The sequence below is a fragment of the Streptomyces sp. NPDC058295 genome, assembly GCF_042880655.1.
Classification (GTDB): Bacteria; Actinomycetota; Actinomycetes; order Streptomycetales; family Streptomycetaceae; genus Streptomyces; species Streptomyces coriariae.
The window spans coordinates 1-49,455 of sequence record NZ_JBHVYO010000057.1 but is presented as its reverse complement, the minus strand read 5'-3'; the positions used below and the strand labels follow the sequence as shown (position 1 = coordinate 49,455).

The window sequence follows — 49,455 nt, the reverse complement described above, 5'->3', positions numbered from 1 at the left end:
CGCCGTACGTATGTCACGTACGGCGCCCGCGGTCGTTTGTCGTTAGCTGTGAAGCGCGTCACAGCCCCTTGGGGCTATGCGCTTTTACGGCTGTCGCGGGGATGTACCGCAAGGTTCATCGCCCCGGACCGCAGAACGGCGAGCCGCTCCTCGAGGACCTCTTCGAGTTCCTCGCGGGTCCGCCGCTCCATCAGCATGTCCCAATGTGTACGCGCGGGCTTGGCCTTCTTCTCCTCAGGGCCGTCGCCGTCCACGAGGAGTGCAGGGGCTCCACAGACCTTGCACTCCCACTCCGGCGGAATCTCCGCCTCGACCGAGAAGGGCATTTCAAACCGGTGCCCCTTCTCGCATGCGTACTCCACGGCCTGGCGCGGGGCCAGGTCGATGCCGCGGTCCGTCTCGTAGCTGGTCACCACGAGGCGCGTGCCGCGAAGAGCTCGCTCACTCATGAATCGTGCCTCCCGGGCTTGTCGCCCACAGGACAGGTGTCGCTGTCGTCGTCATCCGGTCAACGTCCGGTCGGCGGTAAAGATTCCCGTTCGGAGTCCCGTTCCGGGTCATGCGTCGCCGTCGTAGCCGCGGTCTTGTCAACCAGTGCAGTACCCACCGGCGCCCGGTTTGTCACATCTGAAAGGAGATGTCACCCAGCGTTTCGGCATCTTTGACGCGCAGTAACGGTACGCCTGGCAGGCCAAACGCGTACACTACCGCCCTTTCGCCTTGAGTGCTAAATCTTCTCGGGCACCGGGTTCCCCGCGTCGCCGATCGCCTGCCGTACCGGCACCCGAACGAGCAGCAGGAAGCCCACGACGAAGAAGACCACCAGCGAGATGATCGCGTCCCGGTAGCTCCCGGTCAGCTGGTAGGTGATCCCGAAGAGAAGCGGGCCCAGCCAGCTCATGCCGCGGTCGCTCATCTCGTACGCCGAGAAGTACTCGGCCTCCTTGCCGGGCGGGACCAGATGGGAGAAGAGGGAACGGGACAGCGCCTGGCTGCCGCCGAGGACCAGGCCGATCGCGGCCGCCAGCAGGAAGAAGCCGACCGGCGCCCCGGCCGGCAGGAAGTAGCCGGCGCCCAGGGTGAGCGTCCAGGCCGCCAGCGAGCCGAGGATCGTGCGCTTCGCGCCGTACGTCCGGGCCAGCCGCCCCATGCCCAGCGCACCCGCCACGGCCAGCACCTGCACCAGCAGGACGGCGGCGATCAGCGTGGACTGGCCGAGGCCGAGCTCCTCGGAGCCGTAGACCGAGGCCTGGGAGATCACGGTCTGGATGCCGTCGTTGTAGATCAGGTACGCGAGGAGGAAGGAGAGGGTCAGCGGGTGGCGGCGCATGTCGCGGACCGTCGCCGCGAGCTGACGCAGTCCGGGAGCCGTGCGGACCGACGGATCCGACGGATCCGGTCGAGCGGTCGCCTCCCGGGCGGTGGTCGGCCGGTCGCGCAGCCGCAGCAGCGGGATCAGCGTGAAGCCGCCCCACCACAGGCCGGCCGAGGCCAGGCAGATCCGCACCGCCATCGACTCGGAGACGCCGAAGGAGTCGTGGGCGAGGTAGAGCACCAGGTTGACGACCAGGACCAGCGAGCCCGCCGCATAGCCGAAGGCCCACCCCCGGGAGGAGACCGCGTCGCGTTCCTCGGGCGGGGCGATCTGCGGCAGGTAGGAGTTGTAGAGCATCATCGCCACCGACTGGGCCGCGTTCGCCACGATCAGCAGCGCGCCCCCCAGCAGATAGCGGTCGCCGCCCAGGAAGAACATGCCGGTCGTGGCCGCGGCGCCCACATACGCGGCGGCGCCCAGCAAGGGCTTCTTGCGGCCGCTGCGGTCGGCGGCCGCCCCCACCAGGGGCATCACCAGCACGGCCACGATCACCGACAGGGACACCGAGTAGGCGAAGAAGGAGCCCGCCCGCACCGGGATGCCCAGCGGATGCACGTACCCGTCGGCGTCCGCCGCCCGCTTGGCGACCGATGTCAGGTACGGGCCGAGGAACACGGTGAGCACGCTCGTCGAGTAGACGGAGCACGCCCAGTCGTAGAAGTACCAGCCGCGCTGCTCGCGCCGCCGTTCGGCGGCCTCCTCGGACGCCGCCGTCCGCACGGTGTCGATGTCCACCCGTGCCCTCGCTTCCCGCTTCCGCAGTCGCGCACGGGCGACGGGCCCGAGGTCAGACCCAGACGCCGCGGTCCTCCATGACCTCGCGCAACGTGTCGATGTGATCGGTCATGATGCCATCGACCCCGAGGTCCAGGAGCCGGTGCATCCGCTCCGGATCGTTGATCGTCCACACGTGCACCTGGAGCCCGCGCGCGTGGGCGGCCCGGACGAAGCGACGGTCCACGACCTGGATGCCCGACTGGCTCTCGGGCACCTGTGCGGCGACCGCCGAGAGACGCAGCGCCGCGGGCACGCCCCAGGACCGCAGCCGCAGGTTGAGCACGCCCCGGGTGCCGTACGAGGTCGCCAGGCGCGGCCCGGCCAGCCGCTGGGCCCGCACCACCCGCGCCTCCGAGAACGAGCCGACGCACACCCGGTCCCACGCGCCCGTGCGGGCGATCAGGTTGAGCAGCGGGTGCAGTGCGGGCTCCGCCTTGAGGTCGACGTTCCACCGCACCTCGGGGAAGGTCTCCAGAAGCTCTTCGAAGAGCGGCACCGGCTCCTTGCCCGCCACGCGCGCGTGCCGTATGTCCGACCAGAGGAGATCGGCTATGCGGCCGGCACCGTCGGTCATCCGGTCCAGCGTCGCGTCGTGGAAGGCGACGAGCTTGCCGTCCCGCGTGGCGTGCACATCGGTCTCGATATAGCGGTAACCCGCCTCGACCGCGCGCCGGAACTGCGCGGCGGTGTTCTCCAGGCCCTCCGCGGCCCCACCGCGGTGGGCGAACGGGATGGGCCCCGGATGGTCGAGATACGGGTGGGTCATGAGGCTGGTCACGGACGCAGTATGGCTCCCTGTGGTGTCCCGGTGGCAACGACCGTGCTGCCGCCCGGTGCAGCGGGAACGGCGAACATCCGCAGGAAGAGCTGGGCGAGCGGACCGATCGTCACCGCGTAGAGCAGGGTGCCGACGCCGATGGTGCCGCCGAGGGCGAAGCCGGTCACCACGACCGCCACCTCGACGGCCGTCCGCATCAGCCGTATCGAACGCCCGGTACGCCGGTGCAGCCCCGTCATCAGCCCGTCGCGCGGGCCGGGCCCGAAGCTGGCGGCGATGTAGAGGCCGGTGGCCGCCCCGTTGAGGACGATCCCCGCCAGCAGCAGCGGCACATGGACGGCGAGCCCGTGCGCTTCGGGGACGTACGCGAGCGTGCCGTCCATCGCGAGGCCGACGACGAAGACGTTGGAGACCGTACCGAGGCCCGGGCGCTGGCGCAGCGGGATCCACAGCAGCAGTACCGTCGCGCCCACGACGATCGACACGACACCGATCGTCAGGCCGGTGAGCTCGCCGAGACCCTGGTGCAGCACGTTCCAGGGCTCCAGACCGAGCCCCGCCCGCACCAGGAGGGCGGAGCTGGCGCCGTACAGGGCGAGGCCGACGTACAGCTGGATCAGCCGGCGGGCGAGGTGGCCGCGTGGATCCCGCGAGGGTGATTCCTGCGGCGGCGGCTCGGACAAGGGGTCCCCCTGGTGGTCGTAGTGGCCTGACCCGTGACACTCTGTGGCTTGGAAGCGCAGGGCATCCATGGCCAATTCGGGGAAGGTGGACTGGTAATCATGGCGCAGTGGACCTCGGCGGTGGGGGCCGCACAGCTCGCGCGGCTGCTCAAGTCCCAGCAGGACCGCCCGGCCGGCCCCGGGTCGCGCCGGCCGCCGGCCTACCGGGCGCTCGCCGACGGCATCCGGCTGCTGGTGCTGGAGGGCCGCGTCCCCGTCGCCGCGCGCCTGCCCGCGGAGCGCGAACTGGCCCTCTCCCTGTCCGTGAGCCGGACGACCGTCGCCGCCGCCTACGAGGCGTTGCGTGCCGAGGGGTTCCTGGAGTCCCGGCGCGGCGCGGGCAGCTGGACGGCCGTCCCGGCCGGCAACCCGGTTCCGGCGCGTGGCCTGGAGCCCCTCCCGCCCGAGGCCCTCGGCTCGATCATCGACCTGGGCTGCGCGGCACTGCCCGCGCCCGAGCCCTGGCTCACCCGCGCCGTGCGGGGCGCGCTGGAGGAGCTGCCCCCGTACGCCCACACGCACGGCGACTATCCGGCGGGCCTGCCCGCGCTGCGGTCGATGATCGCCGAGCGGTACACCGCGCGCGGCATCCCGACGATGCCCGAGCAGATCATGGTCACCACCGGCGCGATGGGCGCCATCGACGCCATCTGTCATCTGTTCGGCGGGCGCGGCGAACGCATCGCCGTCGAGTCGCCCTCCTACGCCAACATCCTCCAGCTCATGCGGGAGGCGGGTGCGCGCCTGGTGCCCGTCGCGATGGCCGAGGGGCTCGCCGGGTGGGACATGGACCGCTGGCGCCAGGTCCTGCGCGAGGCCGCGCCGCGTATCGCGTACGTCGTCGCCGACTTCCACAACCCGACCGGCGCGCTCGCCGACGAGGACCAGCGGCGCCAACTCGTGGAGGCGGCCCGTTCCGCCGGGACCGTGCTGGTCGCCGACGAGACCATGAGCGAACTGTGGCTCGACGAGGGTGTCGAGATGCCCCGGCCGGTGTGCGGCTTCGACCCGGCGGGGTCCACGGTGATCACGGTGGGGTCGGCGAGCAAGGCCTTCTGGGCCGGGATGCGCATCGGCTGGGTGCGGGCGGCCCCGGACGTGATCCGCAGCCTCGTCGCGGCCCGCGCCTACGCCGACCTGGGCACTCCGGTGCTGGAGCAGTTGGCGGTGAACTGGCTGTTCAGCACCGGGGGCTGGGAGCAGGCCGTCGAGCTGCGCCGCCACCAGGCCCGGGTGAACCGGGACGACCTGGTCGCGGCGGTGCGCCGGGAGCTTCCCGAGTGGGAGTTCGCCGTGCCCGAGGGCGGGCTGACGTTGTGGGTGCGGGCCGGGGGTCTTTCCGGGTCGCGGCTCGCCGAGGCGGGGGAGCGGGTGGGCCTGCGGGTGCCGTCCGGACCGCGGTTCGGCGTCGACGGCGCCTTCGAGGGGTATGTGCGGCTGCCGTTCACCGTGGGAGGCGCGGTGGCGGAGGAGGCGGCCGCCCGGCTGGCGGCCGCGGCCCGGATCGTGCAGAGCGGGGGGACGGTCGGCGCCGAGGGGCCGCGCACGTTCGTCGCCTAGAGAGAACGCGCGGCGGGAGCGGTCATCCGCCCGCGCTCGACACCTGCTCCGCGCCCACGGCGTCGGCATCCGCCTTCGCGGACTCGGCCTCCGTGTCGGTGTCGTCCGTGTCCACGGCTTTGGTGAACACGACCTCGGCCGGTACCGGAGGCAACGTCTGCGTGTCGGCCGGGGCCGAGCGCGGCGGCAGCAGGTCCAGCACCGCCTGCCGATGCGCGTCGCTCGTCGCGTCGTCGTACGGGTCCGGCGTCGCCGGCACCTGGAGCCGGTGCACCGGCCCCGAACCGAGGCGGGCGTATCCGCGTCCCGGCGGTGTGTGGTCGACGGGCGTGGTGTGCGGGGGTGCGCCGAGGACCGCCTCCAGCTGCTGCTTCGACGCCGGCCCGAGCGCCACCCGCGCGCGGGTGTGCTGCCGTACGGCGTCGCTCAGCGAGTCCAGGGCGTCGAACTGCTCGGCCACCACCACCGTGACCCCGACCGCGCGGCCGTGCCGGAGGGGGACCTGGAGGAGCGACTGCGGGTCCTCGCGGCCGTCCGTGTCGGCCAGGTGGGTGAAGGCGGTGGGGCGGTCCAGAAGGATCCACAGGGGGTGTCTGGTGTCGTCCGGCGGCGGGTCGCCCGCCTGCCGGGCGAGGTTGGCGGCGACGAGCCGGCGCTCCGTCTCGTGCACCGCCCACTCCAGGGCGGCCAGCGCACCGGCCAGCCCGACCTCGACGCCCAGGACGCCGTCCCGGCCGGTGAGGCAGGCGTACTCGCCGGTGCTGCCGCCCTCGATCACCAGGACGTCACCGTGCTGGAGGGCCTGGAGGGCGATGGAGCGCAGCAGGGTGGACGTGCCGCTGCCGGGCTGGCCGACCGCCAGCAGGTGCGGCTCGGTGGAGCGGACGCCGGTGCGCCAGACGACCGGCGGTACGTCGCGCCGGTCCTCACCGTGGGCGAGGGGAAGCGTGCGCTGGACCCGGGAGGGGTCGGTGAAGCCCAGGACCGTCTCGCCGGGGGCGGTGACGAAGCGTTGGGCGGCGAAGTCGGTGGGGAGAGGGCTGAGGACACTGAGGGTGAGTTCGTTGCCCTCCTCGTCCCAGACGAAGAGGTATTCGCGGCCACGGCCGGACTTCGCGGCGAGCAGCTGCTCGATCCGGGCGCGTGGTGCGGCCTCTCCGTCCGGGAAGAACGCGGGGTAGCGGATCACGAGGAGGGCTACGCGGCCCGAGTCGTCGAACTCCTGCGTCGGGAAGACGGTCTCCCAGTCGCCGCCGTGGGCGTACAGGGGAGCGGGGTCGTCGGCCGTCGAGAAGTACGGGACCAGGGCCTCGTACAGCACCTGGAGTCGCTGGATCTGCGACTCGTCGGGGCCTTCGGGAGCCGGTGGGGTGCGGTCCCTGCCCTGCCAGGCCGCTGCCGCCATCAGGGTGATGACGGCGAGCAGCGGGCCGTACGGCACCAGCACCACGACCAGGATCAACGAGGCCACCAGGAACAGCAGCGGTCCGCGCTTGTCCCTGGGGGTCTCGGCCCACCTGCGCCGCCCGGCCGAGGCCAGCCGGCGCAGTCCGCGGGCGATCGTGATCAGCGGATGGAGGACATCGGTGGCGCTGTCGGCCGCCGTCCGGGCCAGCTCCCGGCTCCGGGCGATCTGCGCGCTGCCTGTGCTCAGGATGCTGGGAAGGGGGCGCCGGGCCACTGCTGTCTCCTGTGAGGTGCGTACGGACGGGACGGGCGGCGTCAGAACTTGATGCCGCCGAGGAGGCTCGCCAGGCTCTCGCCGCCTGCCTTGATGCTCGGGGCGATGGCCGTGCTGGCCATGTAGAACCCGAACAGGGCCGAGACCACGGCGTGTGACGCCTTGAGCCCGTCCTTGCGGAAGAAGAGGAAGACGATGATGCCGAGCAGGACTACGCCTGACATGGACAGGATCATTTGGGTTCTCCTGGTTCGCGGGGGACAGTCACCATGAGTACTTCCAGGATCACAGGATGTATCCATACTATAAAAGGTGCAACTGGGTGAAATACGGCTGATTTCCCCCGGCTGGCGGAAGGCCTGGTGGGCTGCCTGAGCAGGAGAGTTGCGTCGGACGGGTCTGCCCGTGATCTTTGCCGCCGACGGGACCGGCCATGTTTCCGACGAGCCAGTACGCTGGCGATTCACCTGAACGGTTGAGTGGAGAGGCGGACCGGCCGATGAGCGAAGGCCCCGACCCGGAGGTCGTGGAGCTGGCGACCAAGATCTTCGATCTGGCCCGCGGGGGTCGGACCGAGGAACTCGTGGCGTACGTCGACGCGGGCGTTCCGGCCAACCTCACCAACGACCGCGGCGACTCCCTGGTGATGCTCGCCGCGTACCACGGCCACGCCGACGCGGTCCGGGCCCTGCTGGCCCGCGGCGCCGAGGCCGACCGGATCAACGACCGAGGCCAGACCCCGCTCGCCGGGGCGGCCTTCAAGGGCGAGACGGACGTCATCAAGGTCCTGCTGGAGGCCGGCGCCGACCCCTCCCAGGGGACGCCGTCGGCCGTCGATACCGCTCGCATGTTCGGCAGGGCGGAGCTGCTCGACCTGTTCGGCGTGCACTGAGCCGACGGTTCCGAGCAGGTCAACGAGAGTTCCTGACCAGGTAAATCGACGACCACGGGGGAGGCGGTACAAGGTCGCCGGAAATTTCGGTCGCGGCAGGTAGAACAGCCGGGTCATCATGACGTCGTGATTCACGGACGCGATGGCTGGGCAGGTGTTGCCGCACCGCGCGGGCCGTGACGCGGTCCGCATGGGCCACCGACGAGAGGCAGAGGAAAATGGTCTACAGCAAGCAGGAAACGGCGGGCGCCCCGACGTGTTGTCACGCGGCCAGGTAATGCACGTCCCCGGTTGCGTCGACGCTTGATGTGAGGCTGTTTCCCATGTTCGATCCGGTCATAGCGCCCAGCGGTACGCTGCTCGGCCTGCTCCAGAGGGGGCGCGGCGACGGCACGTTGCACGCGCTCACCGCTCCGCGAGCCGAGGCGCTCGCGGCGCTGAACCACTGTGTGCTGCGGGACCCCCGCCACGACTGGCAGGTGGAGAACCGCTCCCTCTACTACGCCCGTCTCTACCTCGATCTGCACGGCGAGCTGGACGAGATCGAGGCCCACCTCTTCGACGTCGAGGACTCCTTCGACACCGAGGAGTCCCGCACCGGCCTGGCCCTGGCCGTCCTCGGCCACCTCGCCTCCTACGGCAGGCGGGAGGCCCTGGCCCTGCTGCGCCGGTACGCGGTCTCGGGAGCCAACTGGGCCTGGGCCCTGGACGAACTCGCCCTGCGGGACGACGACGCCGGTCTGCGGGCCCTGGCGGCACCCGTGCTCGCACGGTTCGCCACCGATACCGAGGGCGAGGCCGAACTCGCCGCCGCCGTACGGGACGCCTTCGAACCACGGCCCTGGCGCCTGTGGGCCGAGGATCCCCGCGAGTACGTCTCCACGCGCGTGCGTGCCGCTCAGGAGGCCGGCTGTTTCGACCGCTGGCAACGTCAGCTGAGTCCGAGCGGACCCCGCCCCGGCTGGAGCGTCCAGGCCGTCTTCGAATGGGCCCAGCAGGGCGTCGAACGCGGAGCCGCGCTCCATGTCCCCGCCGCCCGCTGTCTGTCCGCCGTGGCCGGGCCCGAGGACCGCGCCGAGATCGTGCAGGCGGCCAAGGACGGCTCCGAGGGAGCCCGCTGCACCGCCCTGCGCTACCTCGCCGACTTCAACGACCCCGACGCCCTCCTCCTCGTCGAACAGGCCGTGGCCACCGGCTCGACGCCCGTCGTCGAGGCCGCCGTCGACGCCTTCGAACGGATGCGCAGCGTCGCCGCCGTGGACCGGGCCCGCGGCTGGGCCCACCGGCCCGACCCCCTGGGCGCCGCGGCCGGCCGCATGCTCGCCTGCCGGGGCGGCACCCAGGACAGCGACCTCGTCCTCGGCGCGCTGCGCGAGGCCGTACGCGGCGAGGGCTGCGACGCGCCGAGCCTGTGGACCCTGGTCGACGGCGCCGGACGGCTCGGCATCGTCTGCGCGGCACCCGTGTTGCGCCATATCTACCGCGAGACGGCCTCGTCCCATCTGCGCGGGCGCTGCGCCCGCGCACTCGCCGCCACCGATCCCTCCTACGCCACCGGCTTCGCCGTCGAGTGCCTCTGGGACTGTGAGGAGGGCACCCGCGAGATCGCCGCCCGGCACGCCGAGACCGGTGACGCCCGGGTCGTGGAGCGCCTGCGCCGGCTCGCCGCCGATCCGGCCGAGGAGGCGGAGGTCCAGACGGCCGTGCGGAGCCGGATCGGACCGGACGCCGCGTCCGCGATGTGAAGGTCGGGACAGGCCGCCGCCCGAGGGGAGCCTGGCGGCGGCCGGCCCGGCAGATGAACACCTGATGGCCCGCCGGGCGGACCGGCATGGACGCCGTCCGACCTGCGCGGTACTCGGCGGGCACGTACCGGGTGCGCAGCGCAACGCTCACGGGACGTTTGTCGTTCGGAAAGATCCACTTTGACGCGTCCACGTCCGGGGCGGCGACAACACGGGTATGCGTGTCGTCATCGTGACCGAATCCTTTCCCCCCGACGTGAACGGCGTGGCCCATTGCGCCTTCCAGACCGCCCGACACCTCGTCGATCGCGGTCACACCCCCGTCGTCGTCGCCCCGGCCACCGCCGCCGGGACCGGGCCGGACGCCGAAGCGCCCTGCCCCGTCGTCCGAATCCCCTCCCTTCCGCTCCCCGGCTACCCCCAGGTCCGCGTCGCTCTCCCCAGCCGACGCGTCGCCGCCGCCATCGCCGAGCACCGGGCCGACCTGGTCCACCTGGCCAGCCCCTTCATCCTCGGCGTACGGGGCATGTCGGCCGCCGCCCGGCTCGGTATCCCCGCCGTCGCCGTCTACCAGACCGACCTCGGCGGCTACGCCCGCACCTACATGGGCGCCGGCGAGGCAGCCGCCTGGCGCCGGATACGGTCCGTCCACGCCGCCGCCGACCTCACCCTCGCCCCCTCCAGCGCGGCCCTGCACGACCTGGACACGCACGGTGTGCCCCGGGTGAAGCTGTGGCCGCGGGGCGTGGACACCCTGCGCTTCCGCCCCGACCGCCGCGACGAGACACTGCGCCGCGCGTTCGCCCCGAACGGCGAGCTGATCGTCGGCTACGTCGGACGGCTCGCTCCCGAGAAGCACGTCGAGCTGCTGTCCGGCGTCTGCGGGCTGCCGGGCGTCCGGGTCGTGGTGGTGGGCGACGGACCGAGCAGGCCCGGACTGGAGGAGACCCTGCCGGGCGCGGTGTTCCTGGGCAACCGCACCGGCGACGAACTCGCCCGGATCTTCGCCTCGCTGGACGTGTTCGTGCACACCGGCCCCTTCGAGACCTTCTGCCAGACCGTGCAGGAGGCCATGGCCAGCGGTGTGCCGGTGATCGCGCCCGCCGCGGGCGGCCCCCTGGACCTGGTCGTCCACGGGCGCACCGGCCTGCTCGTCCCGCCCCGGGACGCCGGCGTCGTGCAGGACACGGTGGCGGTCCTGGCGGCCGACCCCGCGCGACGGGCCGCCTACGGCGCCGCCGGGCGGGCCACGGTCGAGGGACGCACCTGGGCCGCCGTCGGCGACCGGCTCATCGGCCACTACGAGGACGTGCTCGCCACGCGTCGACCGGCGGTGGCGGCATGAGCGGCCCCAAGGGCATGAGCGGCACCGACGGCATGAGCGGCACCGACGGCGGAAACGGCTCCGCCCGCCCCACCTCCACGAGTGCCGGGCCGCTGCGGATCGTGCGGCTCGCCAACTTCGTGGCCCCCGCCTCGGGCGGCCTGCGCACGGCCCTGCGGGAACTCGGCAAGGGCTACCGCGCGGCCGGGCACGACCCCGTCCTGATCGTGCCCGGAGAGCGGGAGAGCGACCGTCGGACCGAGCAGGGGCGGGTCATCACCCTGCTGGGGCCGCTGCTGCCCGGCACCGGCGGCTACCGCGTCCTCACCGACAAACGGCGGGTCGCCCGCCTGCTGGAGGAACTCGCCCCCGACCGCCTGGAGGTCTCCGACCGCACGACGCTGCGCTGGACCGGCAGCTGGGCGCGCCGGGCCCGCGTTCCCGCCGTGATGGTCTCCCACGAGACCACCGACGGCGTCCTGCGCACCTGGGGGGTACCGGAAGGCGCGGCACGGCGCGCCGCCGACGCGCTCAACCTCCGTACGGCGCACACGTACGCGCGCGTGGTGTGCACCACCGAGTTCGCCGAGCGGGAGTTCGTGCGGATCGGGGCACGGAACGTCGTCCGCGCCCCGCTGGGCGTCGACCTCGTCGAACGGCATCCGGCCCTGTACGACGCCGGGCTGCGGGGCCGGCACGCGCGCGAGGACCAGACCCTGCTGGTGATGTGCACCCGGCTGTCCGTGGAGAAGCGGCCCGGTACGGCGTTGGACGCCCTGGAGGCGCTGCTGCGACGCGGGGCGCGGGTGGTGCTGGTCGTCGCGGGCGACGGGCCGCTGCGTCCGCGGCTGGAGCAGCGGGCCCGCGAGCGCGGGCTGCCCGTGACGTTCCTGGGGCATGTCTCCGACCGGGGCGCGCTCGGGGCCTTGCAGGCCTCGGCCGACGTGTGTCTGGCCCCGGGACCGGCGGAGACGTTCGGGCTCGCCGCCCTGGAGGCCATGGCGTGCGGGACCCCCGTCGTCGCGAGCGCCTCCTCGGCGCTCTCCGAGGTGATCGGCGCCGCGGGGGCCACGGCGGCCGACCGGGGCGAGGCGTTCGCGGACGCCGTGGAGAACCTCCTGGAGCGCCCCCTCAAGGCCCGCCGGGAGGCAGCACGCGCGCGTGCGGAGTGCTTCGGCTGGGATACGGCGGTCGACGCCTTCCTCGCGGCGCACGACGCGACGGTGTCGGTCCCGGCACCGGTGACCGCCCCTGTGCGTCCTTTCGTGCCCGGAGGCCTCGGATGAGACGCGTCCGCTTCGTCGCCCTCGGGGACTCGCTCACCGAGGGCGTGGGCGACCCCGTGGGCGAGGGATGGCGCGGCTGGGCCGCCCTGCTCGCCCAGGGCCTGGTCGGCGAGATCGAGGGCGCCGCGCGGGCGGCGGAGGGCGAGGGGCTTGCGGGGAGCCAGGCGCTTTCAGGGACCGAGGGGCTTGCGGGAACCGGCGGGCTCGCGGGGACCAAGGGGCTCGCGGGGACCGAGAGGATTGCGGGGACGGAGCTCGCCGGGGTCGAGGATCTTGCGGGGACCACGGAGGGCGCGGGGTTTCCGGGGACCGCGGGGCTCACGGGAGTCGAGGCGCTCGCGGGGACCACGAAGGTCGAAGGGCTTGCGGGGACCGAGGCCTCCGCGGGAACCGAGGGGCCCGTGGCGCCTGGAGAGCCCGTTGAGTTCATCAACCTCGCGGTCAGTGGCGCGCAGACGCGGGACGTGCTGGAACGGCAGCTCGCGGCAGGGCTGGATCTGCGGCCCGACGTCGTCTCCGTGGTCGTCGGCGTCAACGACACGCTGCGCTGCACCTTCGACATCCATGCCGTGGCCGCCCGGCTCGACACGGTCTACGGCGCCTTCGCCGAGCAGGGCGCGATCCTGCTCACCGCGTGCCTGCCCGACCCGGGCGGCACCCTCGGGCTGCCCGGGGCTCTCGCCCGGCCCCTGGCCCGGAGGCAGCGCGCGGTCAACGCCGTCGTCCACGCGCTCTCCGAGCGTTACGGCGCCGTCCACCTGCATGCGTCCGAGGGCGCCTGGCTGACGGACCGGGCCATGTGGAGCGCGGACCGGCTCCACCCCGGGGAGCGGGGTCACCGACAACTGGCCGTGCGCTTCCACGCGGTGCTGGCCGAGGCGGGCCTCGCGACCGGCTCCGCTCCCTCGCCCGAGCCCGAGTTCCCGGCGCCGACGACCTCGGCGAGCCTGTGGTGGCTGGCGACCGCGGGCACCGGCTGGGTGGCCCGGCGCTGCACCGACCTGCTCCCGCAACTGCTCACGCTGGCCGCCGACGAGCTGCGGCACCGCGCGAGGGGGACGAGCGCCCGCCTCGATCTGCGGGCCTCCGCGGCGGTGTCCGCGGCGCTCGCCGCACTCTCCGTGGCGGAACGGCAGCCGGACGCCGCCTGAAGCCCGGAGCGACCGGCCGTCGGCGTCACCTACGGCGTCACCTTCGGCGTACGGCCACGAAGCGGACCGGCGTTCCTGGCACGGCCTGGGCCGCCGCCGCGAGATCGCCCGCGCGGACGACCCCGATCACCGGGTAGCCCCCGGTGGTCGGGTGATCGGCCAGAAAGACCACCGGCCGGCCGGCGGGCGGAACCTGTACGGCGCCCAGGACCATGCCCTCGCTCGCCAGTTCACCGCTCCGCGCCCGATCCAGGGCGGGCCCCTCGGTGCGCAGCCCGATGCGATTGCTCGCGGAGGACACGAGGAACGTCCGCGAGGTGAAGGCGCGGAGCGCGTCCCGGGTGAACCAGTCGTCCCGGGGGCCGAGCGTCACCCGGAGGACGAGTTCGGCAGGGGGCGCCGGCTGCGGAGCGACGTCCACGCGCGCGTGCGGGACGAGTTCGCGCCCCAGCGGCAGGACGGTGCCGTCCGCGAGCGGCGCGGGGCCGAGACCCGAGAGCAGGTCCGTGGACCGGCTGCCGAGGACCGGCTCGACGATGATGCCGCCGGCCAGGGCCACGTAGGTGCGCACCCCGGTGACGGCCGGTCCGATGTCCAGGAGGGTCCCGGCGCGTACCCGTACGGGCGCGCCCCAGGCGACCGGCCGGCCGTCCGCCGTGACCCGGCAGGGCGCGCCGCCGACCGCGATGGTCATGTCGGAACGTGGCCTGAGGGCGCAGCCGTTGAGCGTCGTCTCCAGGACGGCCGCATCGGGCGGGTTGCCCACCAGCCGGTTGACGAGGGCCGCCGCCGGCGCGTCGAGAGCGCCGGAACGGGGCACGCCGAGGTGCGCGTGACCCGGGCGGCCCCGGTCCTGCACCGTGGTGAGCGCCCCGGCACGGACGACGGAGACCGCGCGATCGCTCATGAGGTGCCCACTGGTCCCACGGGTCCCACGCATCCCACCGGTCCCACCGGGACGAAGCGCACGCGCGTGCCCGGCGACAGCAGCGCGGCCGGTACGCGCGCGTGGTCCCAGAGCACCGCGTCCGTGCTGCCGATCAGCTGCCAGCCGCCCGGCGACGAACGTGGGTACACACCCGTGTACGGCCCGGCCAGCGCCACCGAACCGGCCGGCACGGCGGTGCGCGGGGTGGCCCGGCGCGGTACGTCGTAGCGCGGAGGCAGGCCGGTCAGATAGCCGAAGCCGGGCGCGAACCCGCAGAAGGCGACCCGGAACTCGGTGGCCGCGTGGATGCGGGCCACCTCCTCCTCGGGGACGCCCCAGTGGGCGGCGACCTCGGCCAGGTCCGGGCCGTCGTACCGGATCGGGATCTCCACGGCCGCCTGCTCACGCGGGGGAGCGGGCGGTACGTCGGCCGCGACCAGCTCGGAGGCCAGCCGGCCGGGGTCCGTCAGGCCGTCCAGGAGGACGGTGCGGGCCGCCGGGACGATCTCGCGGGCGCTGAGCAGTCCCGCCGCGCGGCGACGCAGCAGCTCCGCGTGCAGGGCCTCGGCCTCCGCGCCCGACGCCAGCTCGACGAGCAGGGCGTCGTCGCCGACGGGCAGGACACGCACGCTCATGCGAAGGCCTCCACCCGTACGCCCGACTCCTCCAGCCCACGCCGGACCCGGCGGGCCAGCTCCACCGCGCCGGGCGTGTCGCCGTGCAGGCACAGCGAACGCGCGTGCACCTCGATCGACGATCCCGCGTGGGAGGTGACCTGCCCGAGGCGGGCCAGGCGCACCGACCGTTCCACGACGGCGTCCGGGTCGGTGACCACGGCCCCGGCCCGTCCACGCGGCACGAGCGTGCCCTCCTCGGTGTAAGCACGGTCCGCGAAGGCCTCCGGGACGGCAGGGAGCCCCGCCCCCCGGGCCCGCTCCAGCAGGCGTGAGCCGGGCAGCCCGAGCACGGGCAGCGCGCCGCCGGCGAGGAGCACCCCCTCGACCACCGCGCCGGCCTGCTCCTCGTCGTGCACGACCCGGTTGTAGAGCGCGCCGTGCGGCTTCACGTACGCCACGCGCGCGCCCGCCGCCCGGGCGAACACCTCCAGGGCGCCGATCTGGTACGCCACCTCGGCGGCCAGTTCGGCGGGCGGCACGTCCATGGCGCGCCGCCCGAACCCGGCCAGGTCCCGGTAGGAGACCTGCGCACCGATCGTCACACCCCGCTCGGCCGCCAGGTCGCACACCCGGCGCATGGTGACCGCGTCCCCCGCGTGGAAGCCACAGGCCACGTTGGCGCTGCTGACGACGGACAGCAGTCGCTCGTCGTCGGTCAGCTCCCAGCGGCCGAAGCCCTCGCCGAGGTCGGCGTTCAGATCGATCGCGGTCGTTGCGGTCATGGTTCCTTCGTATCTCGTTCTCAGGCCACGCGGTACTGCTCGTCGCGGGCGTCGGTCAGGAACATCTGTCCCGGGGCGTGGGTGAGGGCGAACGGCGGGCGCGAGGCCATGACGGCGGCCTGCGGGGTCACGCCGCAGGCCCAGAACACCGGGATGTCGTCCGGCGCGGCCTCCACCGGGTCGCCGAAGTCGGGCCGGCCGAGGTCCTCGATGCCCAGTCCCGACGGATCGCCGCAGTGTACGGGGCCGCCGTGCACCGCCGGGAGCAGGCTGCTCTCCCGGATGGCCGCCGCGAGGTGCTGCGGCGGCACCGGGCGCATGGACACCACCATGGGGCCGTGCAGCCGCCCCGCGGGCCGGCACGGCCGGCTCGTCACGTACATCGCGACGTTGCGTCCCTGCTCGACATGGCGGATCGGGACGCCGGCCCCGGACAGCGCCCACTCGAAGGTGAAGCTGCACCCGATCAGGAACGACACCAGGTCGTCGCGCCAGTACGCGCGAACGTCCGTCGGCTCGTCGACCAGTTCCCCGTCCGCCCAGACCCGGTAGCGCGGCAGATCGGTGCGCAGGTCGGCGCCCTCGGCGAGGACGGTCGTCCAGGAGCCGGCGTCCGTGACGTCGAGGACGGGACAGGGCTTGGGATTGCGCTGACAGAACAGCAGCATGTCGTACGCCCAGTCCGCGGGCACCGAGATCAGGTTGACCTGGGTGTGGCCGCCCGCGACCCCGGCCGTGGGGCCCGACAGGCCCGCCCGGAAGCGGGCCCGGGCGGTGGCGGGGCTCCACGCGTGCGCGTGCTCGTCGAGGAGGGTGACGGGACGGTCGTCGACGAGGGGCGGACGGCGGTCCTGCGCGAGGATCGGACGGCTGTCCTGCGTGAGGATCGGACGGTTCACTCCAGCTCCTTCCCGCGGGTCTCCGGCAGCCCCAGCAGCGCCAGTGCGGCGATCGCGTAGCCGATCGCGCCGAACACCAGCGCGCCGCCCACGCCCCAGCTGTCGGCGAGGAAGCCGACCGTGGTGGGGAAGACGGCGCCCACGGCGCGGCCGGTGTTGTAGGTGAAGCCCTGTCCCGTGCCGCGCAGGGCCGTCGGGTACAGCTCGCTCAGATAGGAGCCGAAGCCGCTGAAGATCGCCGACATACAGAACCCGAGCGGGAAACCGAGCACGAGGAGCGCCGTGTCCGCGCCGCTCGGGATGTTCGCGTACGCCAGGATGCACACCGCGGACAGCAGGGCGAACAGCCAGATGTTGCGGCGCCGGCCCAGCCGGTCGGTGAGATAGCCGCCCGTGAGGTAGCCGAGGAAGGCTCCCGAGATCAGGAAGGTCAGATAGCCGCCGGTGCCGACCACCGACAGGCCGCGCTCCGATTTCAGATACGTCGGCACCCAGGTCGCCAGGGTGTAGTAGCCGCCCTGCACACCGGTGGAGAGCAGACCCGCGAAGAGCGTGGTCCGCAGCAGCGGCCCCTTGAAGATCGCCGGGAACGACCCCCTTTCCGCGCTCTGTTCACGGGCGGCGGTGGCCTCCGGAGCGTCCTGCACCCGGCGCCGCATCCACACCACGAGCAGCGCGGGCAGGGCGCCCGTCCAGAACATCACCCGCCAGGCGACGTCGTCGCCGAAGAACGAGAAGACCAGCGTGTACGCCACCACCGCGAGGCCCCAGCCGACGGCCCACGAGCTCTGGATCGCGCCGAGGGTGCGGCCCCGGTGCTTCGCGCTCGCGTACTCGGCGACCAGGATCGCGCCGACCGCCCACTCGCCGCCGAAACCGAGGCCCTGGAGGGACCGGAAGACCAGCAGCGCCTCGTAGCTGGGCGCGAAGCCGCAGGCGACGGTGAAGACCGCGTACGTGATCACCGTGATCATCAGGGCCCTGACCCGGCCGATCCGGTCGGCCAGCACCCCCGCGACGGCGCCGCCGATCGCCGAGGCGACCAGGGTGACGGTGGTGAACAGGCCGGTCTGGCCGCTGTCCAGGCCGAAGTAGGCCGCCAGCGCGACCATGCTCAGCGGCAGCGTGAAGTAGTCGTAGGAGTCGAGGGCGTAGCCGCCGAACGCGCCGGCGAAGGCGCGGCGGCCGCGCGGGCCGAGGGCCCGCAGCCAGGCCAGAGCGCCGTCGTCGGGAGCGGGGCCGGGGGCGGGAGCGGCGTCGGCGGGACGGGTGTCGGTGGCCGGGGTCCGGGGTGGAGGGGGCGTGCTCATGGGGCACCTCACTGAGGGAGGACGGAGGGTGCGGGGAGTGAGCTGTGCCGTGCGGAGGCGGTCGCCGCGGCGGGGACGGGCGGTGCCATGAAAGGAAGGTAGGGGATCGTTGAACGATCCTTCAATACCCATGTTGTTTCGTTCTCGTGTCTGCGGTTGAATTCCGGGCATGGCAGAGCAGCTGGCGGGACTGGCCGACGACCGCGCCCTCCTGGGCCGCACGAGCACGGCCGAACGGGTTTCGGACATCCTCAGAAGCCGCATCGCCGAGGGCTACTTCCCGCCCGGAACACGCCTGTCGGAGGACAGCATCGGCGGGGCGCTCGGCGTCTCCCGCAACACGCTGCGCGAGGCGTTCCGGCTGCTCACCCATGAGCGCCTGCTCGTCCACGAGCTGAACCGGGGTGTGTTCGTCCGGGTCCTGACCGTCGAGGACGTCGAGGACATCTACCGCACGCGCGCGCTCGTCGAGTGCGCCGTCGTACGCGGGCTGGGGGAGTCGCCCTACACCCTGGACGGCCTTCGGGCGAGCGTCACCGAGGGACAGGTCGCGGCCGTCGGGAGTGACTGGAAAGGACTGGGTACCGCCAACTTCCACTTCCACCGCGAACTGGTGGCCCTGGCCGGAAGCGTGCGCACCGACGAGCTGATGCGCAGCGTCTTCGCCGAGCTCCGCCTCGCCTTCCACCTCGTCGACGAGCCGCGCCGGCTGCACGAGCCGTACCTGCAGCGCAACCGCCAGATCCTCCAGGCCCTGGAGGCGCAGGACGCGGCGGAGGCCGAGCGGCTGCTCACCGTCTACCTGGCCGACTCGCTGGAACGCGTGCTCGAGGCCTACCGGCGAAGGGTCGAGGGCGACAGTGCCCCATAGGGGTGCGGGAACCCAGCGCGACCGGCCCCCGCCGGCCCTCACCGCCCCCCACCGGCCCGCAGCCGGAGAACGACCTGCAGTCGTCCGCCGTCCCGCCGGAGGCGATAGGCGTCGTTTGGGTCGATGTCAGACCGAGGACCTAGTCTGTGCACCGTGACTTCGCCTGCGTCGACGGACCGTGTTCCGCCCCAGCTCAGCGCGGCGCCGCGCCCCGCTCCGGGCCCGGCGGCCGACGAGGGGCTGGCGCGGCGGCTGCGCGCGCTCGCCTGCACCGCGCCGATCCACGACCTCGACGCCCGCAAGGCCAACCTCGCCGGTGAGTACTCGGTCTACGGCATGGCGGAGATCGCCCTCGCCGCCATCGACCTCGTCACGCTCAACATGGACTTCGACACCGGCGCCGACCACGACCAGATAGTGGCCCGCCTCATGCCGCGCATCGCCGCGCAGGCCCCGCGGCGGCCCGTCGCCGAGCACGAGCGGGTGGCCCGCTGGGTGCTGGAGAACCTGATCAACGTCGGCAGCGTCGACCGCGGCTTCCGCGCCGCGTACGGCACGTTCGCGCCGGACGGCACGTATGTGCGCCGCGACTACGACTTCAAGCTGATCGAGGAGGTCCCCGGCTACGGCGGCGCGGTCTACCTGCGCACGACCGACGAGGCGGTCAACGTCCTGGTCGGCGCCCTCGACACCGACGTCACCAGCGCGCAGATCGCCGCCGAGGTCAAGCTCGAGGTGCTCGTCCGGCGCGGCCGACTCGCCGACGCCCAGCTGGCCGCCGAACAGGCCCGCTACCGCACCGTGCAGTACTCGGAGACGCTGCGCCGCGCCCTGGAGGCGACCCGGCGCAACGTGCGCGCGGTGGACTGGCTCAACGCCGTCCCCGACATGATCGCCGAGGCCCTCGACCACGTCGCCGACCGCTACCGTCACGAGAACGCGATCCTCACCAACATCCGCAAGGCACGCGACGAGATCGAGGACGCGGAGAACAAGCGGCGGGCCGCCGAGCTCGTCGACATCGTGAAGGACTGCATCCGCCGGCACACCCAGTTGCAGTCCCGGCTGCTGGAGGCCGGCCCGCTGTTCCGTGCCGAGCAGGACCGACAGGCCTTCGCCACGCCCATGACCTCGTCGGGGATCGACCTCTACGGGCACCTCGTCACCCCCGTGCTGCCGCTGCCGCTGGAGCAGGCGGTCCGGGTCACCGACGCGTTCTTCGCCCACGGGACCGGATTGCGCACGCCGGTGTCGGTGCGCGTGGGCGACCTCGTCGACCTGCTGCTGACGCCGCCGGTGGAGCGGGAGCACCTGGGCGCGGAGATGCCGGAGCCGGACCTCATCGCGACGCCGGACGACAGCCGGTTCAGCGAGGAACAGCTGGCGATGGCCAAGGAACTGCTCGATCTGCCGGCGGACGCGCCACGACGGTTGTCGGGACTGCTCGAGGAGGCGCGGGCCAAGGACGGCGAGGAACTGGCCTACCTGGTGGCGCTGCTGGCCGTGCACGCCGCCAGCCCGGCCGTGGGCACCGCCTACCGCCAGGGCGAGGAGAAACTGCTGTTCGCCGTGGACGACGGCAGGGAACTGGACGACCCGGGGTTCGGCGGAGCCGATCTCATCGTCGGCACCGCCCTGCTGGACGCCGCGGGGATGGCGGCGGACCGCACGGAGGCGGCATGAGCCGGGTCGGGAACCGAGTGGACGAGCACGAGAGCATCAAGGAGCCGAAGCTGTGAGCGAGCAGGTCGAGTGGAGCGACACGGAGGCCCCCGCCCCGGCGGCGAACGCCGCTGTCACCCCCGCCGACGCCGCCGACGCGGCGCGGCTCGTCTCCTTCGGGCTGATGCCCAAGTTGCAGCCCGCGCGCGACCAGGAGTACGCCGAGCTGCTGCGGCGGTACCGGGAGGACCCGGCGTTCGCGCGGCTCGCCGACGCCGTGGCCACCGGACTCGGGCTGATCGTGCTGGAGGTCTCCCCGCGCGCGGGGATGGCGGTGACCGCCGCCGAGGACTCGGTGTTCGCCGTGCGGATGGGGGACTACGCGCGTCGTACGTCCGCCGACGGCGGCGACCGGTTCCTGCACGGGCTCGCGCACCTCTGCGTCGCCGCGATGGCGTTCCCCCGGCCCGAGGACCTGGCCGACGACGGCTACATCGGCCGGGTCAGCGTCAACGGAGTGGACGCCTTCGTCCGCCAGGCCTGCCGCCGGCTGGAGGAGCGGGCGGACGAGCAGGGCGAGAACACCGACCCCGCCACCGACGCGCCCGGCCTGGAGGCCGCCTGGCGGATCTGGGCCAGACGCAGCTCCACCGGCGCCACCAAGGACGCCCGCAGACTCGCCGGTTCGACGACCGGCATCGTCGGCAAGGCCGTCGCGTTCCTCACCGACTCCGGCTTCCTCCAGCGGACCGGTGACGACAGCGGCGGTACCTACCGGACGACCGCCCGCTATCAGCTCCAGGTCCGTGACATGGCGGGCGGTGCCGCCATGGCCGAGCTGCTGGAGCTGGGCGTCGTCCCGGTCACCGACGGCTCTCCGACGCTGCTGCCCGCCGAGGAGAGCGACGACCTGGACCTGGTGGCCGGCGCCGGACTGCCGTTCCACTCCTGAAGCCACCGAGCTACCGAGTAACCGCGCTACCGAGCTTTCGGGCTCATGGGCCTCCGGGTCCCTGAGCCTCCGAAGCGACTCCCCCCGATCTGCCGAAGACTTACGAGAGTCCGCCATGTACGAGCTGTCCCGGATCCGCCTCTACTCCATCGGGCCTGCCGGTGCGCGCTACGCCGACACCGTGCTTGACCTGCGGGGCGTGGGCGACATCGTGCCCGACCCCGCCCCCACCCAGGCGGAGTTCTTCGAGGAGGAGCCGGTCGGCCCGCCGCGCCGGCCGGCGCCCGCCGGGGTGCTCTTCCTGGAGAACGGCGGCGGCAAGTCCGTCCTGCTCAAGCTGATCTTCTCGGTGATGCTGCCGGGCCACCGCAACACGCTCGGCGGCGCAAGCTCCGGCGTGCTCCGGAAGTTCCTGCTCGCCGACGACTGCGGACACGTGGCGCTGGAGTGGCAGCACGTGCTCACCGGCGAGTGTGTCGTCGTCGGCAAGGCGAGCGAGTGGCGTGGGCGGCAGGTGTCCAACGATCCACGGAAGTTCGCGGAGGCCTGGTACTCCTTCCGGCCCGGGCCCGGCCTGAGCCTGGACAACCTGCCCGTCGCCGAGTCCACCGCCGTACGCCCGCCCGTCGAGGGCGCCTCCGGCGCGCAGGGGCGGCGGCGCACCATGAAGGGGTTCCGGGACGCCATCACCGAGGCGGGGAAGGCGTATCCGCACCTGGAGGTGCACTGGGAGGAGATCCACGACCGGTGGATCGAGCACCTCGGCGAGCTGGGCCTGGACCCCGAACTCTTCCGCTACCAGCGGGAGATGAACGCCGACGAGGGTGAGGCCGCCGGCCTCTTCGCGGTCAAGAAGGACTCCGACTTCACCGACCTGCTGCTGCGCGCGGTGACCGACACACGCGACACCGACGGGCTCGCCGACCTGGTCAGCGGCTTCGGCAACAAGCTGGGCCACCGCGCAGAGCTGATGGCCGAACGGGACTTCACGGCCGGTTCGGTGGACCTGCTCGGGCGGATCGTCGAGGCCGCCGAGGCGCGGGCACGCGCGCGTGACATCCACGCCGGCGCCGAGCGCCGCACCCGCGCGCTGGCCCGGCGGTTGTCCTCGCGCGGCCTGCGGGAGAAGGCGCGGGCCGGTGATCTCGCCCAGCGGGTCACGGCCGCTGCCTACGCCGTCACGCACTCCGAGAGCGCGCGGGAGCGCAGCGCGCTGATCGCCGCCGAACTCGCCTACCGTCATGCCTCGCTGGCGCTCGCCGGCGCCGAGAAGTCCGCCGCCGCGCAGAAGCGCGAACTCGCCGACGCCCGCACCCTGCACTCCGCCTGGCAGGCCGCCGAGGCCGTGCTGCGCCACCGCGCCGCCGCCGACCGGGTCGCGCGCGTCTCCGCCGCGATCCAGGAGGCCGAACGCGACGCCGCCCCCGCGCTCGCCGCCCGCGCCAGGGCCGCCGTCGACCTCGTACGGGCCCTGCACGCGGCCGCAGAGAACGCCGAGGCCCTCGCCAACGAGGAGGAGGAGCGCTCGGCGGCACTTCAGGAGATCGGCGAGTCCGCACACCGGGACTCGACGTCCGCCGCCACCGACGCCCAGCGCGCCCGCAGCGAGGTCGGCCACCTGCGCCAGCGCCTCTCCGAGGTCGAGCAGGAGACCGCCGAGGCCGTACGCGCGGGCTGGCTCGACGACAGCGCGCCCGACGCCGACCCCGCCCGCGCGGCCCTCGCCGCCAGCGACGCCGAGAAGACCGCCGTCGCCGCCTGGGACACCGCGCGTGACGCCTCACGCAGGGCCTCCGAGCACGCGCGCGAGGCCGCCTCCGCGGAGTCCCGCGCCGAACTCACCGCGGCCCGGGCCGCCGACGCGGCGTCGGCCGCGCACCGCTCCCACGGGGCCGAGCTGCGGCTCGCCGAGTCCCTGGCCGGTGAGGAACGGCTCGCGGAGCTGCTCGGACTGACCGGCGGCGGCGCCCGTCCGCGGATCCCGCAGCCACGGCAGAACGGCGAGCCGGACGACGGCTCCCTGCTGTCCCCCGAGGACCTGGACCGCTGCGCCGACGAACTGCGCGATCTCCTCGACGACGCCGTCTCCTCCGCCGAACGGCAGCTCTTCGAGCTGCGGACGGCGGCCGCGGACGACTCCCGCATCCTCGGCGCGCTCGGTGACGGGGGACTGCTGCCGCCCGGCCCGGACGTGCTGGCCACGGTCGAGTTCCTCGGTGAGCACGGCATCCCCGCCCTGCCCGGCTGGCGCTACCTCGCGCAGGCCGTCGATCCCGCCGACCACGCGCGCGTGCTCGCCGCGCGGCCCGAGCTGGTCGACGGCGTGATCATCACCGACCCCGCGTCGCACGCCCGCGCGCGTGAGGCGCTCGGTGAAGCCGCGCTGCTGCCCCGTTCGGCCGTGGCCGTCGGTACGGCCGCCGCCCTGCTGGCACCGACCCCGGCGGCCGACGCGCAGAGCGCAGACGTCTTCCTCGTCCCGCCGAACCCGGCCATGCACGACGAGCACGCCGCCGACGAGGAACGGCAGGCGCTGCGCGCGCGGGCGACCGAGCGGGACGAGGACATCCGCCGGCTCGCGGCGCGGCTCGGCAAGGACCGGGAGCTGGCCGCCCGGCTGACCTCCTGGCGTACCGGCTGTCCCGCCGGGCGGCTCACCGAACTGGCCCGGTCCGCCGAGGAGGCACGCGCGTTCGCCGAGGAGTCCGAGGCCGAGCTGTCCGAGGCACGGACCGCGCGCGCGGAGGCCGACGAGATCGCCGCCGAGGCGGCCCAGGTGCGCGACGAGCGCCAGGAGGCCGCGCAGAAGGCCCGAAGGGCCGCCGACGCCCTGGCCGGTCTCGCCTTCCGGCTGCGCGAACGCGCCGGCTGGCAGGTCAAGGTACGTGAACTCGCCGACGAGGCCGCCGAGTCGGAAGCCCGCGCCCAGACCTGTCTGGAGCGCGCCCGCGCCGCCGACGAGGACCGGCGCGGCGCACAGCGCGCCGCCGACGACGCCCGCCGCACCGCGCGTGCGCTGCGCGCCGAACGCGCCGAGATCGCCGGCGCCCCCGACGACGTACCGGAAGGCGGGACGGACGCGGCCAAGGCGTCCCTGCCCGCCCTCCGCGAGGCCTACCGGGCGGCGTCCCAGCTGTACGAGAAGGTCGGCGTCGGCGCGGACCTGCGGGCCGAGCAGGCCCGCGCGGAGAGCGACGAGAGCGGGGCCCGCACCGAGCTGGACCGGCTCAGCAACAAGGTCCGCACGCGCGCGGAGCAGTTGCTCCAGTCGCCCGACGGCTCCGACGGGCCGTCCCGGCAGGCCGCCGCCGCGCGTGCGGAGGAGCTGGTGCAGCTCCTGGAGACCCGTGTGTCCACCGCCAGCGAGCAGCTCGGGCGGCTGCGCGGCGAGACCGAGCGGCACGCCCCCGAGGACGGCGAGACGCACACCGAGCTGCCCGAGGAGCTCCAGCCGCGCGACGCCGAGCACGCCCAGACGCTGCTGCGCACCGCGACGACCGAACTCGCCTCCCGCACCGAGGCGTTGAGCCGTTCCCGGGAAGCCCACGCCGAACTTCTGGCCGGCCACCGCGCCGCCGAGGACGCGGCCGGCGGCTTCGACGAGATCGCCGCCATGCTCCGGGACCTGCTGCGCGAACACACCCCCGAGGAGGAGCAGGAGGAGGCGGAACCTTACCCCGGCACCCCGGAGGAGGCCCGGCAGTCGGCCGCCGAGGCCCGCCGCTCGCTGCGCGGCTGCGCCGCCGACCTGTCCGCCGCCGAGTCCGCCGTCCGCGAGGCCAGTGACATCCTCGTCCGGCACGCCAACTCCACGCGCTACGAGCAGGTCCGCACCCCGGCCCGCCAGCAGATCCGGGAGCTGCCCGCCTCCGCGCTGCCCGAGCACGCGCAGAAGTGGGCGAACGCCTTCGCGCCCCGACTCCGTGTCCTGACCGACGAGCTGGAGCAGCTGGAGCGCAACAGGGACTCCATCGTGGACCGGCTGCGCGGGCTCGTCGAGTCCGCGCTCGCCACCCTGCGCTCGGCCCAGCGGCTCTCCCGGCTGCCCGAGGGGCTCGGCGAGTGGTCCGGCCAGGAGTTCCTGCGTATCCGCTTCGAGGAGCCCGACCAGAGCACCCTCACCGAGCGGCTCGGCGAGGTCATCGACGAGGCGACCCGGGCCGCCGTGAAGAAGAACTCCGACCTGCGGCGCGACGGCATGTCACTGCTGCTGCGCGGGGTCGGCGCGGCTCTCCAGCCCAAGGGCGTCGCCGTCGAGATCCTCAAGCCGGACGCCGTACTGCGGGCCGAGCGGGTCCCCGTCGGTCAGATGGGCGACGTGTTCTCCGGTGGGCAGCTGCTCACCGCGGCCATCGCCCTGTACTGCACGATGGCGGCGCTCAGGAGCAACGACCGGGGCCGGGACAAACACCGGTACGCCGGCACGCTGTTCCTCGACAACCCCATCGGGCGCGCCAACGCGACCTATCTGCTGGAGCTCCAGCGCGCCGTCTCGGACGCCCTCGGCGTGCAGCTCCTCTACACCACAGGGCTGTTCGACACGACGGCGCTCGCGGAGTTCCCGCTGGTCATCCGGCTGCGCAACGACGCCGACCTGCGGGCGGGCCTGAAGTACATCAGCGTCGAGGAACACCTCCGGCCGGGTCTGCCGCAGCAGGCCCCGGCCGGAGAAGGCGAAGCGGCGCAGGTGCGCAGCGAGATCACGGCGACCCGGATGTACAAACGGCCCGCGCCGAACGCCGGTTGATCAGCTCTCCGTCAGGCGGTGGTCCTCGAGGACACCGGTCCGGTGCCGCTGCACGAACCAGTAGTAGGCGAAGCCACCGCCCGCGATCACGGCGACGAACAGGACGGCGCCCCACTGGAGGTACCAGTGGAAGGGCGCCGCCGCGTTGTAGACCGCGGCACGCGGCCAGATCAGGTTGATCGTCATCCCCGCGCCCCACACCACCGCGACGATGTTGACGAGCAGCCCCCAGCGGCCGAGCGAGAACTTCCCGTCGCTCGCCGGCTGCCACCTGCCGCGCAGCCGCGCCACCAGCATCGGGCCGGTCACGCCCAGGTAGGCGAGGTAGATCATGATGATGCCGATGCTGGTGACGACCGTGAAGATCTGCGGCTGGCGGATGTTGACCACGAGGATCGCCAGCGCCAGCACACCGATGATCACGGTCGGCAGCACCGGGGTCTGGAAGCGCGGGTGGCACTTGGCCAGCCGCGCCGACCCGGGCAGGTTGTTGTCGCGGGCCATCGCGAACGCCAGCCGGATCGCCGCCGTGTGCACGGCCAGGGCGCACACCGTGACGGCGATCAGCACACACCACAGCATCGCCTTGCCGGCCGTCGGACCGAGCACGTCGAGCACGATGTACTGAAGCCCGTCCGTGGACAGCTTCTCGCCCTTCAGGCTGGAGACGCTCATCAGCGCGAGCAGCAGGATCAGTCCGCCGAGGACGAAGGAGGCGACGATCGCCCGGATGATCGCCCGGGGCGCGTTGCGGGACGGGTCGATGGACTCCTCGCCGAGCGACGCCGCCGTGTCGAAGCCGTACATCACATACGCCGAGGCCAGCGAGGCCACCAGGAACGCGCCGAGATACCCGGTCCCGTAACCCGCTCCCGTGCCGTTGGTCTCCATGACCACCTGCGGGCCGCGGGTGATGTGGACGGCGAACAGGACGATCAGTACGACGGTGGCGATCAGCTCGATGAATACGCCGGCCGTGTTGATCGTCGCCATCAGCTTGACGCCGAACGCGTTGACCAGCGTGGTGAACAGGATCAACACGGTGGCCAGGACGACCGCGTTGGTCGCCACGTCGTACTTGCCGGTGCCGTCACCCACGAACTGGAAGGTCGAGGAGATCTGCGGCAGCGTCAACTGGTAGGCCAGCGCCACGGCCGCGATCGACACGATCGAGGCGGTCAACATCATCCAGCCGGCCAGCCAGCCCAGATGCGGATTGCCGATCTTCTTCGACCAGTTGTAGACGGACCCCGCGACCGGATAGCGGGCAGCGAGCTCAGCGAAGCACAGGGCGACCGCGAACTGGCCGACGAACACCATCGGCCAGGACCACCAGTAGGCGGGGCCACCGCTGCCGTAGCCGAAGTAGAAGAGCTGGAAAGTGCCGGTCAGGATCGAGATGTAGCTGATGCCCGCGGCGAAGGTGTGGAAGTTGCCCAAGGTTCGCTTGAGCTCGGGTCGGTAGCCGAACTCGGCGAGCTCGGCGTCGTCCTGCTGAGGGCCTGGTGGATGCTCGGCTGTCGTCATGGGCGAACTCCTGCTGCTCGTAGGAGTCCAGCACACCACCAGGGCGATCAGCTCGCGAGATCATCGTCGGCCGAGTCCGTTCACATGCTCGAAGAGCTGTGCTCACCGTGTGAACGGACACGGCCCGACCGGGGGAGACCTGTCATGGCTCCCCCGGTCGGGCCGTGTCGACCGCTTCAGGAGTGGGACAGCTGCCCGGTGCCGCCCTGCGTGCGCATCCGCTCCTGCGCGCGCTCGGTGGCCTGTGCCTGCCGACGCAGCCGGCGCCGCTCACGTCGCAGTGAACGCGCGGTGCTGCTCGGCGTCGACACCACGCCGTTGCGCTGGTTCCACACCTGCCGGGTCACCCAGACGTCCAGCGCGCCCCAGGTGGCCAGCACCGTGCTGACCACGCTGCTGATCACCATCGGGAACGCCAGCCAGGATCCGGCCAGGGTGCACAGGAAAGCGACCATCGCCTGTATCAGCGTCACGGCGATGATCAGCACCGCGCGCACCGCCGCCGTACGCACCGGGTCGGGCATCCGACGCCGCCGCGCGGGCTCGTCCACCCACAACGGGCGGTAGACCGCCCGCGCTTGTGCCGTGGTGGCCGGACCGCGGGTGTCGCCCCCGCCGGTCCGCCGGACCTTCCGCGCCGTATCCCCGGCGTCCGCGGGGGTTCCATGGCCTGTCGGCCCGCGCCGGTCCGTGGCGCCCTCGCTCCGCTCCGCTGTCACCTGTCCGTTCGCCGGAATGTCGCGATCCGGTGCCTCGCGATCCCGCAACGCCGTACCGACCGCCGCCGCGCTCTCCTCGGGCGCCTCACGCCGCTCCGCCGTGCCCATCACTGTGTCACTCCCCACCGCCAGCAGACCGCTCGCCTCCGAGTCGAAGACCCGGCTCCCCAGTGGCTGCCCGGCTTGCGCTGTTTTACGCCGCCCAGGTGCGGCAAACGGCTCGTGTGGCCGATTCCGCCCCCAATTCCCGATGAGTAGGACGAACGACGTGCCCTGAAGATTCCCGAGTTACGAAAAATTCTGGCCAACTCGTGTGCACGGCCGACCGGATCCGGCCGGGTCCACAGGAGCGGATTCGGGGCGACAATCTCCCGTAATGACCTGACAACACACCATGTCTCGCCCTCGGGGCGGACGTTCACCTTCCGGACAGCTCTTCGAGTTCACTGTGCGTCGGTAGTAGGCTCGCGCCGTTTGTTGACGCACATGCGTACCCCCTGCCGGAGGGGGTTCGAGCTGGGGGAGGCCATGCGCTTTCGCGGGAAGTCGATCCGCCGGAAGATCGTGGCGCTGCTTCTCGTGCCGCTGGTGTCCCTGACCGCCGTCTGGGGCTTCGCCACGGTACTCACGGGACGCGAGGCGAGCCGCCTGTTCACGGTGTCGTCCGTCGTCGAGAAGGTCGGCTACCCGATCGAGGACACCGTCCGCGTCGTTCAGCAGGAACGCCGACAGGCCCTCGTCTACCTCGCCGACCCCCGTGCCTCCGACGCGCTGTCCGCGCTGCGCCGCACCCGGACCGCCACCGACAAGGCACTCGCCGAGATCCGCGGGAACGCCCAGGACCCCGACGTGCGTGACGTCCTGGACCAGGACGACGGGGAAGGCCTGACCGCGGTGCTCGACGCCTTCGACGGCGTCGACTCGCTGCGCCGGAGCGTCGAGGAAGGCACCGTCACCCGAGCGCAGGCCCTCGCCCTCTACACCCAGCTGATCGACCCCTGTTACGCCCTGCTGGCCAAGCTGGACGTCGTCGACAGCGTGGAGATGGACAAGCAGTACCGAGCGCTCGTCAGCGTCGCCCGGGCCCGTGAACTGCTCTCCCGGGAGGACGCCCTGCTCGGCTCCGCCCTGGTCGTGGGCCGGCTCAGCCACGAGGAGATCCGCGACGTCTCCGACCTCGAGGCCCAGCGGGAGGTGGTCTACGAAATCGGCCTCGCCCAGCTGCCCACCGCGGAGCGCGAGCGCTATGAGAGCTTCTGGAAGAACGCCACCACGGCCCCGCTGCGCACCGCCGAACAGGCCGTCGTCGGCACCACGCCCGGCGGCATGCCCCGGGGCGTCAGCGCCAAGAACTGGGACACCGCGGCCGGAAACGTCCTCCTCGAACTCGGCACCCTGGACGAGCAGGCCAACGACCGCTACCAGGACCGGGTCCGCCCGGTCGCCATCGAGGTCATCGTCAAGGCGGTCGTCGCCGGTGTCTTCGGACTGGTCGCGCTGCTGGTCTCCCTGTTCCTGTCCGTACGTATCGGCCGTGGCCTCATACGCGACCTGCGCCAGCTCCGGCTGGAGGCCCACGAGGCCTCCGGCGTGCGGCTGCCCAGTGTGATGCGCCGCCTGTCCGCGGGCGAACAGGTCGACGTGGAGACCGAGGTACCGCGGCTGGAGTACGACAAGAACGAGATGGGTGAGGTCGGCCAGGCCCTCAACACCCTCCAGCGCGCCGCGGTCGAGGCCGCCGTCAAACAGGCCGAACTGCGGTCCGGGGTCTCCGAGGTCTTCGTCAACCTCGCCCGCCGCAGCCAGGTCCTGCTGCACAAGCAGCTGACCCTGCTCGACACCATGGAGCGCCGCACCGAGGACACCGAGGAACTCGCCGACCTCTTCCGCCTCGACCACCTCACCACCCGTATGCGCCGGCACGCCGAGGGCCTGGTGATCCTCTCGGGCGCCGCCCCTTCCCGGCAGTGGCGCAGGCCCGTGCAGCTCATGGACATCGTGCGCGCCGCGGTCGCCGAGGTCGAGGACTACGAACGCATCGAGGTCCGCCGGCTGCCGCGCCTCGCCGTCACCGGCCCGGCCGTCGCCGACCTCACCCACCTGGTGGCCGAACTCCTGGAGAACGCCACGGTGTTCTCCCCGCCGCACACCGCGGTCCAGGTGTTCGGCGACCGGGTCGCCAACGGCTTCACCCTCGAGATCCACGACCGCGGCCTCGGCATGGCACCCGAGGCCCTCCTGGAGGCCAACCTCCGGCTCGCCGAGACACCGGAATTCGAGCTGTCCGACACCGACCGCCTCGGGCTGTTCGTGGTCAGCCGGCTCGCCCAGCGGCAGAACGTCCGCGTCTCCCTGCAGCCGTCGCCGTACGGGGGGACGACGGCCGTCGTCTTCATCCCCGATGCCCTGCTGACCGACGACGTCCCCGACACCAACGGCATCGGCTTCCGGCTCGACCGGCCCCGGCCCCCGAAGGAGACCGACTCCGCGGAGCCCCGCAGGACCGCCCTCTCCCCGGCCTCGATGCAGCTTCCCGGAGTGCCGGCCTCGGTGCTCGACGGTCCGGTCGAACTGGAGGCCCCGGTCGGCCTGGACGCGCTCGGTGACTTCCCCGCCACCCTGGACGAGGACGACGACGGCGGTGGTCTGTTCCGCCCGCGCCGCTCCCTCACCCGCGCCGAGGACGAGCCGGCGGCGAACACCGTCGACCAGCACCACAGGCTGCCCGACGGCCCCGGCGAACCCCAGGGGCCCCTCGCCGACGATCCGGTCGGCCGCCGCATGCCCAAGCTGGTCAGCTCGCACGGCCGCCCGGTCCCGGAACAGCGGCCCCGGCGGGCCGGGACGGACCCGGAGCCCCCGGCCAGGCCCGGCCCCCGCCGGGTGGACAACGACGGCCCGGCACCGCTGCCCTCGCGCCGCCGCGGCATGACGGCACAGATCCCCCGCAGCGGTGGCACCGCCGAGCGCCCCGCGCTGCAGGAGCGCACCGGCCGCGGCGCACAGGAGCCGACCCGGCCTCCCGCCCTTCCCCAGCGCACGCGGCAGGCCTCGGCCCGGCCCGGCGTCCCCGGCGGCACGCCCGACCGCGCGGACACCACGTCCGCCCGGTCCGGCGACACCGCGTCGGACGGGACGGACGGCAGCGGGTCCGGCGCGGCTGCGCTGCCCCGACGCGTACGACAGGCGAACCTGGCCCCGCAACTGCGGCAGGGTCCGGCCCCGCGCACCGAGGACCGAGCCGACCCCGCGGACCGGGACGCCGACGAGGTACGCAGCCGGATGGCCTCGCTCCAGCGCGGCTGGCAGCGAGGCCGCGTAGAGAACGCCGCGGGCGACGATGCCCACAGCGGCGCGGCACCACAACGAACCACAAAGGGGGACGGTCGATGACCGCACCGAAGCCGACCGGCCACAGCACCACCCACAACGGCGAGCTGAACTGGCTCCTCGACGAACTCGTCGACCGCGTCGCCAGCATCCGCAAGGCCGTCGTCCTGTCCGGCGACGGTCTGCCGACGGGGGTGTCCAAGGACCTGTCCCGGGAAGACGGCGAGCATCTGGCCGCCGTGGCCTCCGGGTTCCACAGCCTCGCCAAGGGCGTCGGCCGTCACTTCGAGGCCGGCAGCGTCCGCCAGACCGTCGTCGAACTCGACGACGCCTTCCTGTTCGTCACGGCCGCGGGCGACGGCAGCTGCCTCGCCGTCCTCTCGGACGCCGACTCGGACGTGGGGCTCGTGGCGTACGAGATGACACTCCTCGTCAAGCGGGTCGGCGTACATCTGGCCACCACCCCACGCACCGATCTGCCCTCGGGCGGGTAGTGGGACGGCATGAGCACAGACGGTCAGGGAAGCAGTCACTGGTTCGACGACGAGGCCGGACCGGTCGTCCGTCCGTACGCCATGACGCGCGGCCGTACCTCCAGTGCGGTCCAGCACCGTCTCGACCTGATCGCGCTGGTCGTCGCCGAGCCGCACGCCGAGGAAGCGGACACGGACCCGTCGCTGTCCCCGGAGCACGTGGACATCGTGGACCTGTGCCGCGAAGCACCGCAGTCGGTCGCCGAACTCGCAGCCGAACTCAATCTGCCCATCGGGGTGGTACGGGTCCTCGTCGGCGATCTCGTGGACGCGGAGTTCGTCCACGTGAACCGGCCGGTACCTCCTGCCGAACTGCCGGACGAGAGTATTCTGCGCGACGTGATCGACGGCCTCCGAGCGCTGTGAACCCCCAGTCAAGCATCCAGCAGGAGAAATGATCGATGATCTTCGGGCGTTCTGAGCGCGGCAAGCCCCCGGTCGAACCCGTCACGCTCAAGATCCTGGTGGCCGGCGGCTTCGGCGTGGGCAAGACCACCCTCGTCGGGGCCGTCAGCGAGATCAAGCCGCTGCGTACCGAGGAGTACCTCACCGAAGCGGGCCGCCCGGTCGACGACACGACCGGCGTGGAGGGCAAGCACACCACCACCGTCGCCATGGACTTCGGGCGCATCACGCTGCGCGAGGACCTGGTGCTCTACCTCTTCGGGACGCCGGGCCAGGAGCGGTTCTGGTTCATGTGGGACGAGCTCTCCGAGGGCGCGCTCGGTGCCGTCGTGCTCGCCGACACCCGCCGGCTCGAGGACTGCTTCGCCGCGGTCGACTACTTCGAACGGCGCTCCATACCCTTCCTCATCGCCGTCAACTGCTTCGAGGGCGCCGCCCGTTACCCGGAGGAGGACGTCCGCGGTGCTCTGGACCTCGATGACGGCATCCCCGTGGTGCTGTGCGACGCCCGCGACCGAAGATCGGTGAGGGACGTCCTGGTCGGTGTCGTGCAGCACGCGATGGACTTCGGGGCCGAACGCCGCCAGGCGATCACCACCTGAGACGCCCGCGCGCCGGCACGGCCCGTACCCCCGCCGACCGGGGTACGGGCCGTGGCTCACGGGGACGTACGCGCGCGTACTAGCCTTCGCCGTCCTCCAGCCAGCCGAAGCTCTTCTCCACGGCCTTGCGCCAGTTGCCGTACTCGCGGTCCCGTACCGACGCCTCCATCGCCGGAGTCCACTCGGCGTCCTTCTGCCAGTGCGCCTTGAGCTCGTCGAGGTCGTTCCACACACCGACGGCGAGCCCCGCGGCGTAGGCCGCGCCCAGGCAGGTCGTCTCGGAGACCCGGGGCCGGATCACGGGCACGCCCAGCACGTCCGCCTGATGCTGCATGAGCAGGTTGTTCTTGGTCATGCCCCCGTCCACCTTCAGGGTGGTGATCTGCACCCCGGAGTCCTGGAACATGGCGTCCACGACCTCGCGCGTCTGCCAGCTCGTCGCCTCGAGCACCGCACGCGCGAGATGCCCCTTCGTGACGTAGCGGGTGAGGCCGGTGACGACACCGCGCGCGTCGGAGCGCCAGTACGGCGCGAACAGCCCGGAGAAGGCGGGGACGATGTAGGCGCCGCCGTTGTCGTCGACGCTCGCCGCCAGGGTCTCGATCTCGTCCGCCGTACGGATGATGCCGAGCTGGTCTCGGAACCACTGCACGAGCGCACCCGTGATGGCGATCGAACCCTCCAGGCAGTAGACCGGCGCCTCGCTGCCGATCTTGTAGCCCATCGTCGTCAACAGCCCGCTCTTCGAAGGCACCGGCCGGTTGCCGGTGTTGAGCAGCAGGAAACTGCCCGTCCCGTACGTGTTCTTGGCCGTGCCCACCTCGTAACAGGCCTGGCCGAACACCGCCGCCTGCTGGTCGCCGAGCGCCGAGGCGACCGGCACGCCGCCGAGTTGGCCCACGGCCGTGCCGTACACCTCGGCGGAGGACCTGATCTCCGGCAGCACGGCCTCGGGCACGTCCATCGCGGACAGGATGGAGGCGTCCCACTGCAGGGTCTCCAGGTTCATCAGCATGGTGCGCCCGGCGTTGGTGACGTCGGTGACGTGCCGGCCGCCGTCGACGCCGCCGGTGAGGTTCCAGATCAGCCAGGAGTCGATCGTGCCGAAGGCGATCTCGCCGCACTCGGCGCGTGCCCTGAGGCCCGGCACGTTGTCGAGCAGCCAGGCCGCCTTGGGCCCCGAGAAGTAGCTGGCCAACGGCAGCCCGGTCTGCTCGCGGAAACGGTCCTGCCCGTCGGTTCCCCCCAGCCGGCCGCAGAGTCCCGCGGTGCGGGTGTCCTGCCACACGATCGCGTTGTGCACCGGCTTGCCGGTGGCGCGGTCCCACAGCACGGTCGTCTCGCGCTGGTTGGTGATCCCGAGGGCGCTGATCTGGTCGGCGCGCAACCCGGCCTTGGCGATCGCCCCGGCGACCACGGCCTGCACCTTGGACCAGATCTCGGTGGCGTCGTGCTCCACCCAGCCGGGCTTGGGGAAGATCTGACGGTGCTCGCGCTGGTCGACCGCGACGATCGCGCCGTTCCGGTCGAAGACGATGCAGCGGCTGGAGGTGGTGCCCTGGTCGATTGCGGCGACGTACTTCTCGGCGTTGTCCGTCATGGCTACCCCTTGGGCTGGTTCAGAAGGCTGCGTGAATGACTGCGGCGGCGGTCGGACGGCTGCTCAGAAGGCCGCGTTGTACAGGAGACCCGCGAGCGCTCCGCCGACCAGCGGGCCGACGACCGGGATCCAGGCGTAACCCCAGTCCGAGGTGCCCTTGTTCGGGATACGCAGGAAGGTGTGCACGATGCGCGGCCCGAGGTCACGTGCCGGGTTGATGGCATAGCCGGTGGGCCCGCCGAGGGAGAGCCCGATGCCGACGACGAGCAGGGAGACGATCAGCACCGTGATCCCGGATTCGCCCAGGCCCTCGGTCAGCCCGAAGGCGAGGACCGGCAGGACGAGGGCGATCGTCGCGATGATCTCGGTGATCAGGTTGGCGACCGGATTCCGGATCTCGGGGATGGTGGAGAAGATGCCCAGGGTCGGCGTCGGCTCCTCGGCCGTGCCCTCGTCGACGCTCCCAGCGGTGCCTTCGCTCCGCACGTTCGCCTGGAACTGCGCGAGGTACACCAGGTACGCGAGGACCGCGCCGAGCATCGCACCGGCCATCTGCCCCAGCACATACACCCACACCTTGCCCCACTCGCCCGTGTCGACGGCGATGCCCAGGGTCACGGCCGGATTCAGATGTCCGCCCGACAGCGGCGCGGCGGTGTAGGCGCCCGCCAGCACCCCGAACCCCCAGCCGAAGGCGATCACGATCCACCCCGACGCCCGGGCCTTGGAGTGCCTGAGGGTGACGGCGGCGCACACCCCCGCGCCGAACAGGATGAGGATGGCGGTACCGATGACCTCGCCGACGAATATGTCTGCGTTGCTCATGGCGGCTCCTGGGCCCGGCCCGGGGCGGATCGACCCCGGTGCTCCGTACAGGGTGCGGTTCCCGTGGCTGCCGAAGCCGAGGCAGGGAGACCCCGCGCCCCGCCCGGCGTCCGTGACGAGCGTGCCGTCGTAGCCGAATCGCCCCCCGGGGGAGTGGGCCTTGCATCGAAAGCCCGCGTGGCGCGTGCCTGGATACGCCGAGAATGTACGGCGATGTCGGCTGACACCGGGAAGTGTTCACCGGCGCCCAGGGAGCGTCAAGGAGGCCGACGGCAACGGTTGGAGACAAGGGAGCCGGCTCGCGCCCCCGACCTGCGGGGCGCCGATCATCGGCCCGGCGCCCCGGAGGGCCCCTCCCGGCCACCTGATGCCGTCACCTGATGCCGACCGCCCACCTCGGCCCCGTCCCCGATCCTGACGCCGGTCCTGACCCCGGGAGGACGTACGGACGTCGCCGAGCCCACCAGCGGGCCGTCGTCTCGTGACGGCCACGCCCCGGTGCGGCCGCCCGTACGGTCGCCCGTACGGTCGCCTGTGCGGTCGCTGACGTCAGGTCAGCCCGCCCGCGGGCTCCGCCTCGGCCGCCCCCGTCCCCGCCGGAGCCATCGGCTGCGACCCGCGCCGGATCTGGTATCCGGCCAGCCCCGCGTGCCCGACCACCCAGCTGGCCCCTCGCAACGACTTCGCGGCCTTCTTCAAGGGCGCCAGACACGCCGCCGCCTGGCGGTGATCCGTCACGCTTCCGGGCCGGCACAGCACGGTGGCCAGCGACAGCGTCACCGGGCTCCCGCCCGCCGACCACGGCACGTCCAGCACGGTCGAGACCAGCGGCTCCAGGCCCTCCGGATCGGCCAGCACCAGGAAGTCGTCTCCGCCGATGTGGCCCACGCGCGCGTTGCCCGACGCCGTCAGCTGGAGTGCCCGCCCCACCGACCGGATGAGCTCGTCACCCGCCGCGAACCCGGCCCCGTCGTTGACCTGCTTGAAGTGGTCGATGTCCAGCCAGCTCAGCGCGAACACGCGCCCCTCGGCGATCCTCCGGTCCACCTCCCCGGTGATCGCGTCCGAACCGGGCAGCCGCGTCAGCGGATTCAGGCCGGCCGCCTCCTCGACCCGGCTCTCGGCCAACGCCCGTACGAGGTCCGCGAGCCGGACGACACCCACGCAGCGCCCGCCGCGGTCGACCACCGCGACGTCGTCGGAGGTACGGTCCCGGTCGCCGACCGCGACCACGTCCAGCACCTCCCACGCCGTCGCGTCGACGCCCACCGTCCGCGGCGGATCACCGAGCTTGGCCGCGGGACGGTCCGCGTACAGGGCATGGCCGTAGCGCCCGGACATCGACAGCAGGAAGCGGGACCGGTGCACCGACCGGACGGGGACCCCCGCGCGGTCCACGAGCAGCACCCCGGACACGTCCGGCGAGCCGGTCAGCAGCGCCCGTACCTGACCGGCGGAGGCGGTCGCGGGCAGCAGCGCGGCCGGCCGGACGAACTCCCGTACCGACGGCCCCGACCGGAGCGCCGGCAGGACGGCGGGGCCCAGCGGCGGAACGTACACGTCGGCGGCCGGCAACCGGCTCGGCGGCGCGAACAGCGTGCCCTGGGCCAGCTGCGCCCCGGCCGCCAGCGCGGCGGCGCACTGGAGCTCGGTCTCCACGCCCTCGACGACCAGCAGCGCCCCCAGCTCGTCGCACAGGGTCCGCATCGCCCTGACCGCCGCGGGCCGTGCCAGGAGCGAGGCGTCGAGCTTGACCAGGTCCGGCGCGATGTCGACGAGCAGCCGCAGCGGCGCGTCCCCGTCCCCGACCCCGTCCGCGCTGATGCGGAAGCCCTGGTCCCGGAGCGCCGCCACGGCCTCCAGCAGCGCGGGCTGCGGGACGTGCGTGTAGGGCGGAACGACATCGAGCGTGACCTCCCAGGGCAACCGCCCCGCCTCGCGCACGGCGTCGTGCAGCGCGGTGAGCCCACCGAGGTCGGCCAGAGTGCCGGCGAACACGTTCAGATGAAGGGGCAGCAGCGTCTCCTTGCGGGCCGCCGCGCGAAACGCCAACACGGCCAGCCGGCCGTCGAGTTCGGAATCCCGGCGCGCCTGCGCCAAGATGTCGCCTGCCTCCGGGCGGGCGAGTATCTCCAGCCCCGCGACCCCTTTGGTGGTCAGGTTGACCACGGGCTGGAAGGCGAAGCGGAGAGTGTCCGTCCAGGAGTGCACGGCAGCATGATTGCGCTGCGGACGTGCGCCCAGGCGCAGTTCATGAGACGTTCACACAGGATTCTGAGGTGAACACGGAGGGTGAGATACGTCGAGTGGGACAGGCGGGACAGGTGAGAGGGACTGAGCGGGGCAGGGGAGAGGGCTGAGCGGGACAGGTGACACGGGAGGCGTCGGGTCCTCCTCACCGCACCGCGACCACCGCCGAACCATGCCCGAACAACCCCTGGTTCGCCGTGATGGCCACGCGCGCGTCCGGGATCTGGCGATCGCCGGCCTGCCCCCGCAACTGCCAGGTGACCTCGCAGACCTGGGCGATCGCCTGCGCGGGCACCGCCTCGCCGAAGGAGGCGAGGCCACCGCTCGGGTTCACCGGTATACGGCCGCCCGGCGCCGTCACGCCCTCCCGCAGCAACTTGGCGGCCCCGCCCTCGCCGCACAGCCCCAGATCCTCGTACCACTGCAACTCCAGTGCGGTGGACAGGTCGTAGACCTCGGCGAGGGACAGGTCCTCCGGCCCGAGGCCGGCCTCTTCGTAGGCGGCCCGGGCGATCGAGGCCCGGAAGGGCTCTCCGCCCGGCTCCACCCCCACCGCGGAATCGGTCGCGATGTCCGGCAGATCCAGCACCGTGTTGGGGTACCGGGGCGTCACGGTGGACACCGCCCTGATGCGCACCGGCTCCGCCGCCCCGTGCCGTCGGGCGAACTCCATGCTGGACAGCACCAGCGCCGCCCCGCCGTCCGACGTCGCGCAGATGTCCAGCAGCCGCAGCGGATCGGCGACCACCGCGGAGGCGGCGACCTCCTCCGCCGTCACCCGCTTGCGGTAGCGCGCGTTCGGATTCAGCGCGCCCATGGCGGCGTTCTTCACCTTGATCTGCGCGAAGTCCTCCGGCGTGTCCCCGTGTACGGCCATGCGCCTGCGCGCGTACAGCCCGAAGTACGTCGGATTGGTCGCGCCGAGCACCCGGAACCGCAGCCAGTCGGGGTCGTCCGGCCGGTCCCCGCCCGCAGGCCGGAAGAAGCCCTTGGGGGCGGCGTCGGCCCCCACCACGAGCACCACGTCCGCCAGGCCCGCGAGGATCCGGGCCCGGGCCGTGTCGATCGCCTGAGCGCCCGACGCGCACGCCGCGTAGACGCTCGCGACGCGGGCGCCCTGCCACCCCAGGGCCTTGGCGAACGTCGCCCCGGCCACATATCCCGGATAGCCGCCACGCACCGTGTCCGCGCCCACGATCGCCCCGACGTCCCGCCAGTCCACACCGGCGTCCGCGAGAGCCGCCCGCGCCGCCTTCACGCCGTACTCGACGAAGCCGCGACCCCACTTGCCCCACGGATGCATCCCGGCGCCGAGCACCGCCACCTCTGCCGTCATCACTCCACCCCCGTCGGCCGCCAACGCCAGGTCGTCCAGGTCGTCTCCGCGTCCTCGTCGAGCACGCCCGGGACGACCTCCATCTCCATGCCCACCGTCAGATCGGCGACGGTGACCCCGGGAACCGCCTGTCCCAGCACCACGATCCGCTCGGACTCCAACTCCACAGCGATCAACGCGTACGGCTCCCACGGAAGTTCCGGATCGGTCACATAGGGTGACGGAGGGCGGTACCGGCTGTCCGTGTACGACCAGACGCGCCCCCGCCGCGACAGCGGGACCTCCGTCAGATCGCCGCCCCCGCAGCCCGGGTTGCGGCAGTGCGTGTCCTCGCGCGGGAAGAAGACCGATCGGCATGCCGAGCAGCGCGTGCCGAGCAACCGGAAGTCGTCCCCGTCCCCGACGAACCAGCCCGTGACCACGGGTGTGCGTGTGCGTGACATGGTCCCTCCCGACGGCATGTCTGACGGATCGTCAGAAGTGTGTCACGGGCGTGCCGAAATGGGCAGGGCAGGAGACATGACACGATTCTCCGGCGCAGTACGCGGTGTCGTCGCCGTGCTCGTCGCCCTGCTGACCGTGACCGCCGCCTCCACCACCGCGCGGGCGAACGCCGACCCCGTGGCCCCCGCGGACTTCGTGGCCCTGAGAACCGTGGCCCCGACGATCCTTCAGGAGATGCGCTACTTCACCCCGCACAACTTCGTCGGGGAACGCGTCGACGGCTACCGGCAGCCGATCTGCATCCTCACCCGGCCGGCCGCCGAGGCCCTGCACCAGGCCCAGACGAACCTGCTGAGCCAGGGCTACACCCTCAAGGTCTACGACTGCTACCGCCCACAGCGCGCCGTGAACCACTTCGTCCGCTGGGCCGAGGACCTCAACGACGAGACGACGAAGGGCGAGTTCTACCCGAACGTCGACAAGTCCCGTCTGTTCGAGGACGGCTACATCGCCGAGAAGTCCGGCCACAGCCGCGGTTCGACCATGGACCTGACCATCGTGAAGCTCCCCGCCATCCCGACCAGGCCCTACATGCCCGGTGAACCCCTCGTGCCGTGCTACGCCCCACAACAGCAGCGCTTCCCCGACAACTCGGTCGACATGGGCACCGGCTTCGACTGCTTCGACACCTTGGCCCACACCCTGGACCCGCGCATCCAGGGGCGGCAGCGCGCCAACCGGACGCTCCTGAAAAGCACTCTGGAAAACCTCGGATTCGTGAATCTCGCCGAGGAGTGGTGGCACTACACCTTCAAGCCCGAGCCCTACCCCGACACCTACTTCGACTTCCCCGTGTCCGCCAGGTCGCTCGCCCAGAGGTATTGAGCCTCCTCCGTACGACGCCCTCCCCAAGATCGGATACGCTCCGCCGCGTGTCCGAAAATCTGCACTCCACTTCGAACTCCGCGCGCGACTCCCACTGTTCGAGTTGCGGAGCGCCCTACGGGGAGGGCGCCACCGGCTGGCCCCGTACCTGTCCGGCCTGCGCCACCGTGACCTACCGCAACCCGTTGCCGGTCGCCGTCGCGCTCCAGCCCGTGTACGACACGAAGGGCACCGCCCTGGTCGTCATCACCCGAACCATCGCCCCCGCGCGCGGGGGGATCGCGCTGCCCGGCGGCTACATCGACGACCGCGAGGACTGGCGCCAGGCCGTCGTACGCGAACTCATGGAAGAGACCGGCATCGACGCAGCGCCCCGTGACGTGCGGCTGGCCGACGCCATGAGCTCTCCCGACGGCCACCTCCTGCTGTTCGGGCTGCTGCCTGAGCGTCCCGCGGACCGTCTCCCGGCGACCGCCCCCACGGACGAGACCGAGGGCTGGCACCTTCTGCGCGGACAGGAGGAACTCGCCTTCCCCCTGCACACACTCGCCGTGCGGGCCTTCTTCGAGGGCCGCTACATCTGAGCTCAGCGCTCGTCGAGCCCGCGTATCCGCACCGGGTGGGACGGCACACGCACGCCGTCCTCACCCTCCCGCTCGACGACGACCCGCGGCCCCTCCCAGCGGGCGACGTACCGCTCGACCTCCGGCTCCTCCCAGCCGTCGCCCGCGTCCCGCACCACCACACCGCCACCCGTCCGCCCCCGCACCGGCGCCCACACCTCCAGCTCCAGCCGGCCGTCGTCTCCGCGCACCGGTATGACGGCACCCGCGCGCGCGAGCACCGGAACACGCGACAGAGGGGCATCCACGAGCACCTGCCCCGGCCCCTGGTACGCCCGCCCCGTCGCCGTGTCGTACCAGCGTCCCCGCGGCAACTGCACCGCTCGCCGGTCGCCGCCGGGGCCGAGCACCGGCGCCACCAAGAGGCAGTCACCCAGCAGGAAGGCGTCCTCGCAGTCCCGCAACGCCCGGTTGCCGGGCGCCCCCCACCACACCGGACGCACATAAGGGGCCCCGGTACGCCGGGCCAGATGCGCAAGCGTCACGAAGTACGGCAGCAGCCGCCGACGCTCGACGAGCGCCACGCGAGCGTGCTCCAACACCTCGGGACCGAACTCCCACGGCTCCCGCTGCCCCGCCCGCCCGCTCGTGTGCGTGCGGAACAGCGGCAGGTACGCGCCCAGCTGGAGCCGGCGCAGATACAGCTCGGGCGACGGACCACCGTCGAAACCGCCCGTGTCCGGACCCGCGTACGGCACGCCGCACAGCCCGAGCCCCAGCACCAGCGACAGGGACGCCCGCAACCCCGGCCAGTCCGCGGCGGCGACCCCGGACCAGATGCCGCCGAAACGCTGCACGCCCGCCCAGCCGGACCGCGAGAAGACGAAGGGCCGCTGGTCCGGAACCAGGTCCCGCAGCCCCTCGTAGGCCGCCGAGGCCATGCACAGCCCGTACACGTTGTGGGCCTCACGATGGTCACCCCCGCGTCCCTCCAGGGCGTGCCGGGCCGACCGGGGCAACGTCGACTCCCCGAAAGCGGCGAACACCGTCGGCTCGTCCATGTCGTGCCAGAAACCGGCGAAGCCCTGCGCGACCCGCTCCGCGTGGAGACCTCCCCACCACTGCCGCACGCGCGCGTGCGTGAAGTCCGGGAAAACGGCCTCCCCGGGCGACGCCACCGCCTTGACGAGCCGGCCCGACGCACCCCGCACGAACGCGTCCTCGGCCACCCCGCCGTCGTACACACCGTTGCCCGGCGTGGCCTTGACCGCCGGGACGACGGCCGACACCAGACGTACCCCGTCCCGACGCAGTTCCTCGGAGAGCACCGCCGGCTTCGGGAAGCGCTCCTGGTCGACGGTGAACACCTGGTGCTCGTCGTAGTGGTCGATGCCGAGGTGGACGGCATCGAGCGGCAGACCGTGCTCCTGATGGCCCGCCACGGTCCGGCGCACCTCCTCCTCGCTCCCGAGGCCCCGGCCCGCGAGCTGATGACCCAGCGCCCACGCGGGCGGCAGCGCGGGCGCCCCGGTGAGCGCGACCCAGGCGAGCAGCACGCGCGCGGGGGTGCCCACCACCACCCAGCAGCGCAACGGACCGCCCTCCATCCGCACCTCGCACGCCCCCGACCGGTCGTGCCCCGAGCCCGCCCCCTCCTTGCCCTCCCGCAGCATCACCGTGCCGTCCCAGGAGGTGTCGTGGAACACCAGGTGAGTACCCGCGTCGGCGACCACCAGCTGCACCGGCATCGTGAGAGGGTGCGGATCGTCCCCCCGCCCGTACGCGCGCGCCGGATCCGTGTTCCACAGCCGGTAGGTGCCGTCGCGCAGCCGCGGACCGGACGCCCGCCCCCCGAGACCGAAGAAGCGCGCGTCCGCCGCCACCTCCGCACGCTGCATCCAGCGCGCCGGGCCACCCTCCTCCGGTTCCCACCACCGGGGCGGCAGCTCCCGCCGCAGCATCACGCCTCCGGGCGTGCACACGTCGATGGCACCGTGCCGGGAGACCACAACCGTCACCCGCTCGGCGATCACCCGCCACCCGCCGTCCTTGTCGGGCTCCAGAACCGCTCGGGGATCCGGCTCCGGACAGCGGCCGGCCAGCGCGTACGACGGCTCGGGCTCGGCACCGTCCCAACCCCAGAACACCGCGCCGCTCACGGCGACGCGGATCCTCAGCTCGGAGCGACTGAACCGGAGCGTCCCCCCACCGGGCCCCGGCTCCACCTCCTGCACCGCACCCGGCACCCGCGCCCGCTCGGGACCCCGCACCGGCAACCCGGCGGCGTCGGCACGGTTCCTGCGCCAGGCGGCCCGCACCGTGCGCAGACCCTGGGCAGCTCCCGCGGAACCGACCGCCTTCATCGAACGCACCAGGTCACGACCGTCCATGCTGTTCACCCTGTCACTGACCGCGTCACGCGCGCGGGTCGTTCAACTGCCGTTCACCCGTGGTGAGGCCACATCTTCACGAGACGGACTGTGGGGAGCCCACCCTGGTGCAGAAGTCGATCACATGGCATCGTCCGTGTCAGCCGCGTCACGCGCACCACCCCAGCTCGTGCGCGGGCGACGCACACGACGCGCACAGCCCGGGAGCCGCCCCATGCCGACCGTGAACCCCGAGCCGCTCTGGCGGCCCGACCCACAGCGCATCGCCCAGGCCCAGGTCACGAAGTTCCAGGCCTGGGCGGCCGACCAGCACGGAGCCCCGTCCGAAGGCGGATATTCGGCACTGCACCGCTGGTCCGTGGACGAGCTGGAGACGTTCTGGAAAGCCGTCACGGAGTGGTTCGACGTTCGGTTCTCGACGCCCTACGCGCGCGTGCTGGGCGACCGCTCCATGCCCGGCGCCCAGTGGTTCTCCGGTGCGACGCTGAACTACGCCGAGCACGCGCTGCGCGCGGCCGCCACCCGCCCGGCCGAACCGGCTCTGTTGTACGTCGACGAGACCCATGAACCGAGCCCGGTGACCTGGTCCGAGCTGCGCCGCCAGGTCGGTTCGCTGGCCGGCGAGCTGCGCGCCCTCGGCGTCCGCCCCGGTGACCGCGTCAGCGGCTACCTCCCGAACATCCCGCAGGCCGTCGTGGCCTTCTTGGCGACGGCCGCCGTGGGCGGTGTCTGGACCTCCTGCGCCCCCGACTTCGGCGCCCGCAGCGTCCTCGACCGCTTCCAGCAGGTCGAACCCGTCGTCCTCTTCACGGTCGACGGCTACCGCTACGGCGGCAAGGAGCACGACCGCCGTGACGTGGTCGCCGAACTCCGCGCCGAACTGCCCACCCTGCGCGCCGTCGTCCACATCCCCCTGCTGGGCACGGAACCGCCCCAGGGGGCCCTGGAATGGTCGGCCCTGACGGCCGCGGACGAGGCACCCGTCTTTGAACCGGTGCCCTTCGACCACCCCCTCTGGGTGCTCTACTCCTCCGGTACGACCGGCCTGCCCAAGGCCATCGTCCAGTCGCAGGGCGGCATCCTGGTCGAACACCTCAAGCAGCTCGGCCTGCACTGCGACCTGGGCCCCGAAGACCGCTTCTTCTGGTACACCTCGACCGGCTGGATGATGTGGAACTTCCTCGTCTCCGGCCTGCTGACCGGCACGACGATCGTCCTCTACGACGGCAGCCCCGGCTATCCCGACACCGGCGCACAGTGGCGGATCGCCGAACGCACCGGCGCCACCCTCTACGGCACCTCCGCCGCGTACGTCATGGCCTGCCGCAAGGCGGACGTGCACCCGGCCCGCGACTTCGACCTCTCCAAGATTCAGTGCGTCGCCACCACGGGATCCCCGCTCCCGCCCGACGGCTTCCGCTGGCTGCACGACGAGTTCGCGGCGAGCCGGGCCGACCTGTGGATCGCCTCCGTCAGCGGCGGCACGGACGTGTGCTCGTGCTTCGCCGGGGCCGTCCCGACGCTCCCGGTCCACACGGGCGAACTCCAGGCACCCGGCCTCGGCACCGACCTGCAGTCCTGGGACCCGGACGGGCACCCCGTGATCGACGAGGTGGGCGAACTGGTCGTGACCAACCCCATGCCGTCCATGCCGGTCCGGTTCTGGAACGACCCCGACGGCAGCCGCTACCACGACAGCTACTTCGACACCTACCCCGGCGTGTGGCGCCACGGCGACTGGATCACCGTCACCTCACGCGGTTCGGTCGTCATCCACGGGCGCTCCGACTCCACCCTCAACCGCCAGGGCGTACGCATGGGCTCCGCCGACATCTACGAGGTCGTCGAACGGCTCCCCGAGATCAAGGAATCCCTCGTCATCGGGATCGAGCAGCCCGACGGCGGCTACTGGATGCCCCTCTTCGTACACCTCGCCCCGGGAGCCGCGCTCGACGGCGCCCTCCTCGGCCGCATCAAGCAGGCCATCCGCGAACACCTCTCACCGCGCCACGTCCCCGACGAGGTCATCGAGGTACCCGCGGTCCCGCACACTCTCACCGGCAAACGGATCGAGGTCCCGGTCAAGCGCCTCCTCCAGGGCACTCCACTGGAAAAGGCGGTCAACCCGGGCTCCATCGACAACCTCGACCTCCTGCACTTCTACGAGGACCTCGCCCGCAAGCGAGCCTGAGCCGCCGGAGGCCTCGGACCGACCTGGTACCGCCACGAAGTCCGAGGCCCACCGACTTTGTGCGCCCCCGCCACTGCCGCAGGCCCGTTGTCAGTGCCGCCGGTTACTGTGAGTGAGCATTGATCGACTGTGCACACAGGGGGAAACATGGCACACACCGACCACCGGACCATGCGACGCGTCCTGCGCCGTGAGATCGCCGGGACCATCGGCCTGCTCACCGACGAACACGACTTCCGTGCCATGCGGCGCTATCGCACCTTCACGTTCGACGATCACGCCCTCTACCTCCAACAGGTCGAAGACCTTCTGAAGGCACGCGCCATGCAGGGGACCCACACCACCGTGGCCCTCTTCGACCCCCAGGAATACGCCGAGTACTGCACCGGCAGGGGGCTCGACCCCGACATCCCCGCCCACCGCACCCGCTTCACGGCCGAGCTCGCGACCACGGGCCCCACCATCCCCTACGAGGGCCAGCCCCTCGCCGATCTCCTGCCCGCCCTCGTCGACGAAGCCGTACGTCAGGCGACCTGGGAGTATGCGGCCACCCTGCTCGCCCGTCTCGGCGCCTGCGCCACCTGCGGCGAGGACATCGGCCGCGCCGCCTTCACCCGCGCATCGGACCTGGTCGCCCGCATCCTCGACACGGCGCCGCCCGGCAACCGACACCTCGTGTGCAGCGTGACCGGCACACCCGAGACACTGGTCGCCGTCCTGCACGCGGACGAGGAGGCCGAGGGCGCCACCCGACTCGACGAGGCCGAAGCACTCGAGTTCACCACCGTCCTCGCCCTGGGCCTCGCCACCCAGAGCCCTGGCGGCCTGGTCATGCGCACCACCGCCCACGACACCTCCGACCGGATCTACGGCTGGCGGCTTCGCGGCGACGGCCTCGAACCCCTGACCGCCGGCGAGGTCTTCGACGCCTACTGCACCGACGTCGAGTCCGGCGACCTCATCTCCCCCGAGTCCAACGTGGACTACTGCTTCCCGCCGGAGCTCGGCCCGCAGGGGAAGACACCGGGCCACCACAGCCACTGACCGCAAGGGAAGAACCAGGACGCCCACACACAACAGGGGCGCTCCATCCGAAGACGGAGCGCCCCTGCTCACCGGCCGATCGCCGACCGGAACCGACTACTCGCCGGAGAGCACGGCCTGCGCCGCGTTGCGCGCTTCCTCGGCGCTGTCCGCCGCACGCGCGGCAGCCGCGGCACGCTCACACTGCGCCAGCGTGTACTTCGCCAGCGCGGTCCGGACGTAAGGAATCGACGCCGCCCCCATGGAAAGCGAGGTGACTCCCAGACCCGTCAGCACACACGCGAGCAGCGGATCGGACGCGGCCTCGCCACACACACCGCAGCTCTTGCCCTCGGCCCGTGCCGCCTCGGCGGACAGAGCCACGAGGTCCAGCAGCGCGGGCTGCCACGGGTCCTGCAGCCGGGACACCGCGCCCACCTGCCGGTCGGCGGCGAAGGTGTACTGCGCGAGGTCGTTCGTACCCAGCGAAAGGAACTCCACCTCCTGCAGGATCGAACGTGCCCGCAGAGCGGCCGACGGGATCTCCACCATCGCGCCGAACTTCGCCCGCAGCCCCGCCTCACGACAGGCGTCCGCGAACGCCTTGGCGTCGGCACGGTCCGCCACCATCGGCGCCATGACCTCGAGGTAGACGGGCAGCCCCTCGGCGGCCTTCGCCAACGCCGTCAGCTGGGTCCGCAGGACGTCGGGGTGATCCAGCAGGGTCCGAAGCCCGCGCACGCCCAGAGCCGGGTTGGGCTCGTCGGCCGGAGTGAGGAAGTCCAGCGGCTTGTCGGCGCCGGCGTCCAGCACCCGCACGACGACTCGTCCCTCGGGGAACGCCTCGAGCACCTGCCGGTAGGCGTCGACCTGCTTCTCCTCGGACGGCGCGGTCTTGCTGTCGTCGAGGAAGAGGAACTCGGTACGGAAGAGCCCCACACCCTCGGCACCGGCCTCCACGGCGGCCGGCACGTCGGCAGGGCCTCCGACGTTCGCCAGCAGCGGCACCTTGTGACCGTCGGCGGTGGCACCCGGGCCGGTCGAGGCGGCCAGTGCCGCCTTGCGCTTGGCCGCCGCAGCCTCGAGCTGGGCCTTCTTCTCGTCGCTGGGGTTCACGAAGACGTCTCCGGTGCTGCCGTCGACGGCGATCACCGTCCCCTCGGCGAGCTCACCGGCACCCGGCAGAGCCACCACGGCCGGCACACCGAGCGCCCGCGCCAGGATGGCGCTGTGACTCGTCGGCCCGCCCTCCTCGGTGACGAACCCGAGCACGAGTGTCGGGTCCAGCAGCGCGGTGTCGGCGGGCGCCAGGTCCCGGGCCACCAGCACGTAGGGCTCGTCACTGTCCGGGACACCGGGCATCGGGACGCCCAGCAGACGGGCGACGATACGATTCCGCACGTCGTCGAGGTCGGCCACCCGACCGGCGAGGTACTCGCCGGCTCCCGCCAGCAACTCACGGTAGGCGGCGAACGCGTCGTACACGGCGCGCTCGGCCGTGCTGCCGACGGCGATACGCCGGTCCACGTCGACCATCAGCTCGGGGTCCTGGGCCATCATGGCCTGCGCCTCGAGCACCGCCTGGGCTTCGCCCCCCGCCAGATTGCCGCGCGCCATCAGATCGGCTGCCACAGCCTCCACGGCCTTGCGGGCGCGCCCCTGTTCGCGCTCCCCCTCTTCCGCCGGGATCTGCTTGGCGGGCGGTTCGAGCACCGCCGTTCCCATGTGCCGAACCTCGCCGATCGCCACACCGTGACTCACGCCGACGCCTCGCAGCGTTGTCTCCATCTCACCCGTCTCCGATAGTGCGGCGGGTCCCGCCGCCGCGGTGGTTGTCCTGTGTTCCGTCGCCAGGACGGCGTCAGTACTACTGCCAGGAAAAGAGAGCGTCGCCGGCTTTGACATCGCCGTCTTCACGGAGCTCGCCGAGCGAGTCGGCCGTGGCCTCCAGCGCGACGACCGGGCAGACCGGGGACTTGCCGGCCTCCTCGACCGCGGCCGGGTTCCATCGCACGATGCTCTGCCCGCGCGTCACGGTGTCGCCCTTGTTCACCAGGAGCTCGAAGCCCTCGCCGTTGAGCTGCACGGTGTCGATCCCGAGATGGGTGAGTACCCCATGTCCCTCGGCATCGACCACGACGAAGGCGTGCGGGTGGAGGGAGACGATGACTCCGTCCACGGGTGCGACGGCCTCGGAAGGCTCACGCACCGGGTCGATCGCCGTGCCCGGGCCGACCATGGCCCCGGAGAAGACCGGGTCCGGCACGGCAGCCAGTCCGATGGCGCGTCCTACTAGAGGGGACGTCACGGTGGTCATGGGAAGCCTCCCAGGGGTGGAGATGTATATGGGCCGTCACTGCTTGACCAGGTCGGCGCACTGTGCAGCAGGGTATGTCATATGAAGTACCGGTTCCGCACGAGAGCACCCGATCCGTGGTCTAGACCACTAGCGTAGTCGATTTGCAGCGTCTCCGCGGCCCCGTGTACAGTCGTACTCCTGCTTGAGGGTGAGTGACGCGATTAAGCGCGCTTACCGAGCAGCACCCAACTTGTCAGATCCTATCTCTGGATCATCTTTCGCATGTCTGCGAAACGGTGGTCAGGAGGCCGGAAAAACCCTGATAGAGTTTGGAACGCAAGACCGAAGGGAAGCGCCCGGAGGAAAGCCTGAGAGAGTTTCTCGGGTGAGTACAAAGGAAGCGTCCGTTCCTTGAGAACTCAACAGCGTGCCAAAAATCAACGCCAGATATGTTGATACCCCGTCCCCGGCAGT

At 72.3% G+C, this 49,455-nt stretch carries 39 protein-coding genes and 1 pseudogene; 19 read left to right on the top strand and 21 right to left on the bottom strand.

All coding sequences use genetic code 11. From position 1 onward, the window contains the following. Positions 1–74: 74 nt before the first annotated feature. From ACFVYS_RS37925 to ACFVYS_RS37910, 4 genes are all read right to left on the bottom strand, one after another. Positions 75–449, bottom strand: coding sequence for an RNA polymerase-binding protein RbpA (locus ACFVYS_RS37925; RefSeq protein ID WP_020128921.1), 375 nt, complete (start codon positions 447–449; stop codon positions 75–77). A 278-nt stretch (positions 450–727) separates the two neighbouring features. Further along, entirely contained in the window at positions 728–2,110 is a 1,383-nt protein-coding gene (locus tag ACFVYS_RS37920) for an MFS transporter (protein WP_389509611.1), read from the bottom strand. Positions 2,111–2,162: 52 nt separating this feature from the next. Continuing rightward, positions 2,163–2,918: a glycerophosphodiester phosphodiesterase gene (locus tag ACFVYS_RS37915; RefSeq protein ID WP_389509623.1), complete on the bottom strand. Its 756-nt coding sequence runs from the start codon at positions 2,916–2,918 to the stop codon at positions 2,163–2,165. Positions 2,919–2,926: 8 nt separating this feature from the next. Next, positions 2,927–3,613 carry a YitT family protein gene (locus ACFVYS_RS37910; protein WP_389509610.1) on the bottom strand — a complete coding sequence of 229 codons (687 nt, stop codon included), beginning with the start codon at positions 3,611–3,613 and terminating at the stop codon, positions 2,927–2,929. A gap of 99 nt (positions 3,614–3,712) precedes the next feature. On the opposite strand from ACFVYS_RS37910, the gene ACFVYS_RS37905 reads away from it, so the two are divergent. After that, positions 3,713–5,212, top strand: a complete 1,500-nt coding sequence (locus tag ACFVYS_RS37905) for a PLP-dependent aminotransferase family protein (protein ID WP_389509608.1) — start codon at positions 3,713–3,715, stop codon at positions 5,210–5,212. A gap of 22 nt (positions 5,213–5,234) precedes the next feature. On the opposite strand, the gene ACFVYS_RS37900 is transcribed toward ACFVYS_RS37905, so the two are convergent. Together ACFVYS_RS37900 and ACFVYS_RS37895 are read right to left on the bottom strand one after the other, a co-directional pair. Further along, positions 5,235–6,893, bottom strand: a complete 1,659-nt coding sequence (locus tag ACFVYS_RS37900; protein WP_389509606.1) for a hypothetical protein — start codon at positions 6,891–6,893, stop codon at positions 5,235–5,237. A gap of 41 nt (positions 6,894–6,934) precedes the next feature. Beyond that, a complete protein-coding gene (locus ACFVYS_RS37895; RefSeq protein ID WP_020128927.1) occupies positions 6,935–7,129 on the bottom strand; it encodes a hypothetical protein in 195 nt (64 codons plus the stop codon). Between the two features lie 263 nt (positions 7,130–7,392). Between ACFVYS_RS37895 and ACFVYS_RS37890 the strand changes: the two genes are divergently transcribed. The 6 genes and pseudogenes from ACFVYS_RS37890 to ACFVYS_RS37865 all read left to right on the top strand — a co-directional run bounded on the left by ACFVYS_RS37890 (position 7,393) and on the right by ACFVYS_RS37865 (position 13,291). Further along, complete coding sequence (locus ACFVYS_RS37890; protein WP_054239571.1) at positions 7,393–7,785, top strand: ankyrin repeat domain-containing protein; 393 nt, start codon at positions 7,393–7,395, stop codon at positions 7,783–7,785. Between the two features lie 323 nt (positions 7,786–8,108). Then, positions 8,109–9,530 (top strand): HEAT repeat domain-containing protein, encoded by a 1,422-nt coding sequence (locus ACFVYS_RS37885; RefSeq protein ID WP_389509603.1) that lies wholly within the window; start codon positions 8,109–8,111, stop codon positions 9,528–9,530. Between the two features lie 217 nt (positions 9,531–9,747). Continuing rightward, entirely contained in the window at positions 9,748–10,875 is a 1,128-nt protein-coding gene (locus ACFVYS_RS37880; RefSeq protein WP_389509601.1) for a glycosyltransferase family 4 protein, read from the top strand. Positions 10,876–10,907: 32 nt separating this feature from the next. Further along, the gene (locus tag ACFVYS_RS37875) at positions 10,908–12,140 is read left to right on the top strand and encodes a glycosyltransferase (RefSeq protein ID WP_389509621.1); all 1,233 of its coding nucleotides are present in this window, start codon (positions 10,908–10,910) and stop codon (positions 12,138–12,140) included. Continuing rightward, positions 12,137–12,244, top strand: a pseudogene (locus ACFVYS_RS37870) (SGNH/GDSL hydrolase family protein); the annotation flags it as partial. The gene ACFVYS_RS37875 and the pseudogene ACFVYS_RS37870, both read left to right, overlap by 4 nt. Positions 12,245–12,541: 297 nt before the next feature. Beyond that, complete coding sequence (locus ACFVYS_RS37865) at positions 12,542–13,291, top strand: SGNH/GDSL hydrolase family protein (protein ID WP_389509619.1); 750 nt, start codon at positions 12,542–12,544, stop codon at positions 13,289–13,291. Positions 13,292–13,328: 37 nt separating this feature from the next. Here ACFVYS_RS37865 and ACFVYS_RS37860 read toward each other — a convergent pair whose 3' ends face one another. From ACFVYS_RS37860 to ACFVYS_RS37840, 5 genes are read right to left on the bottom strand one after another with little or no spacing between them, the layout of a single operon-like run. Next, positions 13,329–14,198 (bottom strand): biotin-dependent carboxyltransferase family protein, encoded by an 870-nt coding sequence (locus tag ACFVYS_RS37860; RefSeq protein ID WP_389509599.1) that lies wholly within the window; start codon positions 14,196–14,198, stop codon positions 13,329–13,331. Beyond that, a complete protein-coding gene (locus tag ACFVYS_RS37855) occupies positions 14,195–14,848 on the bottom strand; it encodes an allophanate hydrolase subunit 1 (protein ID WP_389509617.1) in 654 nt (217 codons plus the stop codon). Before ACFVYS_RS37855 ends, ACFVYS_RS37860 begins: the two co-directional genes overlap by 4 nt. Before the next feature lie 2 nt (positions 14,849–14,850). Continuing rightward, positions 14,851–15,618, bottom strand: coding sequence for a LamB/YcsF family protein (locus tag ACFVYS_RS37850; RefSeq protein ID WP_389509597.1), 768 nt, complete (start codon positions 15,616–15,618; stop codon positions 14,851–14,853). Between the two features lie 20 nt (positions 15,619–15,638). Next, a complete protein-coding gene (locus ACFVYS_RS37845; RefSeq protein ID WP_389509615.1) occupies positions 15,639–16,481 on the bottom strand; it encodes a putative hydro-lyase in 843 nt (280 codons plus the stop codon). A gap of 32 nt (positions 16,482–16,513) precedes the next feature. Beyond that, complete coding sequence (locus ACFVYS_RS37840) at positions 16,514–17,827, bottom strand: MFS transporter (protein ID WP_389509595.1); 1,314 nt, start codon at positions 17,825–17,827, stop codon at positions 16,514–16,516. 169 nt (positions 17,828–17,996) lie between these two features. Between ACFVYS_RS37840 and ACFVYS_RS37835 the strand changes: the two genes are divergently transcribed. The 4 genes from ACFVYS_RS37835 (at position 17,997) to ACFVYS_RS37820 (ending at position 26,059) form a co-directional block, all read left to right on the top strand. Next, positions 17,997–18,698, top strand: a complete 702-nt coding sequence (locus ACFVYS_RS37835) for a GntR family transcriptional regulator (protein WP_389509593.1) — start codon at positions 17,997–17,999, stop codon at positions 18,696–18,698. 153 nt (positions 18,699–18,851) lie between these two features. After that, positions 18,852–20,381, top strand: a complete 1,530-nt coding sequence (locus ACFVYS_RS37830) for a hypothetical protein (protein WP_389509591.1) — start codon at positions 18,852–18,854, stop codon at positions 20,379–20,381. A 52-nt stretch (positions 20,382–20,433) separates the two neighbouring features. Beyond that, positions 20,434–21,312, top strand: a complete 879-nt coding sequence (locus tag ACFVYS_RS37825; RefSeq protein ID WP_389509590.1) for a hypothetical protein — start codon at positions 20,434–20,436, stop codon at positions 21,310–21,312. Positions 21,313–21,427: 115 nt separating this feature from the next. Further along, positions 21,428–26,059 (top strand): hypothetical protein, encoded by a 4,632-nt coding sequence (locus tag ACFVYS_RS37820; RefSeq protein ID WP_389509588.1) that lies wholly within the window; start codon positions 21,428–21,430, stop codon positions 26,057–26,059. Here the strand turns inward: ACFVYS_RS37820 and ACFVYS_RS37815 are convergent, their stop codons facing one another. Both ACFVYS_RS37815 and ACFVYS_RS37810 read right to left on the bottom strand, forming a co-directional pair. Further along, positions 26,060–27,586, bottom strand: a complete 1,527-nt coding sequence (locus ACFVYS_RS37815) for an APC family permease (protein WP_389509586.1) — start codon at positions 27,584–27,586, stop codon at positions 26,060–26,062. A 176-nt stretch (positions 27,587–27,762) separates the two neighbouring features. Further along, complete coding sequence (locus ACFVYS_RS37810; protein ID WP_389509584.1) at positions 27,763–28,413, bottom strand: hypothetical protein; 651 nt, start codon at positions 28,411–28,413, stop codon at positions 27,763–27,765. A 420-nt stretch (positions 28,414–28,833) separates the two neighbouring features. On the opposite strand from ACFVYS_RS37810, the gene ACFVYS_RS37805 reads away from it, so the two are divergent. Genes ACFVYS_RS37805 through ACFVYS_RS37790 form a run of 4 tightly spaced genes read left to right on the top strand, consistent with a single transcriptional unit; the run spans position 28,834 to position 33,175 of the window. Next, positions 28,834–31,698 carry a nitrate- and nitrite sensing domain-containing protein gene (locus ACFVYS_RS37805; protein WP_389509583.1) on the top strand — a complete coding sequence of 955 codons (2,865 nt, stop codon included), beginning with the start codon at positions 28,834–28,836 and terminating at the stop codon, positions 31,696–31,698. Next, positions 31,695–32,129, top strand: coding sequence for a roadblock/LC7 domain-containing protein (locus tag ACFVYS_RS37800; RefSeq protein ID WP_389509581.1), 435 nt, complete (start codon positions 31,695–31,697; stop codon positions 32,127–32,129). Before ACFVYS_RS37805 ends, ACFVYS_RS37800 begins: the two co-directional genes overlap by 4 nt. A 9-nt stretch (positions 32,130–32,138) precedes the next feature. Then, positions 32,139–32,534 carry a DUF742 domain-containing protein gene (locus tag ACFVYS_RS37795; RefSeq protein ID WP_057606822.1) on the top strand — a complete coding sequence of 132 codons (396 nt, stop codon included), beginning with the start codon at positions 32,139–32,141 and terminating at the stop codon, positions 32,532–32,534. 35 nt (positions 32,535–32,569) lie between these two features. Further along, on the top strand, positions 32,570–33,175 hold the full coding sequence (locus ACFVYS_RS37790; protein ID WP_389509579.1) for an ATP/GTP-binding protein: 606 nt from the start codon (positions 32,570–32,572) through the stop codon (positions 33,173–33,175). Positions 33,176–33,254: 79 nt separating this feature from the next. On the opposite strand, the gene glpK is transcribed toward ACFVYS_RS37790, so the two are convergent. The 5 genes from glpK to ACFVYS_RS37765 all read right to left on the bottom strand — a co-directional run bounded on the left by glpK (position 33,255) and on the right by ACFVYS_RS37765 (position 39,608). Continuing rightward, entirely contained in the window at positions 33,255–34,775 is a 1,521-nt protein-coding gene (gene glpK, locus ACFVYS_RS37785) for a glycerol kinase GlpK (protein WP_389509577.1), read from the bottom strand. 63 nt (positions 34,776–34,838) lie between these two features. Next, on the bottom strand, positions 34,839–35,600 hold the full coding sequence (locus ACFVYS_RS37780; protein ID WP_389509575.1) for an MIP/aquaporin family protein: 762 nt from the start codon (positions 35,598–35,600) through the stop codon (positions 34,839–34,841). 549 nt (positions 35,601–36,149) lie between these two features. Continuing rightward, positions 36,150–37,811, bottom strand: coding sequence for an EAL domain-containing protein (locus tag ACFVYS_RS37775; protein WP_389509573.1), 1,662 nt, complete (start codon positions 37,809–37,811; stop codon positions 36,150–36,152). Between the two features lie 184 nt (positions 37,812–37,995). Next, a complete protein-coding gene (locus ACFVYS_RS37770) occupies positions 37,996–39,186 on the bottom strand; it encodes a lipid-transfer protein (RefSeq protein WP_389509571.1) in 1,191 nt (396 codons plus the stop codon). Further along, positions 39,186–39,608, bottom strand: a complete 423-nt coding sequence (locus tag ACFVYS_RS37765; protein WP_389509613.1) for a Zn-ribbon domain-containing OB-fold protein — start codon at positions 39,606–39,608, stop codon at positions 39,186–39,188. Before ACFVYS_RS37765 ends, ACFVYS_RS37770 begins: the two co-directional genes overlap by 1 nt. 97 nt (positions 39,609–39,705) lie before the next feature. On the opposite strand from ACFVYS_RS37765, the gene ACFVYS_RS37760 reads away from it, so the two are divergent. Continuing rightward, on the top strand, positions 39,706–40,515 hold the full coding sequence (locus ACFVYS_RS37760; RefSeq protein ID WP_389509569.1) for a M15 family metallopeptidase: 810 nt from the start codon (positions 39,706–39,708) through the stop codon (positions 40,513–40,515). Between the two features lie 47 nt (positions 40,516–40,562). Continuing rightward, a complete protein-coding gene (locus ACFVYS_RS37755) occupies positions 40,563–41,099 on the top strand; it encodes an NUDIX domain-containing protein (RefSeq protein WP_389055496.1) in 537 nt (178 codons plus the stop codon). A 2-nt stretch (positions 41,100–41,101) separates the two neighbouring features. On the opposite strand, the gene ACFVYS_RS37750 is transcribed toward ACFVYS_RS37755, so the two are convergent. After that, a complete protein-coding gene (locus ACFVYS_RS37750) occupies positions 41,102–43,468 on the bottom strand; it encodes a TIM-barrel domain-containing protein (RefSeq protein ID WP_389509568.1) in 2,367 nt (788 codons plus the stop codon). A gap of 214 nt (positions 43,469–43,682) precedes the next feature. On the opposite strand from ACFVYS_RS37750, the gene ACFVYS_RS37745 reads away from it, so the two are divergent. Both ACFVYS_RS37745 and ACFVYS_RS37740 read left to right on the top strand, forming a co-directional pair. Beyond that, on the top strand, positions 43,683–45,659 hold the full coding sequence (locus ACFVYS_RS37745) for an acetoacetate--CoA ligase (protein WP_389509566.1): 1,977 nt from the start codon (positions 43,683–43,685) through the stop codon (positions 45,657–45,659). A 147-nt stretch (positions 45,660–45,806) separates the two neighbouring features. Then, a complete protein-coding gene (locus ACFVYS_RS37740) occupies positions 45,807–46,703 on the top strand; it encodes a hypothetical protein (protein WP_389509565.1) in 897 nt (298 codons plus the stop codon). 96 nt (positions 46,704–46,799) lie between these two features. On the opposite strand, the gene ptsP is transcribed toward ACFVYS_RS37740, so the two are convergent. Continuing rightward, positions 46,800–48,470, bottom strand: coding sequence for a phosphoenolpyruvate--protein phosphotransferase (ptsP, locus tag ACFVYS_RS37735; RefSeq protein ID WP_389509563.1), 1,671 nt, complete (start codon positions 48,468–48,470; stop codon positions 46,800–46,802). 79 nt (positions 48,471–48,549) lie between these two features. After that, positions 48,550–48,999: a PTS glucose transporter subunit IIA gene (locus ACFVYS_RS37730; RefSeq protein WP_389509562.1), complete on the bottom strand. Its 450-nt coding sequence runs from the start codon at positions 48,997–48,999 to the stop codon at positions 48,550–48,552. Positions 49,000–49,455: the final 456 nt, after the last annotated feature.

Bases quoted from the DNA above. Each gene is read 5' to 3' on its own strand.
- ACFVYS_RS37760 (WP_389509569.1), top strand. From the start codon at position 39,706: ATGACACGATTCTCCGGCGCAGTACGCGGTGTCGTCGCCGTGCTCGTC.
- ACFVYS_RS37915 (WP_389509623.1), bottom strand. From the start codon at position 2,918: ATGACCCACCCGTATCTCGACCATCCGGGGCCCATCCCGTTCGCCCAC.
- ACFVYS_RS37730 (WP_389509562.1), bottom strand. From the start codon at position 48,999: ATGACCACCGTGACGTCCCCTCTAGTAGGACGCGCCATCGGACTGGCT.
- ACFVYS_RS37780 (WP_389509575.1), bottom strand. From the start codon at position 35,600: ATGAGCAACGCAGACATATTCGTCGGCGAGGTCATCGGTACCGCCATC.
- ACFVYS_RS37895 (WP_020128927.1), bottom strand. From the start codon at position 7,129: ATGATCCTGTCCATGTCAGGCGTAGTCCTGCTCGGCATCATCGTCTTC.
- ptsP (WP_389509563.1), bottom strand. From the start codon at position 48,470: ATGGAGACAACGCTGCGAGGCGTCGGCGTGAGTCACGGTGTGGCGATC.
- ACFVYS_RS37885 (WP_389509603.1), top strand. From the start codon at position 8,109: ATGTTCGATCCGGTCATAGCGCCCAGCGGTACGCTGCTCGGCCTGCTC.
- ACFVYS_RS37840 (WP_389509595.1), bottom strand. From the start codon at position 17,827: ATGAGCACGCCCCCTCCACCCCGGACCCCGGCCACCGACACCCGTCCC.
- ACFVYS_RS37800 (WP_389509581.1), top strand. From the start codon at position 31,695: ATGACCGCACCGAAGCCGACCGGCCACAGCACCACCCACAACGGCGAG.
- ACFVYS_RS37880 (WP_389509601.1), top strand. From the start codon at position 9,748: ATGCGTGTCGTCATCGTGACCGAATCCTTTCCCCCCGACGTGAACGGC.
- ACFVYS_RS37925 (WP_020128921.1), bottom strand. From the start codon at position 449: ATGAGTGAGCGAGCTCTTCGCGGCACGCGCCTCGTGGTGACCAGCTAC.
- ACFVYS_RS37820 (WP_389509588.1), top strand. From the start codon at position 21,428: ATGTACGAGCTGTCCCGGATCCGCCTCTACTCCATCGGGCCTGCCGGT.
- ACFVYS_RS37750 (WP_389509568.1), bottom strand. From the start codon at position 43,468: ATGGACGGTCGTGACCTGGTGCGTTCGATGAAGGCGGTCGGTTCCGCG.
- ACFVYS_RS37850 (WP_389509597.1), bottom strand. From the start codon at position 15,618: ATGACCGCAACGACCGCGATCGATCTGAACGCCGACCTCGGCGAGGGC.
- ACFVYS_RS37790 (WP_389509579.1), top strand. From the start codon at position 32,570: ATGATCTTCGGGCGTTCTGAGCGCGGCAAGCCCCCGGTCGAACCCGTC.
- ACFVYS_RS37860 (WP_389509599.1), bottom strand. From the start codon at position 14,198: ATGAGCGATCGCGCGGTCTCCGTCGTCCGTGCCGGGGCGCTCACCACG.
- ACFVYS_RS37815 (WP_389509586.1), bottom strand. From the start codon at position 27,586: ATGACGACAGCCGAGCATCCACCAGGCCCTCAGCAGGACGACGCCGAG.
- ACFVYS_RS37810 (WP_389509584.1), bottom strand. From the start codon at position 28,413: ATGGGCACGGCGGAGCGGCGTGAGGCGCCCGAGGAGAGCGCGGCGGCG.
- ACFVYS_RS37770 (WP_389509571.1), bottom strand. From the start codon at position 39,186: ATGACGGCAGAGGTGGCGGTGCTCGGCGCCGGGATGCATCCGTGGGGC.
- ACFVYS_RS37835 (WP_389509593.1), top strand. From the start codon at position 17,997: ATGGCAGAGCAGCTGGCGGGACTGGCCGACGACCGCGCCCTCCTGGGC.
- ACFVYS_RS37795 (WP_057606822.1), top strand. From the start codon at position 32,139: ATGAGCACAGACGGTCAGGGAAGCAGTCACTGGTTCGACGACGAGGCC.
- ACFVYS_RS37875 (WP_389509621.1), top strand. From the start codon at position 10,908: ATGAGCGGCACCGACGGCGGAAACGGCTCCGCCCGCCCCACCTCCACG.
- ACFVYS_RS37805 (WP_389509583.1), top strand. From the start codon at position 28,834: ATGCGCTTTCGCGGGAAGTCGATCCGCCGGAAGATCGTGGCGCTGCTT.
- ACFVYS_RS37890 (WP_054239571.1), top strand. From the start codon at position 7,393: ATGAGCGAAGGCCCCGACCCGGAGGTCGTGGAGCTGGCGACCAAGATC.
- ACFVYS_RS37745 (WP_389509566.1), top strand. From the start codon at position 43,683: ATGCCGACCGTGAACCCCGAGCCGCTCTGGCGGCCCGACCCACAGCGC.
- ACFVYS_RS37740 (WP_389509565.1), top strand. From the start codon at position 45,807: ATGGCACACACCGACCACCGGACCATGCGACGCGTCCTGCGCCGTGAG.
- glpK (WP_389509577.1), bottom strand. From the start codon at position 34,775: ATGACGGACAACGCCGAGAAGTACGTCGCCGCAATCGACCAGGGCACC.
- ACFVYS_RS37905 (WP_389509608.1), top strand. From the start codon at position 3,713: ATGGCGCAGTGGACCTCGGCGGTGGGGGCCGCACAGCTCGCGCGGCTG.